The organism is Xanthomonas sp. 3793, assembly GCF_024806835.1.
GTDB classification, from domain to species: domain Bacteria; phylum Pseudomonadota; class Gammaproteobacteria; order Xanthomonadales; family Xanthomonadaceae; genus Xanthomonas; species Xanthomonas arboricola_F.
In genome coordinates this window covers 1-57,671 of sequence record NZ_JANTYU010000008.1, presented here as the reverse complement: position 1 = coordinate 57,671, position 57,671 = coordinate 1, and the positions used below count along the sequence as shown (strand labels likewise).

General features: G+C 65.5%; 42 protein-coding genes, 2 tRNA genes and 1 pseudogene (1 of these 45 running past the window's edge). 23 read left to right on the top strand and 22 right to left on the bottom strand.

The features are described 5' to 3' along the window. Together FHY18_RS21145 and FHY18_RS21140 are read right to left on the bottom strand one after the other, a co-directional pair. On the bottom strand, nt 1-9,745 hold the 5' portion of the coding sequence (locus tag FHY18_RS21145) for a hemagglutinin repeat-containing protein (RefSeq protein WP_259159762.1). 3,713 nt of this gene lie to the left of the window's left edge; the window shows 9,745 of its 13,458 coding nt (coding positions 1-9,745); the start codon lies at nt 9,743-9,745; the stop codon falls past the left edge of the window. A 69-nt stretch (nt 9,746-9,814) separates the two neighbouring features. After that, complete coding sequence (locus FHY18_RS21140; protein WP_259159760.1) at nt 9,815-11,515, bottom strand: ShlB/FhaC/HecB family hemolysin secretion/activation protein; 1,701 nt, start codon at nt 11,513-11,515, stop codon at nt 9,815-9,817. 760 nt (nt 11,516-12,275) lie between these two features. On the opposite strand from FHY18_RS21140, the gene FHY18_RS21135 reads away from it, so the two are divergent. The 4 genes from FHY18_RS21135 to pgaD are packed head-to-tail and all read left to right on the top strand — an operon-like array spanning nt 12,276 to nt 17,814. After that, entirely contained in the window at nt 12,276-14,234 is a 1,959-nt protein-coding gene (locus FHY18_RS21135; RefSeq protein ID WP_276577389.1) for a tetratricopeptide repeat protein, read from the top strand. Further along, nucleotides 14,216-16,114 (top strand): poly-beta-1,6-N-acetyl-D-glucosamine N-deacetylase PgaB, encoded by a 1,899-nt coding sequence (gene pgaB / locus FHY18_RS21130; protein WP_259159758.1) that lies wholly within the window; start codon nt 14,216-14,218, stop codon nt 16,112-16,114. The genes FHY18_RS21135 and pgaB overlap by 19 nt, the downstream gene beginning before the upstream one ends. 3 nt (nt 16,115-16,117) lie before the next feature. Continuing rightward, complete coding sequence (gene pgaC, locus FHY18_RS21125) at nt 16,118-17,371, top strand: poly-beta-1,6-N-acetyl-D-glucosamine synthase (RefSeq protein ID WP_259159757.1); 1,254 nt, start codon at nt 16,118-16,120, stop codon at nt 17,369-17,371. Next, nucleotides 17,368-17,814, top strand: a complete 447-nt coding sequence (gene pgaD / locus FHY18_RS21120) for a poly-beta-1,6-N-acetyl-D-glucosamine biosynthesis protein PgaD (protein WP_259159755.1) — start codon at nt 17,368-17,370, stop codon at nt 17,812-17,814. Before pgaC ends, pgaD begins: the two co-directional genes overlap by 4 nt. 142 nt (nt 17,815-17,956) lie before the next feature. Here pgaD and FHY18_RS21115 read toward each other — a convergent pair whose 3' ends face one another. Continuing rightward, the gene (locus FHY18_RS21115) at nt 17,957-18,910 is read right to left on the bottom strand and encodes a helix-turn-helix domain-containing protein (RefSeq protein WP_259159754.1); all 954 of its coding nucleotides are present in this window, start codon (nt 18,908-18,910) and stop codon (nt 17,957-17,959) included. A gap of 124 nt (nt 18,911-19,034) precedes the next feature. On the opposite strand from FHY18_RS21115, the gene FHY18_RS21110 reads away from it, so the two are divergent. Then, complete coding sequence (locus FHY18_RS21110; protein WP_259159752.1) at nt 19,035-19,409, top strand: VOC family protein; 375 nt, start codon at nt 19,035-19,037, stop codon at nt 19,407-19,409. Nucleotides 19,410-19,552: 143 nt separating this feature from the next. On the opposite strand, the gene FHY18_RS21105 is transcribed toward FHY18_RS21110, so the two are convergent. Continuing rightward, nucleotides 19,553-19,629, bottom strand: a tRNA-Arg gene (locus tag FHY18_RS21105). A 135-nt stretch (nt 19,630-19,764) separates the two neighbouring features. Between FHY18_RS21105 and FHY18_RS21100 the strand changes: the two genes are divergently transcribed. The 8 genes from FHY18_RS21100 (at nt 19,765) to FHY18_RS21065 (ending at nt 28,074) form a co-directional block, all read left to right on the top strand. Further along, entirely contained in the window at nt 19,765-21,297 is a 1,533-nt protein-coding gene (locus FHY18_RS21100; RefSeq protein ID WP_259159750.1) for an aldehyde dehydrogenase family protein, read from the top strand. Between the two features lie 346 nt (nt 21,298-21,643). Next, nucleotides 21,644-21,928, top strand: a complete 285-nt coding sequence (locus FHY18_RS21095; RefSeq protein WP_046962587.1) for a DUF4190 domain-containing protein — start codon at nt 21,644-21,646, stop codon at nt 21,926-21,928. Nucleotides 21,929-21,930: 2 nt separating this feature from the next. Next, nucleotides 21,931-22,698: a class I SAM-dependent methyltransferase gene (locus tag FHY18_RS21090; protein ID WP_259159747.1), complete on the top strand. Its 768-nt coding sequence runs from the start codon at nt 21,931-21,933 to the stop codon at nt 22,696-22,698. Nucleotides 22,699-22,703: 5 nt separating this feature from the next. Continuing rightward, nucleotides 22,704-23,759: a quinone-dependent dihydroorotate dehydrogenase gene (locus tag FHY18_RS21085; RefSeq protein WP_046962504.1), complete on the top strand. Its 1,056-nt coding sequence runs from the start codon at nt 22,704-22,706 to the stop codon at nt 23,757-23,759. Next, a complete protein-coding gene (gene murB / locus FHY18_RS21080) occupies nt 23,756-24,808 on the top strand; it encodes a UDP-N-acetylmuramate dehydrogenase (RefSeq protein ID WP_259159745.1) in 1,053 nt (350 codons plus the stop codon). Before FHY18_RS21085 ends, murB begins: the two co-directional genes overlap by 4 nt. Beyond that, nucleotides 24,802-25,713 (top strand): DMT family transporter, encoded by a 912-nt coding sequence (locus FHY18_RS21075; RefSeq protein WP_259159743.1) that lies wholly within the window; start codon nt 24,802-24,804, stop codon nt 25,711-25,713. Before murB ends, FHY18_RS21075 begins: the two co-directional genes overlap by 7 nt. Before the next feature lie 205 nt (nt 25,714-25,918). Next, a complete protein-coding gene (locus FHY18_RS21070; RefSeq protein WP_259159911.1) occupies nt 25,919-26,596 on the top strand; it encodes an aspartate/glutamate racemase family protein in 678 nt (225 codons plus the stop codon). 161 nt (nt 26,597-26,757) lie between these two features. Next, entirely contained in the window at nt 26,758-28,074 is a 1,317-nt protein-coding gene (locus FHY18_RS21065) for an MFS transporter (protein ID WP_259159742.1), read from the top strand. Nucleotides 28,075-28,235: 161 nt separating this feature from the next. Here FHY18_RS21065 and FHY18_RS21060 read toward each other — a convergent pair whose 3' ends face one another. Continuing rightward, nucleotides 28,236-28,934 carry a phosphatase PAP2 family protein gene (locus tag FHY18_RS21060; protein WP_259159741.1) on the bottom strand — a complete coding sequence of 233 codons (699 nt, stop codon included), beginning with the start codon at nt 28,932-28,934 and terminating at the stop codon, nt 28,236-28,238. Then, the gene (ispG, locus tag FHY18_RS21055; RefSeq protein ID WP_259159740.1) at nt 28,915-30,180 is read right to left on the bottom strand and encodes a flavodoxin-dependent (E)-4-hydroxy-3-methylbut-2-enyl-diphosphate synthase; all 1,266 of its coding nucleotides are present in this window, start codon (nt 30,178-30,180) and stop codon (nt 28,915-28,917) included. The genes FHY18_RS21060 and ispG overlap by 20 nt, the downstream gene beginning before the upstream one ends. A gap of 120 nt (nt 30,181-30,300) precedes the next feature. Here ispG and FHY18_RS21050 point away from each other — a divergent pair, with 120 nt between their 5' ends. Both FHY18_RS21050 and FHY18_RS21045 read left to right on the top strand, forming a co-directional pair. Beyond that, a complete protein-coding gene (locus FHY18_RS21050) occupies nt 30,301-31,527 on the top strand; it encodes an ATP-binding protein (protein WP_259159739.1) in 1,227 nt (408 codons plus the stop codon). Then, nucleotides 31,524-32,102, top strand: a complete 579-nt coding sequence (locus FHY18_RS21045) for a response regulator transcription factor (RefSeq protein WP_046962497.1) — start codon at nt 31,524-31,526, stop codon at nt 32,100-32,102. The genes FHY18_RS21050 and FHY18_RS21045 overlap by 4 nt, the downstream gene beginning before the upstream one ends. Before the next feature lie 42 nt (nt 32,103-32,144). Here FHY18_RS21045 and FHY18_RS21040 read toward each other — a convergent pair whose 3' ends face one another. Beyond that, nucleotides 32,145-33,137, bottom strand: a complete 993-nt coding sequence (locus FHY18_RS21040; RefSeq protein WP_259159737.1) for a glycoside hydrolase family 5 protein — start codon at nt 33,135-33,137, stop codon at nt 32,145-32,147. Here FHY18_RS21040 and FHY18_RS21035 point away from each other — a divergent pair. Together FHY18_RS21035 and FHY18_RS21030 are read left to right on the top strand one after the other, a co-directional pair. Next, the gene (locus FHY18_RS21035; RefSeq protein WP_259159735.1) at nt 33,136-33,516 is read left to right on the top strand and encodes a hypothetical protein; all 381 of its coding nucleotides are present in this window, start codon (nt 33,136-33,138) and stop codon (nt 33,514-33,516) included. The two genes, FHY18_RS21040 and FHY18_RS21035, sit on opposite strands and share 2 nt — an antisense overlap. An 87-nt stretch (nt 33,517-33,603) precedes the next feature. After that, complete coding sequence (locus FHY18_RS21030) at nt 33,604-35,418, top strand: EAL domain-containing protein (RefSeq protein ID WP_259159733.1); 1,815 nt, start codon at nt 33,604-33,606, stop codon at nt 35,416-35,418. A gap of 206 nt (nt 35,419-35,624) precedes the next feature. On the opposite strand, the gene FHY18_RS21025 is transcribed toward FHY18_RS21030, so the two are convergent. Then, nucleotides 35,625-37,187, bottom strand: coding sequence for a sodium/sugar symporter (locus FHY18_RS21025; protein ID WP_259159731.1), 1,563 nt, complete (start codon nt 37,185-37,187; stop codon nt 35,625-35,627). A gap of 48 nt (nt 37,188-37,235) precedes the next feature. Here FHY18_RS21025 and FHY18_RS21020 point away from each other — a divergent pair, with 48 nt between their 5' ends. Next, entirely contained in the window at nt 37,236-37,454 is a 219-nt protein-coding gene (locus FHY18_RS21020; protein ID WP_259159729.1) for a hypothetical protein, read from the top strand. On the opposite strand, the gene FHY18_RS21015 is transcribed toward FHY18_RS21020, so the two are convergent. Then, nucleotides 37,447-40,059: an exo 1,3/1,4-beta-D-glucan glucohydrolase gene (locus FHY18_RS21015; protein WP_259159728.1), complete on the bottom strand. Its 2,613-nt coding sequence runs from the start codon at nt 40,057-40,059 to the stop codon at nt 37,447-37,449. The genes FHY18_RS21020 and FHY18_RS21015 overlap by 8 nt on opposite strands. Before the next feature lie 432 nt (nt 40,060-40,491). On the opposite strand from FHY18_RS21015, the gene FHY18_RS21010 reads away from it, so the two are divergent. Beyond that, nucleotides 40,492-42,447 carry a PhoX family protein gene (locus FHY18_RS21010; RefSeq protein WP_259159727.1) on the top strand — a complete coding sequence of 652 codons (1,956 nt, stop codon included), beginning with the start codon at nt 40,492-40,494 and terminating at the stop codon, nt 42,445-42,447. 6 nt (nt 42,448-42,453) lie between these two features. Then, nucleotides 42,454-42,783, top strand: a complete 330-nt coding sequence (locus FHY18_RS21005; RefSeq protein WP_259159919.1) for a hypothetical protein — start codon at nt 42,454-42,456, stop codon at nt 42,781-42,783. 41 nt (nt 42,784-42,824) lie between these two features. On the opposite strand, the gene FHY18_RS21000 is transcribed toward FHY18_RS21005, so the two are convergent. From FHY18_RS21000 to pcnB, 8 genes are all read right to left on the bottom strand, one after another. Beyond that, the gene (locus tag FHY18_RS21000; protein ID WP_259159726.1) at nt 42,825-43,451 is read right to left on the bottom strand and encodes an AAA family ATPase; all 627 of its coding nucleotides are present in this window, start codon (nt 43,449-43,451) and stop codon (nt 42,825-42,827) included. A gap of 3 nt (nt 43,452-43,454) precedes the next feature. Beyond that, nucleotides 43,455-43,799: a type II toxin-antitoxin system prevent-host-death family antitoxin gene (locus FHY18_RS20995; RefSeq protein ID WP_259159724.1), complete on the bottom strand. Its 345-nt coding sequence runs from the start codon at nt 43,797-43,799 to the stop codon at nt 43,455-43,457. A gap of 435 nt (nt 43,800-44,234) precedes the next feature. Then, a complete protein-coding gene (pgi, locus tag FHY18_RS20990) occupies nt 44,235-45,749 on the bottom strand; it encodes a glucose-6-phosphate isomerase (protein WP_259159723.1) in 1,515 nt (504 codons plus the stop codon). Continuing rightward, nucleotides 45,746-46,126, bottom strand: coding sequence for an aspartate 1-decarboxylase (gene panD, locus FHY18_RS20985; protein ID WP_104582937.1), 381 nt, complete (start codon nt 46,124-46,126; stop codon nt 45,746-45,748). The genes pgi and panD overlap by 4 nt, the downstream gene beginning before the upstream one ends. Before the next feature lie 176 nt (nt 46,127-46,302). After that, nucleotides 46,303-47,145, bottom strand: a complete 843-nt coding sequence (panC, locus tag FHY18_RS20980; protein ID WP_259159722.1) for a pantoate--beta-alanine ligase — start codon at nt 47,143-47,145, stop codon at nt 46,303-46,305. Then, the gene (panB, locus tag FHY18_RS20975; RefSeq protein WP_259159720.1) at nt 47,142-47,957 is read right to left on the bottom strand and encodes a 3-methyl-2-oxobutanoate hydroxymethyltransferase; all 816 of its coding nucleotides are present in this window, start codon (nt 47,955-47,957) and stop codon (nt 47,142-47,144) included. The genes panC and panB overlap by 4 nt, the downstream gene beginning before the upstream one ends. Nucleotides 47,958-47,992: 35 nt before the next feature. Further along, complete coding sequence (gene folK / locus FHY18_RS20970) at nt 47,993-48,478, bottom strand: 2-amino-4-hydroxy-6-hydroxymethyldihydropteridine diphosphokinase (RefSeq protein ID WP_259159716.1); 486 nt, start codon at nt 48,476-48,478, stop codon at nt 47,993-47,995. Nucleotides 48,479-48,481: 3 nt separating this feature from the next. Further along, nucleotides 48,482-49,849, bottom strand: coding sequence for a polynucleotide adenylyltransferase PcnB (pcnB, locus tag FHY18_RS20965; RefSeq protein WP_259159714.1), 1,368 nt, complete (start codon nt 49,847-49,849; stop codon nt 48,482-48,484). 48 nt (nt 49,850-49,897) lie between these two features. Here pcnB and FHY18_RS20960 point away from each other — a divergent pair. Then, a tRNA-Glu gene (locus FHY18_RS20960) sits at nt 49,898-49,972 on the top strand. A gap of 432 nt (nt 49,973-50,404) precedes the next feature. Here FHY18_RS20960 and folE2 read toward each other — a convergent pair. Together folE2 and FHY18_RS20950 are read right to left on the bottom strand one after the other, a co-directional pair. Continuing rightward, complete coding sequence (gene folE2, locus FHY18_RS20955; RefSeq protein ID WP_259159713.1) at nt 50,405-51,334, bottom strand: GTP cyclohydrolase FolE2; 930 nt, start codon at nt 51,332-51,334, stop codon at nt 50,405-50,407. A 36-nt stretch (nt 51,335-51,370) separates the two neighbouring features. Continuing rightward, on the bottom strand, nt 51,371-52,522 hold the full coding sequence (locus FHY18_RS20950; protein ID WP_259159712.1) for an N-acetylmuramoyl-L-alanine amidase: 1,152 nt from the start codon (nt 52,520-52,522) through the stop codon (nt 51,371-51,373). A gap of 219 nt (nt 52,523-52,741) precedes the next feature. On the opposite strand from FHY18_RS20950, the gene FHY18_RS20945 reads away from it, so the two are divergent. After that, on the top strand, nt 52,742-52,963 hold the full coding sequence (locus FHY18_RS20945; protein WP_259159711.1) for a hypothetical protein: 222 nt from the start codon (nt 52,742-52,744) through the stop codon (nt 52,961-52,963). A 517-nt stretch (nt 52,964-53,480) separates the two neighbouring features. Then, a complete protein-coding gene (locus FHY18_RS20940) occupies nt 53,481-53,915 on the top strand; it encodes a hypothetical protein (RefSeq protein ID WP_259159710.1) in 435 nt (144 codons plus the stop codon). On the opposite strand, the gene FHY18_RS20935 is transcribed toward FHY18_RS20940, so the two are convergent. The 3 genes and pseudogenes from FHY18_RS20935 to FHY18_RS20925 all read right to left on the bottom strand — a co-directional run. Then, the gene (locus tag FHY18_RS20935; RefSeq protein WP_259159708.1) at nt 53,899-55,398 is read right to left on the bottom strand and encodes an MASE1 domain-containing protein; all 1,500 of its coding nucleotides are present in this window, start codon (nt 55,396-55,398) and stop codon (nt 53,899-53,901) included. The two genes, FHY18_RS20940 and FHY18_RS20935, sit on opposite strands and share 17 nt — an antisense overlap. A 264-nt stretch (nt 55,399-55,662) precedes the next feature. Continuing rightward, on the bottom strand, nt 55,663-57,090 hold the full coding sequence (locus FHY18_RS20930) for a sugar porter family MFS transporter (RefSeq protein WP_259159706.1): 1,428 nt from the start codon (nt 57,088-57,090) through the stop codon (nt 55,663-55,665). Nucleotides 57,091-57,176: 86 nt separating this feature from the next. Further along, a pseudogene (locus FHY18_RS20925) lies at nt 57,177-57,671 on the bottom strand (xylose isomerase); the annotation flags it as partial.

Sequence of the window (57,671 nt, the reverse complement as noted above, 5' to 3'; positions counted from 1 at the left end):
CCTGGTTGAGCAGGTTGCCGGCGGTGACGCTGACATCGGCACCGGCGATGACGCCCTGGTTGCTCATGGCGTTGATCGCGTTGAGCTCGACGTTGCCGCCGGCGATCAAGGCGCCGTTGCCACGCAGCTGCAGCGAGTTGGAGGCCAGGTAGACCACCGGCACCAGCACCTTCTGGCCCTGGTAGTCCTGTTCGACCATCCACACGATGTCTTGCGTGAGCGCGGCGGCCTGCGCGGCGGTGAGGCCCACGCCCATGCTCAATTGCAGTTGGCCTGCAGCAGCCACGCCGGACTCGAGCAAGGCGCGGTACTGCGCCACGCCATCGGCGTAGTTGCCCAGGTAGCGACGACCGGTGAGCTGGGTGATCTGGTCCAGCACCAGGCGCTGTTCGTAGAAGCCGTCGCCCAGCCGGGTCTGGGTCCACTCCGGGTCCACGCCCAGCTTATCCAGCAGGAAGTCGCTGCTGATGAAGTTGTCGTAGTTGACGAAGCGCGGATCGGTCTCGATCAGGTAACGACGGCCCGGGCCGTTGCTGCGCCAGGCGTTGATGCCACCGAGGCCGGTTGCCGCACGACCCATCGCCGTGCGGTCAGTCGCCGTGCCATTGGACAGGCGATACAAGCCGCCGATAGGCAGATCGATCTGCGTCAGCGAGGTCTGGCCACCGCCAACGACATTAGCGACCGGAATGGTGGCGGGGTCGACACGCGTGCGGGTTTCGTTCGCACCTGCCGTGACACCGGTACCAGCTGCGGTGGGTTGCACGTTTGTCTGATCGACGGTACTGCGTACCAGGCCGCTGTCGTTGGACATGACCGGTGCGACCGACATCTTGACGATGCCGCCTGACGTGGCGAGCGTGGCGTCCTGCGTGTTGGCTCCGACCTGAGCACCTGCATTACCAGCGGTGCCGGTGGCAACACGGATGCTGTCCGCGCCCCCGTTCGCACGACCGACGACCGTCTGGCCACCGACGCTTCCAGCAGTCTGCCTGCCACGGCCGCTGAGTCCACCCTGACCACCGACTGCGGCCAGCGACGCGCCGCTGACCGCACGCCCATCGCTACCGACAGCGCCGTTGCTGATGTTAGCGCCGTTGATGCTGACGCCTTGGTTGCCGGTCATGCTGGCGCCTAGGGCGATATAGCTGTTACTCGTCGTTGAAGAGCTGAGCCTCTGGTCCTCTTCCTCGTAGTAGCAAACGACCTTCTGTCCGACCGGCTGCATGCAGTCGTTGGTGATCGCGGTGACGATGTGTTCCACATCGCTTTGTCGAACCACCTGATTCAGTGCGAGCGCCTGGTTGAGCAGTTGCTCACCACCATTGATCATCGCATCCGAGAGCCCCCCAAGACCTCGCTGATTGGCCGCGAACAGGCCGGCAGCAGCGATGGTCGACGCATTATTTGTGACACTGCCCGACAGCAAGATGTTTCCGCCTGCTGCAATTTTCCCCTCCGCGCTTGCGGATGACAGCTGCTCCTGCTGGATCACCTGATAGTTGCGATAAATACCAGGTGCCAGTCCTGTGTAGGGATAAGGCGCCCGCGCACCCTGCAGATTCCGGATCGTTTTGCCTTCGACAAGCTCGCCACCCGAGTAAACATCGTCGCTACCAGGATCGGTCGACACGCTGGTCGTATTGATCACCCGCCGCCGATTATTCAGCTGGTTGGCCGCAATCAAGATGCTCCCATCCGCCTCGATGCTGCCCGACAGGTTGTTCACCACACCCGTACGCGACACCAAGGTACCGCCTCCATCCTGCGCGCCGCCGATGGCGATATTGCCCAGGCTGAAGATGCGCGCGTCGCGGTTGAGCAGCTGGTCGCGCACGATCAGGTTCATGTTGCCGGTGGAGCCGAGCAAGGCCGAGCCATAGGCAGCATTGCCCGTCGCACCGCCAAAGTCCGCGCCGTTGACCAGGGTGCCGGTATTCACCGAGACGTTGCCGCCGACGATGCTGCCGGTGTTGTAGATGCTGTTGGCGACAAGCGACAACGCGCCGTTACCGGAGATACTGCCGGCGTTGTCGATGGCATTGCCGCCATTGAGGCGGGTGTCGTTGGACAGGATGTTGGCGCCGGCGCGGTTGGCGATGCTGCTGGCGGTGATATCCAGGCGACGGGCGGCCTTGAGCGTGGCTTCGTTGACGAGGTTGCCGCCCACGCGCAGGTTGAAATCGCCATTGCTGACCAGGTCTGCGCCGGCGCGATGCGTATAGTCGCTGCGCAAGGTCAGATCCAGCAGGTTCTGCGCCAGGATGCTGCCACCACCGTCGAAGCCGACTGTATCGATCACTACATCGCCGGCACCGCCGATCGCGCTGCCGGCACCGATCTGGCCGCCCGCGTTGTTCAAAGTCTGCAGATTCAGGCGGACCGCCTGCTCGGCCTTGATCCTGCCGTTCTGGTTGTCCAGCGTGGCGCCTGCGCGCTGCAGCAGGAAGCTCGCGCCGGCATAGATATTGCCGCCCTGGTTGTTCAAGCCATTGGTGTTGGCGATCAGATCGCCGCCGGCCACCAGCTGGCCGCTGTTGTTGGCGATGTTGGCCGCATCGATCACCACGCTGCCGCGCCCGCCGAGATTGCCGCTGGTATTGGTCAGGGCCCCGCCGGTGGTGATGCGGGTCAGGCCGCCACCGTTGTTGACGATACTGCCCTGCGTATTGTCGATTCGCCCACCGGAGGCGGTGAGCGTGTTGCCGGCATCGAGCTGGCCGCCGCTGTTGAGCAGTGCTCCGGTAACGGCGACATTGAGATCGCGGCCGGCACTGAGCTTGCCGCCCTGGTGATTGTCCAACTGGCCGCGCGCGGTGACGCTGAGGTCGCGTGCTGCTTGCAGGCTACCGCCGGTGCTGCTGATGTTCTCCGCAGTGATCACCGCATCGGTACTGGCGCCGATGACGCCGTTGCCGTTATCCAGGCCACGGTTGAGTTCCACACGCAGGCCGCCGCCTGCCCCGCCGCTGGCAACCGCCTGCACGAGGCCGCCGGCATTACTTAGGCTGTCGGCACGCAGCGTCAGCGCGCCGCCGCTGGCTTGCAGCAGGCCGTTACGGTTATCGGTGGCACCGCCCGTCTGTACGTTCAGGCCGCGTGTGGCGACCGAGCCACCATTGTTGTTGAGGCTAGCGGCCGTCAACGTTGCATCGCCGGCCGCAGCGATGGTGCCGCCCTGATTGTTCAAACCTCCGCTGGCACCGAGGGTCAGCTGGCCCTGGGTCAGGATGCGGCCACTGCTGTTACCGAGCGCGCCACGACTGGTGACCGACAGGTTGCCGGCGCCGGCATGCTCGATTCGTCCTTGCGCGTTCTCCAGGCTTGCGGCCGTGATGGTCAGATCCTGACCATTACTCGCCACGGTGCCGGCGGTGTTGTCGATGGCGCCGCCGATGCTGACACGGGTCAGGCCGGCGCCGCTCTGTACCAGGCGACCGCCGGCATTGTTCAAACTGCCACCGTCGATGCTGAGCTGGCCTGCCTGCATCTGACCGCCCACCGCATTGAGCCGGCTGTTATCGATGGTGCCGCCGGCCTGGACGGTCAAGCCGCCACCCACGAGCAGATCGGCGCCACGATGATCGAGGCTTCCGGCAGTCGTTAGGACCGCATTGCCAGTGACACGCGTGTTGCCACCGGCAAGGCCTAGCTGACCGCCCTGCAGCAGCAGATTGCCTCCTGCCAGCAGCTTGCCGGACACGCCCAGTTGGCGGTCTGCGACCAGGCTCAGGGTGCTTCCCGTCCCCAGATTGCCATCGGCCGCAATACCCGCACCCACGGTGCCGGCAACGCTGATATCGCCGGCACGCAGACTCAGGTTGCCGGCTGCAGTGGTCTGTCCTGTGTTTTCGATACGTGCACCTTGCAGACCCACTGTTGCGCCACTGACGACACCTTGCTGGCGCAGCACCGCATCGCTGGTCAGCGTGGTCTGTTGACCCGACACCTGTCCGGCAATCGTGAGATCGCCCTTGGAGTGCAGGTCCAAAGTGCTGCCCGCACTCAGGCTGCCGCTTTGCGCCAAGGCGCCATCGGCCTGCGCCGAGAAGGCGCCAGCCGCAGCCAGACTACCGTCCAGCTGCAGGTTGCCGCGGCTGATCACGGCGACATCGCCGCGCTCGCTGCCCAGCTGACCGCTGCTGCTCAGCTGCCCGGCCTCCACGCGCAAGCCGTTGCCGCCGATCAGATCACCGCGATTGTCCACGGCCCCCGATGCTGTCAGGCCCAGACGCTGCAGGCCGTACGCCTGCCCGGTCTGGCGCAGCGCGCCAACGCCGAGCGTCAGCAGATTGCCTGCGCGTATCGCGCCGGCATTGTCGAGCAACCCTGCGATGGTCAGCGTGGTATCGCCTTGCGCAAGCAATACGCCGGTACCGGTGTTGCTTGCACTGGCGGCGGTGACGCTCAGGTTCTGACCAGCAACGACCTGCGCTGCATTGGCCAGCGTACCGGCAGCGCTCAGCACCACTGCGTGATCGGCTTGCGCAACGCCGGCAACGGCTAGGTTGCCGGTACTACGCAAGTTCAAGTCGGTGGATGCATCGAGGGCGCCGCGGCTATCGATCGCCGCGCCATCCAGACTGATTGCGCCACCGGCCTGGAGCACAGCCGTTTGCGCCGTGCTGATGGTTGCAGCGCGCAGGGTGGCATCGCCGACGCTGGACGCCTGTCCGTTCAATGCGAGCGTGCGCTGCGCCTGCAGGTCCAGCTGAGAGCCGGACTGCAACGTACCTGCCGCGACCAGGTCGCGCCCAGCATGCAGTGCAACCGACTGTGCCTTCAGCGAGCCGCCTTGCTGCAGATCGCCAGCCGCGGTTGCCTGCAACGTGGTCGCAGCGGCAACCACGCCTTGCAGCGTCATCTCGCCACGGCTGGTCAGATCGGCATTGGCTGTCTGGCTGCCGAGCTGGCCGCTGCTGCGCAGGTTGCCTGCATCCACGACCAGGCGGTCGGTGGCGATCAGGCTGCCGCGATTGTCCAGCAACCCGGTGACACTGGCGGTCAACGCCTTGCCAGCATTTGCCGAACCGCTTTGATCGAGGCTGGCTGCGGTGATGCGAAGGTCGCCACCGCTCTGCACGCTACCGGCGTTCTGCAGCGCACCGGTCGTCAGCGTGACAACGCCTTCGGCAGCCAGCGCGCCGGACGCGGCGTTGGTCACTGCGCCTGCCTGCACCGAAAGATCGCGGCCTGCAATCACCTGAGCCGCATTGCTGAGACCACCTGCGGCGTTGAGCACCACATCGCGGTTGGCTTGCGCCACCCCTGCCAAGGCGAGTCCACCGGTACTGCTCACGCGCAGATCGCTGCCCGCATCGAGCGTGCCGCGACTGTCGATGGCTGCGCCGTCCAGGGTGATCAAGCCGGCGCCTTTCAGCACGGCGGCCTCACCGGTTGTGATGCTGCCGCCACGCAGGGCGGCAGCACTGCCCGCCTGCGCCTGGCCGTTCAAGGCAAGCACGCGCTGCGCCTGCAGATCCAGCGTGGAGGCCGATTGCAGCGTGCCGCCGGCAGTGAGGTCACGCCCCGCCTGCAAGCTGACGGTTTGCGCACTGAGGGTGCCCGTCTGCAGCAGGTCGCCAGCCGCGTTGGCCTGCAGAGCAGTGGCAGCAGACACGACGCCGCGCAGGTCGATGGCGTTCTGGCTGGTCAGCGTCAGTGCGCCCGTCACCGAGCCAAGCTGGCCGTTGCTGACGATGTTGCCCGCCCCGATGGTCAGGTCCTTGCCGGACACCAGTTGGCCGACATTCTCGAACGCTCCGGTCGATGCGATGGAAATCGCGTCGCCGCTATAGAGGCGGCCACGCTGCAGCAACGTGCCCGTCGACAGCGCAAGCCCACGCTCGCCATGCAGGGTGCCGTTGTTCTCCAGCGTGCCGGCGACATCCAGGCGCAGATCGCGCAATGCCCCCAGGGTCGCATTGGCTGCATTGTCGACACTGGCCGCACGCACGCCGAGATCGCGGGCGGCGATCACTTGCGCGGAATTGCGCAAGGCACCGTCGGCCGCCAGGGTGACATCGCGTCCGGCCTGGGCCACACCGCCCAGCGCAAGATCGCCTGCGCTGCGCACGCTGAGATCGGCGGCTGCATCGAGTGCACCGCGGCTATCGATGGCGCTGCCGTCCAGGGTGATGTCGGCGCCGCTCTTTACCGCAGCTGCGCTGCCGGTAGTGATGGCTGCACCTGAGAGCGCGACGTTGCCCGTGCTCGATGCCTGCCCATTAAACGTGAGCGTGCGCTGCGCCTGCAGATCCAGGGTGGAGGCAGACTGGACGGCGCCATTGACAGCCAGATCGCGGCCGGCCTGCAGTGCAAGCGACTGCGCAGTGAGCGTGCCGGCTTGCTGAAAGTCGCCACCGGCGTTGGCGCGCAATGCGGTCGCGGCAGCCACCACGCCGTCCAACTGCATGTCCGCCTGGCTGGTGAGCGTGACATCGGCACGCTCGCTGCCAAGCTGGCCGCTGCTGCGCAAGCTTGCTGCATCGACCAGCAGCGCATCCCTGGCGACCAAGGTACCGCGGTTGTCCAGCGTACCAGCCACCGCAACATTCAAGGCCTTGCCCGCGGAGACGCTGCCACTTTGGTCCAGCGCTGCCGACGTGAGCTGTACATCGCCGCCGGCTTGCACGCGGCCTGCGTTGGCGAGCTGCGCCACCGTGGTCAGCGCCACAGCGCCCTCGCCAGCCAGGACGCCGGCAGATGCGTTATCCAGTTGCTGCGCCTGCACGGTCAGGTCGCCTCCAGCCACGACATGCGCAGCGTTGCGGACCGCATTGGCCGCGGTGAGATGCACGTCTCGCCCACCCTGGGCCACGCCAGCCAGCGCAAGATCTCCCTGGCTGCGGATCTGCAGATCGCCGCCCGCATCCAGCGTGCCGCGGCTGTCGACAGTGCCGCCTTCCAGCGTCAAGGCGCCACCAGTTTGCAGCACGGCGTCCTGGCGCGTGGTCACGCTGCTCGCGCGCAAGGACGCATCGCCGTGTACCTGGCCTTGCGCAGCAAACGTCAGCGCACGCTGCGCCTGCAGGTCCAGCATCGATGCCTGCACTGTGCCGGCCGCGGTGAGGTCCCGCCCAGCCATCAATGCAACCGACTGTCCCGTCAGCGCGCCCGCCTGCTGCAAATCGCCACCGGCGCTGGCCTGTAGCGCAGTCGCCGCTGCCGTTACGCCCTGCAGCCGCATGTCGCCCAGGCTCGCCAGCCGGACGCTGCCCGCTTCGCTGCCGAGTTGACCGTCACTGCGTAGGCTGCCGGCGTCGATCTGCAGCGCGTTTCGGGCAACCACATTGCCGGTGTTGTCGAAGGTGCCGTCAACCGTTGCGGTCAGCGTGTTGCCGGTACCAATCCGACCGCTCTGGAGCAGCGTGCCAGCCGCAAGCTGCAGTGCACTCGCCGCGTAAAGGCTGCCAGCGTTGTCCAGCGCACCGCGGGTTCTTACAACTGCATCGGCGTTGGACGAGAACGCCGCGCCCTGCGCATTACGCAGCGAAGCCGCATCGACCTGCAACGAGCCGTTAGCAACGACGCTTGCGCGGTTTTCCAGCGCATTGCCCGCTTGCAGCGTGGTAGTGCCTGCGCTCTGCAATGTGCCGTTCAACGCCAGATCGGTGGCGCTTGCAATGCGCAGATCGGCACCGGCATCGATCACCCCATCGTGCTCGACCGTGTCACCACCCAGTTGCAGTGCGCCGGCGCTACGCAGCTGGCCGCGCTGGCGCAGTGCGCCGTCCGCCTGCAGGTCGATCGCGCCCGCAGCGCTGACGAGCGCATCGTTGACCAGCTCACCGCCGGCGACCATGGCGACGTCGCCGCGTGCGGTCTGCAAGCTGCCCGATACCTCGGCATTGCCGCCGCTGCGCAAGGTCACGCTCGCGGCGTTGACCGCCCCGGCGAGTTGCGCCGCGCTGCCGGCATCCACTGCCAGCGCCCCACCTGCCACGGTGTTGCCGCCCAGTGCGATCCCACCGCGGGCGCGCAAGGTCGTCTCGCCACGCTGGCTGCCGATATCGCCACGGCTGTCCAGTTGCGCGGCGTCCACCGTCAATGCGTTTCCAGCCACGACGGTACCGCTGTTGACCAAGTCTCCGGCGACGACGACCTGCGCGTCGCGCGCAGCGGTCATGCTGCCAGCGGTGACCACGCTGCCGGCCTGGAGCCGCAGGTCGCGACCGGCGTAAACGCTGCCCGCATTATTCAGCGCAGCGGCGCTGCGCAGATCCAGATCGGCGCCCGCAGACACCGCTGCGCGCTGCGCAAGATCGATCGCGCCGGCACTCAACGCAACCGCATCGGCAGCGACCAACTGCCCCTGCAGCCCCAGCCGGCCACCGGCCTGCACCTGCGCGCCCTGCCCGGCCTGCGCCAGCCCGCCCATCCGCACATCGCCGTTACCGATCACTCGCAATGCGGTCGCTGCATCCAGCGTACCAACCGCGTCGATCGTGTTTGCGTTCAATGCAATCGCGCCGCCGCTCTGCAAGGTGCCCGACAGCGCGATACTTGCCGCACGCAGATCCGCGCCTGCGCCGCCATACGCAACACCGCCGCTGCGCAACAGACCATCGGCTCCCAGCTCCAGTGCACCGGTGCTATGCAGGCTGCCGTCGGCATTCAACTCCGAACCAAACAGGCGAATCGAGCCGGCGCTGCTGCGACCGGCATGCCGCAAGGTGCCGCTGGCCTGCGCTGTCAACGCTCCGGCGGCAACCAGATCGCCAGCCAGGCGCAGCTGCGCCCCTCGCAAGCTGACATCGCCCTGCTGCGAGCCGAGCACGCCGCGTTGGTCCAGATCGCCCGCTGCACGTACAGTCAAACCATCGCGTGCCACTGCAGTGCCACTCAGACTCACCTGCCCGGCGCTGTCGATCTGCAGGTCACCGCTCTGCGCGGCCAGGGTGCCGCGGCTGACCACGCCCACGCCGGCTTCGGTAGCGATCAGGCGAATGCGGTCGGCATACATGCCGCCCAGCTGCGCAACGTCGATGCCGATCGACGGCGCGGCGCCATCGGTACCGGGCAGCACGTCGAGCAACATGCCGTCGTAATTGACGCGCCCTGCGCCGGCACTCGCGACCAATTCCTTGGTCCAGATCGACCCATTGACGCTGAGCTGGCGCGACAACAGATCCAGGCGATCCACATTGAAGGCGTCAAGACCATTGCTGCCGATGCTGAGCGCACCGCCGGTGATGGTGAAACCATTCAAGGCGCCATCGCCGCTGAGGTTTGGCGTGCCGGTGGTCAGCGTGACGCGCGAGGTATTGAGAAATCCGCAGCCATCACAGGAAATCCCGTTGGGATTGGCAATGACCAATTGCGCCTTGGCGCCGGCGATTTCGGTGTAACCCTGCAGGCGGCTGGTGGCGGAGGTGACCTCGTTGAGGATCAACGATGCCGAACCGCTACGCTGCAGATTGTTGTTGCCCGCAACATAGCCGCCCAGCTCGGTTTTGGAGATCTGCGCGCTGTTGTTGAGGATCAACCCGTTCGGGCCGACATTGAAATTGCTGTAGCGGTTATGCGAGATGCCGCGCGCATTGGGCGCGACGATATCCACCACCGGTACGCCATTGGCGGCGACCTGCTGACCGGGTGTCTGCCCGCCGGGGTTCGGCGTTGGCGCAACCTGTGCCCACGCCGGAAACGATGTCCAGGTGACCGTGCAGCACAGCAGCAACGCAAGCGCGCGCTTGCTTTGTTCGGCCAGGTAACCACGCAGGTTCATCGTTTCGGTGTCCATCGTTTCTCTCTCGCCACTCGTGGGCGTCATCAATCAACGGCGCGCTGCCGGCTGGCGGCGCGATCCATGTCAGAACTGGTAGATCACACGCGCGCCATACGCCGGCTGCGCACTTCCAAAACCATCGGGGCGATGGATCGCCCAGCCGGCAAATGCATCGATGCTGGCGCCGAACCAACCGCCGCGCAGACCTACCGCGCCGCCCACCAGACTGCGGCCGCGCAGACCGCCGGCACTGGTGCCATCGATGCGCCCGGCATCCAACCCCAGATACGGCGTCAGCCCGATCTGCTGGATCGGAAAACTCAAGGTATTCCGCCAGTACGCGCCCTTTTCCGCGCCCAAGGTCGCTTCGCCGTCGAAGCCGCGCACGCTGTAGCGGCCCCCGATGGTGACGAACTCCGAGCCAAGCAACAGCTCACCTGCGGTCTGTGCACGCAGGCTGCTTTCCCACGCCATCGGCACCGGGCCCAGCTTGAACGGCAGGGCCGTGCTCACGTCCAGCGTGGTCACGCCATAACGGAATGTCGGGAACCCGATCTGCGGGTCGTAACCTGTCCACTGGCTGTTGAACCACGGCGTGCCACGCCGATGCGCGATGCGCACGTCCAACTGCATCGCGCCCAGATAGCGACGATGGGTGAGGTAGAACTCCGCGCTGCTGGTGTCGCGGCGCTGGATGCCGATCTCCACGCCATCCAGATAACTACGCGCCCGCCGCCTGCCCACCGTGACACCGGCAGAGGTCTTGCTGGTGCCATCGCGGTGCAGTACACGCTGGATATCCAGCTGCGCGTTGCTGGATTCGCCGCTGGACTGAAAGGTCTGCAAAAATCCGTCCACGCGCTGGTGATAGCGGTACGAAGAGGCCGACAACGCAAACGTCCACCAGCCCCATGGCAGGCTGTAACTGAGACTATTGCCGCGCGTGCCGCGTTCTTCGTCGCGCGTGGCCAGGTCATGGCTGTAGCCGACGCTGAGCAGATCGTTGAGGCCCAGCGGGTTGTCCAGCGAAAAATCCAGCCCGCTCTGCGCGCGCCCGGTGGCTTCCACGCCAGAGTCGTCGGCATTGGCCACGCCGCGCCAGCGCCGACCGTGCTGCAAGGTGATCACCAGATCCGATTCGCCTGGCGCCTCGCCCGGGGCGATATCGATCTTGGCATCTTGCGATGGCAGTCGCTTGAACTGCTCAACGGCCTGCTCGATCGCGCGCAGATCCAGCAGATCCCCGCTGCGTAACGGCAAGGCCGTTTTCCAATGTGCGCCATCGGTATCGGAGGCCACACGCACCGCACGCAGACGTCCAGGCATCAATTCAAAACGCAGTTCGCCACGCGACAGATCCTGCTCGGGCACACCGATTCGGGTGGTGACAAAACCACGTGCCACCAGGCGATCCAGTGCGCGGCGGCGAATGATGTCGATCCCCGCGCGGCCGATGCAGCGGCCCTCGTAACGGCGCAACGATTTCCACAACCAGGCAAAACGGTCCGCTGCATCGCCGGCACCGGAAAGACGCACGCGCGTGATGGCAAAACACAGGTCTTCCCTGGGCAATGCAGTGCTGCCTGCATCCACGCGGTCGGCCTCCTCGCGCGGGCCGGCGAAGGGCGCCTGGCGCTCCTGCTCCTGCCTGCGCTGGATCTCTTCGGCCTGGCGCAGTTGTTCCTGCCGATCCAGGCTGGAAGGTGCCGATTGTTGTGCAGCCGCCAGCCCAGCGACCGCCCAAAGGCAAGCCGCCAGCGCCAACGGCGCCGATCGCATCCACATCTTGTCCTGCCCCCTGTGCGGTGGTCGCGCCTTCCGCGCGCCGCCGCCCGCATCACCGTGCCTGGCCACCAACATGGCGGCGCAACCCTTCAGCTCGGCAGAATGCGGCGCAACTTTGCTGCAACGTTAAGAACGGGTCAACGCGCCGTGTAGGGGCTACCCTGTAAGAAAAATCCGACCATTTCACTTATGTGATGGATATCACTTAAATTCCGGACGCAGCGAGTGGGCAGCTGTAGGTGCTGGATGCAACAAGGGTCTCGTCAGACACGAACGTCGGGCAACTCGCCGCTAAGTTGGGCAATTCTAATAATGTCTAAAAGAGCATAGCGTGGAGCCGACAACACGCTTGCCAGCGCGCCCTGCGTGACAATGAATCTTCTTCATTCGAAGTAGATACGCACGAGAACGCGTTAGTAGTCCTATTTCCGGCAATAAAATCGCCGCGGGAATCATTGCCTAGTCTCAAAAACGAACTGAAGCAATGAACATCGCATCGACATTGTGATGACATGCATTTTACATAGGCATACGCAGTATCGCCGAACTTCATAGCCGGGATCGCTTGTGAACTTCCTCCCCCAGTCGTTCAAGCAATTACGTGCGTCGCGGTTGTCCTGACCGCACGAGCGCACTCACACCTCTGCTCAGCCTCGCCTTGTTGTCTGCGTGTGCGCCCCAGGCGCACAGTGGCGAACTGCGGTCTGCAGATGTGCGTGATGCCTCCGATGTGCATGACGCCACCATCGTCCTTACACCCATGCAGCAGGCCGAGCAGCTTCGCGGCCAGCAACGCTATGCGGACGCCCTGGCCATCTACGAGCGGGTGCTGCGTGCAGACCCGCGCGACAAGGGCGCCTACACCCTGCGTGCGCTCACACTGAGCGACCTGGGCAGCGCACAGCTCGCAGCCGAAGCGGTGTGGCGGCATCCGGACTGGTTCTCGCAGCAGGAACGCGAACGCATCGACAACGATCGCGTCGCGCGCATGATCGGCTGGGCCAGTGCCGAACCGGTGGACGCCGCGCATCGCTACGCCGAGACCGATCAAGCGCTGGTCAACATTGCCCGTATCGAGCGCGACGCGCCGCCCCAGGTGGCATGGGAAGCCACACGCCTGCGCGTGGACGGCCTGATCGCGCTCAACCAGCGGCAGCGTCACCGCGATGTGGTGGCCGGGTACCAGGCGCTGCGCGCGGAAGGCATCGCGGTTCCCGGCTACGTGCTGCCGACCGTGGGCGACTCGCTGATGGGGTTGCGCCGCCCTGCCGAAGCCGAAGCCGTGCTGCGGCAGGCCTTGCAACACGACCCGGACGATTTCAATACGCAGCTGCTGCTGGGCTATGCCTTGCTGGAGCAGGAGCGCTTCGATCAGGCGATGCCGTTGTTCGAGAAGCTTGCCGCAACCCAGGTGCCGTGGCCACGCCGCGATGGAGCCACCAGCGGCTACGAGAACTGGGACCGCTTCAGCGCAGATATCGCGCTGGCGACGGCACGCTCGGCGGCGAACGACAACCGGGGTGCGCAGGCCCTGCTGCGCGAGCGGGTGGCGATCGGTCCGGATAATGCGGAACTGCAGGCCGCGCTGGCATCGATCGAGCAGCGGCGCGGACACATCAGCCAGGCATTGCAACGCAACGCAATGGCACTGACGCTGGATCCGCATCACAAGCAGGCGCGCAGCGGCAGCGTGGAAGCGCAACGCGACCTGGATCGCCTGGATCTGGCCGATGCCGCGTTCGCGAGCCTGCGCAAGGAGTATCCGGACGACGCGGGCCTGCAACGCCTCGGCGCATCGCTGGAGCGCCAACGCGGCTGGCAGGTGCATCTGAGCCATGCGTGGGGACGCAGCGACAACGACAACCGCGCCAACGCAACCTCGCCGCTCGGCGACCATTTCGGCAGCTCGCTGCTGGAAGCCGAATCGCCGCTGCTGGGCGAGCGCTGGCGCGTGGGCTTGCGCGCGCGCGACGATTGGTCCGATTTCCAGAACACGCGCGTGCGTTATCGCAGCTTCTGGCTAGGCACGCATTACCGCTACGACCGGCTGGATCTGAGCGCCTATGGTGGCCGCGCACTCGATGATTTCGACCGCGACAGCACCGCCTGGTCATTGGACGCGGGCTGGCGATTTTCCGATGCGTGGTACGGCAGCGTCGCCTGGCGGACACGCGACCCGGAGGCCTCGTTGCAGGCGCGTCGGTTGGGCATCACCGGCGACAGCATCGGCGCTGCCGTGCGCTGGACCCCCAGCGACGAAAGCCGTTGGGAACTGCAAGCACGCCAGCTGCGTTACAGCGATGGCAATCGGCGCAGCCAGCTCGATCTATCCGGCAGTCAACGCCTGTGGGCAAGCCCGCATGTGCTGATCGATGGGCTATTTTCCGCGTCCGCCGGGCGCGCCGAAGACGACCGCGTTGTCGATTACTTCAACCCGCGCCGCAGCTCGGGCGTGGCCGCGGGTGTGCGGATCGAACAGATCGGCTGGCGTCGTTATGACTATGCATTCCGGCAGCGGCTGGAAGTGACCGCCGGGCCAACGTATCAGTCCGGCTTCGGCAGTCGCTGGGTACCTGCCGTGGCCTATCGCCACCTGTGGTCGCTGGGCGATGGCAGCGCAGTGAGCTACGGCGTGAGTTGGTCGAGCCCGGTCTACGACGGGCAGCGCGAACACCAACTTGGATTGGACCTGGATTTCCGATGGGGAGGTACGCCGTGATCCGCCTGCCGCTGTTGCTGCTCGCGCTGCTGTTGATGACCTTCGCTTCGTCCGCGCATGCAGGCCTGCTGGTGCTCAGCTACCACGATATTCGCGACGACGTCGCCGCCAAGGGCGATCCGGATCGCTATGCGGTGTCCACCAGCAACTTCGCCGCGCATCTGGACTGGCTGCGCTCGCACGCCTACCACCCGGTCAGCGTGCAGCAGGTGCTGGACGCACGTGCCGGCCGGCGTGCCCTGCCCTCGCGGCCGGTATTGCTCACCTTCGACGATGGCTTGCGCAGCGTTTATACGCGGGTATTTCCGCTACTGCAGGCGTATGGCTACCCCGCACTGGTCGCGCCGGTGACCAGTTGGGTCGAGTTGCCTGCGGACAAGGTCGTACCCTATGGCCCGCGCGATTTCACCCGCGATGACTTCGTCACCTGGGCGCAGTTGCGTGAGATGCAGGACAGCGGCCTGGTCGAGATTGGCTCGCATAGCGATGACTTGCATAAAGGCATCGCCGGCAATCCGTTCGGCAACCAGACGCCGGCCGCTGTTACGCGTCACTGGGATGCAGGCAAGGGTTACGAAAGCGAAGCGGACTATCGCCAACGCATCCAGACCGACCTGCGCCATAGCCGCGACGCGATCGTGGCGCATCTGGGCAAGCCGCCACGCGCCATGGTGTGGCCGTATGCCGCCTACAATCGCGCCAGCAACCAGATTGCCGCGCAGTTGGGCATGACGCTCAGCTTCGATCTGGAAGGCCGCTCGCACGAGGCCGATATCGGCCAGCAGGGCCGCGACCGCGTGGATGGGCAATCGCTGGCCAGCCTTGGCCGCCTGTTGCTGTTCAACAATCCCGATGTGCGTGATCTGGCCGGCGAACTGCGACGCGACCTGTCGCGCGATGGCCTGCGTGCGATCCAGATCGATCTGGATTACGTCTACGACCCGGACCCGGCGCAGCTGGAACGCAACCTCGACATCCTGGTCCAGCGCGTCAAGGACATCGGCCCCAGCCACGTCTTTCTGCAGGCCTTTGCTGACCCGGATGGCGATGGCGCGGCCGATGCGCTGTATTTCCCCAATCGGCATCTGCCGATGCGCGCGGACCTGTTCGGGCGCGTGGCCTGGCAGCTGCGCACCCGCGCCGGTGTGCGCGTGTTCGCCTGGCTGCCGGTGCTCGGCTTCCACCTGCCCGACGCGCAGCAACAGGCGGCGCTGCAGATCCGAGCAAACGATCCGAAGGATGTACCGCGTCTGGACCCGGGCAACCCACGCACGCGCCAACTGGTGGCCGACGTCTACGAAGACCTGGCCGCCAATGCCTACTTCGAAGGCCTGCTGTTCCATGACGATGCCTACCTGCGCGATGACGAAGTGCCGGCTTACGGCGGCGGCGATCCGGCCAGGCGCACGCAGGCGCTGATCGGCTTTACTCAGCAGCTCAAGGTCGCCGCAGAACGTTGGCGCCCCAAGCTGGTCACGGTGCGCAACCTGTTCGCGCAGCCGGTGCTGGAGCCGCACAGCGAAGCGTGGTTTGCGCAGCGCCTGGACGCGTTTGCTACCGCCTACGACTACACTGCGCTGATGGCGATGCCGTACATGGAACAAGCCGACGATCCGCAGCAGTGGCTCACGCAACTGGCGACGCGTGTCGGTCAGCAACCACGCGGTTTCGACAAGACCATCTTCGAACTGCAAACCGTCGATTGGCGTACCGGCAAGCCACTGCCTGACGGCGCAGTGCTCGCACACTCCAAGCTGCTGCTGGCGGCCGGCGTGCGTCATCTGGCGTATTACCCCGACGATTTCATTGGCGGCCATCCGTCCCTGCCCGAAGCGCGTGAAGCCATTTCGGCCCGCCAATTCCCCTATATCGAGCGATGACCGATGACGACCAGCCTCTTACTGGCCGCCCTGTTCAACTTTGCGTTTTACTACCCGATCATCATGGCGTTTTTCTGGATGATCGGCGGTATCTACTACTACCTGCGACGCGAACGCGGCACGCCAGGGCCATCCAAGCCGCCGCCGATGGCCAGCGAGCCGTTCGTATCGTTGCTGATGCCTTGCTACAACGAAGCCAAGCATGTTGCCGAAACCATCGAGGCGATGAGCGCGCAGCACTATGCAGACTTCGAGATCATCGCAATCAACGATGGCAGCACCGACCGCACTGCCGAAGTGCTCGACGATCTCACCCACCAGCATCCACGGTTGCGCGTGGTGCATCTGGAGCAGAATCACGGCAAGGCCAACGCACTGCGCGTCGGCACGCTGGCCGCACGCTCGGACTACCTGGTGTGTGTGGATGCCGATGCGATTCTCGACCCCAACGCAACGCGCTGGATGGTGGGTCACCTGATTTCCGGCCCGCGCGTCGGTGGCGTCACCGGCAACCCGCGCGTGCGCAATCGCACCACCCTGATGGGCCGTATGCAGGTCGGCGAGTTTTCCGCGATCGTGGGCCTGATCAAGCGCGCCCAACGCGTCTACGGCCGCCTGTTCACCGTGTCCGGTGTGATCTGCGCGTTTCGTCGCTCGGCCCTGCACCACGTCGGCTTCTGGTCCGACAACATGGTCACCGAAGACATCGACATTTCCTGGCGGCTGCAGCTCGACGGCTGGGATATCCGCTACGAGCCCAACGCGCTGTGCTGGATCCTGATGCCGGAAACCTTCCGCGGCCTGTGGATGCAGCGCCTGCGCTGGGCGCGCGGTGGCGTGGAGGTATTGCTGAGCCATGGTCGACGCGCATTGGCGTGGCGCAGCCGGCGCATGTGGGCGGTGCTGCTGGAATACGCGCTGAGCCTGATCTGGGCCTACGTGATGTTGTTCATCATCGTGTTGTGGGTGCTCGGCAAGTTCATCGCGATGCCGCCGGCGTTGTATGTCGACACCATCCTGCCACGCTGGCATGGCCTGGTGCTGGCAGTGGTCTGCCTGCTGCAATTCGGCACCAGCCTGATCATCGAACGTCGCTACGAAAAAGGCCTGGCACGCCAGTTCTTCTGGGTGATCTGGTACCCGGCCGCCTTCTGGATGATCGGTATGCTCACTGCCGTCATCGCCTTCCCCCGCGCCCTCATCGTACGCCGCAACCAACGCGCGCGATGGAAGAGCCCCGACCGAGGAATCCAATGACTCCGCCCATCATCAACCTGCCGCAACGCCTCGGCCGCTCGCGCCGGCTCGCCTATGGTGCCGCCACTGCCGGCGCCTGGATGGTCTATTTCTATCTCTGGGCACCGCTAGCCACGCTGATCGCCTGGTTCTTCGGGCTGCGCAGCGCGTATACCGAGCTCTACCTGCGACACAACGCCATCGACCCATTCGCACTCGGCGCACTGCCGGTCATCGCCCTGATGGCGGCCATCACCACCGTCGGCTGGGCCGAATACAACCGCCTGCGCTTCGCCAATGCCGACAAGCGCAAACGCCCGCGCACCGTGGCAGAGCTGGAAGTCGACCAGCGCCTGGGCGCCACCGAACAACTCGGCACCCTGCTCCGCCACAGCCGCATCTCGTCGGTGGCGATGGACAAGTTTGCACGGCCGGTCGCGGTCCGGGTGGTACGGCATCGCTGACAGGAGGGAGGCCGCGGGAGTCGACTTCCCGGCAGAAGCTGACGGCTTGTGCGAAAGAGAGCGACCAGCAACAACTCCGTTGAACGCCACGTTCTGTCCAATCCAGAGCAAACCCATCCAATCGGTATCGGGCGCGAGCCAGTCAGTAGATAGGCCCCGCCTTCGCGTGCCGCAGCTGGTCCCACGCATTCGACTCTGACGGGCTACGGATGGGAAGCTGGCACGCAAGCTCGAAGTGATCGTCCCCGTGCGCGTACGGCAACCCCTGCCATGCCTCGAAGGCGGGCAAGTCTGCTGGCAGGTAGCCGCTTGCCGGCAGCCAGACAGTACGCAGCCAGGTAAAGGCGCGCGCCTCCAGCTGCAAATCCCCGCGAATCACCACTTCAGCCACCTTCATCGGCGGAAACCGGAATAGGCCGATATCGCCGTAGGGCCGCCCATGCGTCACTTCTACCGCGACGTCATAACGGCAATCGTCGGCGCACGCCAGTCGCGGTTGATCCCAGAGATACCCCAGCCACTGACGGTGTGCTACGCCGGCATCTCGCGCCCACGACAGCAGACGCAGGGCCGCCGCCCGAACCGCGCCCTCCTCGAATGGACGATGCACGCGCACGTATTGAACGGTCCGTTCGGGAATTTCGCGAAGATTGACCGAAAATGCCCCGGCGTCGATGGCACCACCGCCATCGCCATGCGAGGTCAATGCCAGGGTGGCATCCAGTGCGCCTTGGCGCGCATCCAGACAGGCATCGAGATCCAATCTGGCGGGCGAATATCCAAAGTGCTTTCGAAAGTTTCTTGAGAAATCCGACAGCGAAGAAAACCCGCGGGCCAGCGCTATTTCCGTCAGGGGCCGGCCCGGCTGGTGAGACATATCGCCCAAGGCGTTTTCCAGCCTTCTACGCAGCACGAATGCGCGAGGGGTTTCACCCATTACGGCACGAAAGATTCGTTGAAGATGAAAAGGTGACACACAGGCAGCGCCAGCAATCAGGGACAGCGAAAGCTTCCCGCCGAGATTGACCTCGATGTAGTCGAGCGCACGATTCACACTCTGGACCGTGGTGAGGGATGGCGTTTGGCTGATCGTCATCTGAGCAAGATCTGGCAAGCGGCTGAACTCGCAGTACTTTATCGTCGTTGCGCGGCAGCCGAGTCTGGACGCAGGGAACGGCTCCGCTGTTGGTCATCAACCCACTCAGTCAAAGGAATCGGGCATGCACGCAGTGAACGGGATCGGCGGGATCATCATCAAGTCCAAGGACGCGACTGCATTACGTACCTGGTATGCAACGCAGCTGGGAATCGATGTACAAGCCTGGGGCGGAACCGTGTTCGATGCCGGATCGCGAGAGGGAGGCCCCGAGAACCCGCTGGCATGGGCAATTCACGAGCAGGCGAGCAACCAGTTCGAGAACACCGCGGCCCCGTTCATCGTGAACTACCGGGTCGATGATGTGGAGTCGCTGGTTGAACGGCTGAGAGCTGCCGGTTGCCAGGTGTCGGAGACCGTCACCACCTCGGAATTCGGGCTGTTTGCCTGGGTCATCGATCCCGACGGCAACAAGGCAGAGTTGTGGCAGCCGACCTGAGCCCAATGCGCTGACCTGGGAAACGATGCGCAAGCCTCTACTGACGCGGTGCCGTCAACGCCCTGCCTTCTCAACGCGGCCAACTAGCAGGCCCCTATCGTCCAGCTGGCGCACGCGGCCATCTGGAACAGCAGCCCTCGGTCTGGTGACCCCGGCCCGATTCGAACGGGCGACCTTCCCCTTAGGAGGGGGACGCTCTATCCAGCTGAGCTACGGGGCCAAGGGCGACATTGTCGCATGTTCAGCCAGCTTGCCAAGCCGGCCGGGGGTGGGTGGAGCCTGCTAAAATCGGCGGCTACCCGTGTCGCTGCCGGCCTTGGCTGCTGCGCGACTGCCACTGTTTCCAGGAGATTCCATGTCCGCTGACCTGCTCAAGGCGCTCGACCTCGCCGCGTCCAATTCCGGTACCTATCTGGGCGAGGCGACCTGGTCGCAGGCCACCGGTGCCGGGGTGCTGCAGCCGCTCAATCCGACCACCAATGCGGTGATCGCCGATGTGCAGGCCACCACGCCGGAAGACTACGAATTGATCGTCCAGCGTGCGCAGGCCGCATTCAAGGTGTGGCGAACCACGCCTGCGCCGCGCCGTGGTGAGGCCGTTCGCCTGTGTGGCGAGGCGCTGCGTGCACACAAGGATGCGCTCGGTTCGCTGGTGGCCCTGGAAATGGGCAAGAGCAAGCCCGAGGGCGATGGCGAAGTGCAGGAGATGATCGACATCGCCGACTTCGCGGTCGGCCAGAGCCGCATGCTGTATGGCTACACCATGCATTCGGAGCGCCCCGGCCACCGCATGTACGAGCAGTACCAGCCGCTGGGCCTGGTCGGCATCATCAGCGCGTTCAACTTCCCGGTGGCGGTGTGGGCGTGGAATGCGTTCCTGGCGGCGATCTGCGGCGATATCTGCATCTGGAAGCCGTCCAACAAGACCCCGCTGACAGCGATCGCGACGATGAAGATCTGCAATGCCGCGCTCAAGGATGCCGGCTTCCCGGACGTATTCTTCCTGATCAACGATTCCGGCACTTCCCTGTCGGAGAAGCTGGTCGAAGACACCCGTATCCCGCTGATCAGCTTCACCGGTTCGACCCAGATCGGCCGCGTGGTCGCTGAAAAGGTCGCCCACCGCCTGGGCCGCTGCCTGCTGGAGCTGGGCGGCAACAACGCCATCATCCTGGACGAAACCGCCGATTTGAAGCTGGCCATCCCCGGCATCGTGTTCGGTGCGGTGGGCACCGCAGGTCAGCGCTGCACCACCACGCGCCGCCTGATCGTGCACGACTCCATCTACGACAACGTGCTGGCCACGCTGGTCAAGGCGTACAAGCAGCTCGACAGCAAGATCGGCGACCCCACCGACCCGGCAAACCTGATGGGCCCGCTCAACAGCCAGGGCGCGGTGGAGCAGTTCCTGGCCTCGATCGCCAAGGCCAAGGCCGCCGGCGGCACGGTCGAAGTGGGCGGCACCGCGATCGATCGTCCTGGCAACTTCGTGCTGCCGGCGATCGTCACCGGGCTGCAGAACAGCGACGCGGTGGTGCAGCACGAGACCTTCGCGCCGATCCTTTACGTAATGAAGTACGGCACGCTGGATGAGGCGATCGAGCTGCAGAACGGCGTGCCGCAGGGCCTGTCGTCGTCGATCTTCACCCAGAACCTGAAGGCGGCCGAGAAGTTCCTGTCGGCGGCCGGCAGCGACTGCGGCATCGCCAACGTCAACATCGGCACCTCCGGTGCGGAGATCGGTGGCGCGTTCGGCGGCGAAAAGGAAACCGGCGGTGGCCGCGAATCCGGCTCGGACGCATGGAAGGTCTATATGCGTCGCCAGACCAACACCATCAACTACTCCGACTCGCTGCCGCTGGCGCAGGGCATCAAGTTCGATCTGTGATCGATGGCATCGCAGCGCGCCCGGCCATGGCCGGCGCGCTGCAGCTGTCGCATGCCTTCGCTGCGGCCGGCCTGCAATAACGACAGACAATCAATCGCGGCAGGTGCCACCCCGCAGCGGTTGACAGCGGTCCGCTGACATTTCGGACAGGCCCCCGGCACCCCATCGGCAAGGTGTCGCGTTACCAGGCAATCAGACAGTCAAGGCAAGCCTTCAGGCCCCCTCCCCGGCGGCCAATGCCCCCAGGATCGCGTTTCCGCCCCAGACGGCACGCCATTCGGACGGCCGCTCTGGGATAATCGCCTCACGCCAGCCCTCTGCTGCCGCCAATCTCCAGGAGTTCATGATGAACGTTGTCGTTCGACAGACCAGCGCCATGGCCATCGTCAGCCTGGTCGCAGGCATCCTCGGCTGGACGCTGATTCCTTTCATCGGCAGCGTGTGCGCCATCATTACCGGCCACCTGGCACGCGCGGAAATCCGCCGCAACCCGCAGGGGCTGGAAGGCGACGGTCTGGCGATCGGCGGGCTGATCCTCGGCTGGCTGGCGGTGGCCCTGTGGGTGCTGGGCATTGCGGTCTTTATCCTGTTTTTCGGCGGTATGGCGTGGCTGGCGGCCGCAAACAGTTGAGCATGGCCGCGCCCTCCTCGGCCCAACGCTTCAACGACCGTGTAGCGGCCTATGTGCGCTACCGGCCCAGCTATCCGCCGCAGTTGCTGCGCTGGTTGCATGACGAACTTGGCATCACGCCGGCGACTGCGGTGGCCGATATCGGCGCCGGCACCGGCATTTCCAGCCGGCTGTTTCTGGAGGCCGGTTACGCGGTCACGGCGGTGGAACCCAACCCGGCCATGCGCGAAGCCGCGCAGCAGTGGCTGGCAGGGTTTCCCAAGTTCCAGGCCGTCGATGGCACCGCCGAAGCCACCGGGCTGGCCGATGCCAGCATGGGCCTGGTGTCTGCCGCGCAGGCCTTCCACTGGTTCGACACCCAGGCCATCCGTGCCGAGTGGGCGCGCGTGCTGCGGCCCGACGGGCTGGCGGTGATCTACTGGAACTCGCGCGAGCTGGACACCACCGCCTTCTTGCGCGGCTACGAGCAACTGCTGCTGGACTACGGCACCGACTATTCGGCCGTGGCCGAACGCTACCAGGACGATGCGACCATGCAGGCCTGGTTCGGCGACGGGTTCCGCGCGATGGCGCGCTTTCCCAATGTGCAGCGGCTGGATTTCGATGCACTGCGCGGCCGCCTGTTGTCGTCTTCCTACGCACCGCTCGCACACGACCCGCGCCACGCACCGATGCTCGCCGCGCTGCGCACGCTGTTCGATGCGCACGCACAGGACGGACAGATCGACTTCCAATACCAGACCCGCGTCTTCGCCGGGAAATTGAACTGACATCCATGTATTCGCTTGCCCGCCCCCTGCTGTTCACCCTCGATGCCGAGCGCGCGCATGCGCTGGCGTTGCGCTCCATCGACACCGCCTACCGCACCGGCACCACGTCGCTGCTGGCCAAGCGCCCGGTCCCGCTGCCGACGCCGGCATTCGGTTTGATGTTCCCCAACCCGGTCGGCCTTGGCGCCGGCCTGGACAAGAACGGCGAGCACATCGATGCGCTACTGGCGCTGGGCTTCGGCTTCGTCGAGATCGGCACGGTGACGCCGAGGCCGCAGGAAGGCAATCCCAAGCCACGCATGTTCCGCTTGCCGGAGTATCAGGCGGTGATCAACCGCATGGGCTTCAATAACCTGGGCGTGGATGCGCTGGTGGCCAACGTGCAACGCGCGCGTCGTCGCGGCGGCCTGCTCGGCATCAATATCGGCAAGAACAAGGACACGCCCAACGAGGAAGCGACCAGCGACTACCGCTATTGCATGGAGCGCGTCTATCCGCTGGCCGATTACATCACCGTCAACATTTCCTCGCCCAATACCGCCGGTTTGCGCGAGCTGCAGGAAGAACAGGCGCTGCGTCGGCTGATCGCCGATCTGCGCGAAACCCAGGAAGCGCTGGCCGCCCAACACGGCAAGCGCGTGCCGATGCTGGTGAAGGTGGCGCCGGATCTCAACGACCGCGACATCGATGCGGCTGCGCGCGTGCTGGCCGACCTGGCGGTGGATGGCGTGATCGCCACCAACACCACGGTGACGCGCACCTTGATCGCCAATCATCCGCTGGCTGCCGAGGCCGGCGGCTTGTCGGGGGCGCCGCTGCTTGGGCAATCCACACTGGTGTTGCGCCGCCTGCGCGCACGCCTGCCCGAGTCGATCCCGTTGATCGGCGTGGGGGGCATCGGCTCCGGCGCCGACGCCGTGGCCAAGATGGCGGCCGGCGCGAGCCTGGTGCAGTGCTATAGCGGCCTGGTGTATCGCGGGCCGCCGTTGATCGGCGAGTGCGTCGATGCCATCCGTCGCCGTCGCGAAGCGCCCAGCGGTGGCGCGGTCTCGCCGCTATGAGCGATGCGGTGCACACTGGCTGGAACTTGAGCGCGCATGCGCCACTGCGTGCGCTCAACACGTTCCATGTCGAGGCGACGGCGCGCTGGTTGCTCGGCATCCACACGCCCGCAGCATTGCCGCAGGCGCTGGCCGCGCCTGAGATCGCCGGGCTTCCATTGCTGGTGCTGGGCAGCGGCAGCAATTTGCTGCTGGCCGGCGACCCGCAAGGTTGCGTGCTGTGTTTCGAAAACCGCGACATCGCCATCATTGCGCACCATGCCGACCACGCCATCGTGCGCGCCGGGGCGGGTGTGAACTGGCATGCGCTGGTGCTGTATTCGCTGCGGCAGGGGTTGTCCGGCCTGGAAAATCTGGCGTTGATCCCCGGCACCGTCGGTGCCAGCCCGATCCAGAACATCGGTGCCTACGGCGCGCAGGTGGGCGACTTCATCCACGCGGTGGAGGCCTTCGATCGGCTTGGCCAGCAGTTTGTGCGGCTGAGCGCGTCCGAGTGCGCCTTCGCCTACCGCGACAGCGTGTTCAAGCAGCAACCCGAGCGTTACCTGATTGTAGCGGTGGAATTCAATCTGCCGCTGTTGCACGAACTGCGGCTGGATTACGCCGGCATTCGCGAAGAACTGGCCAGCATGGGCGCCGAGCTGGCGGGGGCCGCCGACGTGGCGCAGGCAGTGATCAACATCCGTCGACGCAAGCTGCCGGACCCGGATGTGCTCGGCAATGCAGGCAGTTTTTTCAAGAACCCGCTGTTGCCGAGCGAACAGATCGCCGCGTTGCAGGCCACCTTCGCCGACATGCCGGTGTATCCCGGCGAGCAGCCAGGCCAGGGCAAGTTGTCGGCCGCGTGGTTGATCGAGCAATGCGGCTGGAAAGGCCAGCGCGAGGGCGATGCCGGCGTGTCTCCCGATCACGCCCTGGTCCTGGTCAATTACGGCACCGCCAGCGGCGCACAGTTGCTGGAATTTGCCAGGCGTATTGCCGAATCGGTGCGCGAGCGCTATTCGGTGATCCTGGAACCGGAACCGCGCATCATCGGAGCACATTGGTGACTGCAGCGCAGGTCTCGCGTCGTGCAGCGCTGTGGATGCTCACCAGTACCTTCGCCTTCGGCCTGATGGCCATCACCATCCGGCTGGCGTCGAGCAACATTGCCACCACCGAGATCGCGTTCTTCCGTAATGCATTCGGGTTGCTGGCGTTACTGCCGTTGATCCTGCGGCCGGGCAAGGCGCTGCCACGGACGCGGCAGTTGCCGCAGTACCTGGCGCGCACGCTGATCGGCCTGGCGTCGATGCTGTGCGGGTTCTGGGCGATCGGCCACCTGCCCTTGTCGCAGGCGATTTCGCTGTCCTATTCCACGCCGTTGTTCGTTACCGTGCTGGCGGTGGTGTGGTTGCACGAGCAGGTACGGTTGCGCCGCTGGCTGGCAGTGGCGGCAGGCTTCGTCGGCGTGCTGGTGATCCTGCGACCGGGATCGTCCACCTTCACGCCCGGGCTGCTGATCGCCTTGCTGGCCGCCGTCATCAGCGCCGTGGTCGCGATCCAGATCAAGCAGCTCTCGCGCAGCGACGACTCCGACACCGTGGTGTTTTATACCTATGTGTTCTGGGTGCCGATGTCGCTGATTCCGGCCCTGTTCCAGTGGACCTGGCCGCAAGGCATCGACTGGCTGTGGCTGGTGGCGACCGGCGTCTTCGGGACTGCCGGGCAGTTGTTCTGGACCCGCGCGCTCAAGCTGGGCGAAGTCTCCGCACTGCAGCCGATCAGCTTCATGCAACTGCCGCTGGTGGCATTGCTGGGCTGGTGGTTGTTCGGCGAGGCGATCGAACGCCACACCCTGATCGGCGCGGCCATCATCATCGGCGCCAATGTATACATCGCCCACCGCGAAACCGTGCTGGCGCGCCGCGCTGCCACGCATGCCCCGGTGGAGGGGGCTAAGCCGGGCGAGTAATGCAGCAGCGGTGACGCAATAGATGTGGGTATAACGCGCGTCGCCGCACGCATTGGCACGCGCACCACAACTGCAGCGGTTGCGTTGTCGCGTACCGAGCAGTTGTCAACGGCTTCTCCGTCACCTGGATCATGCGACCGGGATCGTATGCGACCATGCAGGCGAACCCGCTTGCGCCAGGACATTGCACGTGAAGACCATCGGGATGATCGGCGGCATGAGCTGGGAGTCCACCCTGCCCTACTACCGCCATATCAATCAGGCCATCCGCCGCGAACGTGGCGGGCTGCATTCGGCCCGACTGTTGCTGTACAGCGTCGACTTCCACGATATCGAACGCCTGCAGCACGCCGGCGACTGGGAGGGCGCCGGACGCGAGATGGCGGCGGCCGCGCGTTCGCTGCACGCCGGCGGCGCGGACTTCATCGTGCTGTGCACCAACACCATGCACTGCGTCGCCGATGCGATCACCGCCGCAACGCCACTGCCCTTGCTGCACATCGCCGACGCCACTGCCGATGCCTTGCTCGCGGCAGGCATCACCCGGGTCGGCCTGCTCGGCACGCGCTTCACCATGGAGCAGCCGTTCTATCGTCAGCGGCTGGAGGCGCGTGGACTGACGGTGGTCATACCGCCTGCCGATGCGCGCGCGGAACTGCATCGGGTGATTTACGAAGAGCTGTGCCAGGGCGTGATCGATGCAGGATCGCGTCACTCTTTTCGTCAGGTCATGGCCGAACTCGAGCAGCAAGGCGCGCAGGCGATCGTCCTGGGTTGCACAGAAATCTCCTTGCTGGTGGATGCCGGCGACTCGGCGCTGCCGCTGTTCGATACCACCGTGCTGCATGCCGAAGCAGCGGCGCTGGCCAGCCTGCACGCTTGACAGGTCACCACGGGCGCAGACACGACGCGTTTACCGAAGTCCCATACGTGCCATCCAGCGCCAGCAGGCAAGCCGCACCTGCTGGCGCGCTAGGATGATGCCGCACAGGCGACTGCTGCATCCGCGCATGCGCGCCACCACCCGCCACAGGATGTCACGCCTTGAAGACCCATCCGCCCACAGGCACTGCACCGAGGTCGCAGCTCAAACGCGACGACTACAAGACGCTGGCCTTGTCCGCGCTGGGCGGCGCGCTGGAACTGTACGACTTCATCATCTTCATCTTTTTTGCCGCAGTGCTGGGCGAGTTGTTCTTCCCTCCCGGCATCCCCGACTGGATGCGCCAGCTGCAGACCTTCGGCATCTTTGCCGCCGGTTACCTGGTGCGCCCACTGGGCGGCATGGTGATGGCCCATTTCGGCGACCTGGTCGGTCGCAAGCGCATGTTCGGCTTGAGCCTGCTACTGATGGCCCTGCCAACGCTGTGCATCGGCTTGCTGCCCACCTACGCGCAGATCGGCATTGCGGCGCCGCTGCTGTTGCTGGGCGCGCGCCTGCTGCAGGGCGCCGCGATCGGCGGTGAGGTGCCCAGCGCCTGGGTGTTCGTCGCCGAGCACGTGCCGCCCCAGCGCACCGGGCTTGCCTGCGGCACCCTGACCGCCGGCCTGGCCGGTGGCGTGTTGCTCGGTTCGCTGGGTGCCGGCGCCCTCAACCGCCACTTCACCCCTGCCGAGATCGCCGACTATGCCTGGCGCCTGCCGTTTCTGGCAGGCGGCGTGTTCGGGCTGGTGTCGGTCTACTTGCGCCGCTGGCTGCACGAGACGCCGGTGTTCGCAGAACTGGTCGCCATGCGTGCGCTGGCCCGCGAAACCCCGCTCAAGCTGGTGCTGCGCGATCATCGCCCTGGCGTACTGCTGTCGCTGGCACTGACCTGGATGGTGGCCGGCGGCGTGCTGGTGGTGTCGTTGATGACACCCGGCCTGTTGCAGAGCAGTTACCACTACCCGGCTGCAGTGGCGCTACAGGCCAACAGCCTGGCCATCGTGCTGCAGGCTGCCGGGTCGGTGGTGGCCGGTGCGTTGGCCGACCGCTATGGCAATGGGCGCGTGCTGCTCATCGGTAGCGTCCTGCTGGGCGTAGCGGCATGTGCGTTCTACCGCCTGGCCGGCGATCCACAGCTGGTGTTTCCGCTCTACGCGCTGCTGGGCGCCGCACTGGGCGTGCTGGGGGTGATCCCGCGCATCATGGTCGAGGCGTTCCCACCCGAAGTGCGCCTGTCCGGCGTGTCGTTCGCCTACAACCTGGGCTATGCCGTGTTCGGTGGGCTGACACCGCTGCTGGTGGTGATGCTGGTCAAACAACACCCCATGGGCGCCGGCTATTACATGATGCTGCTTGCGTTGATCGGCAGCCTGATCGGCATGCAGCTGGCGCGCAGGACATCTGCGCAGGATCGCCGTCGCAACAGCGCCACATAGGCAATGCGTTGCACTCTCAGATTGCGATGCCTCTACGGCAATGGCGCCTGTTCGACGCGGTTTGCGACTTGCGCGAACGCGCGCCGACGGGAGACCGCACTCCCCCTGGCGCGACACTGATCAGGCGCCGGCGCGCCTGCAACACCGCCAGGTTGCGCAACTCAGGCGCTCACACGGGGACGACGCCAATGCGGCCGCCGCGTGCCGCGGAACATCACCAGATACAGCCCCACCACCCACACCAATGCGGCCGACCAACCGCCGAGGATATCGGAGGGGTAATGCACGCCCAGATAGATTCGCGACACGCCGACCAGCACCGCGAACAGGCTGGCGGCGATGGTCGCCGGCCAGCGCCAGCGTGTGCGCCACGCCAGCGCAACGACCACTGCGGCGAGCGTCATCGAGCCCATCGCATGCCCGCTGGGAAAACTGAAGGTGCTTTCCGGTGCGATCGACTCCCACAGACTGGGCCGGTCGCGTTGAAAGAACTGCTTGGCGCCCATGTTCAACAACGCCGAACCGCCGAAGCCCAGCGCTGCAAAGGTGCCCTCGCGCCAGCGCCGTAACGCCAGCAGCACCAGCACGATCGCGATATCGATCGGGATCACGCCGTACTGGTAGCCCACCTTGGAAATCACCCCGAAAAACGTATCCAGCCCGGGCGTGGCGATGCTGCGCATGCTCCACAGCAAGGGTTCGTCGAAATAGGCGTTTTCCAGCTCATGCACTTCATCGGCCAGGTCGACGAACAACCCCAGCGGCAACAGCACGCCGGCAAACAACAGCGCCATGCGCCAAGCATTGTTGCGCAGCCACGCACTGAACCCGGCCGGCGATTCAGCCGGCGCGGCGGACATAGGTGCGTTCGACGTACTGATCGATCAGATCGATGAATTCGTAGGCGATGTTTTCGCCACGCAGGGTGACGCTTTTCTCACCATCGATGAACACCGGTGCCGAGGGCGCCTCGCCCGTGCCCGGCAACGAAATGCCGATGTTGGCGTGGCGCGATTCGCCCGGGCCGTTGACCACGCAGCCCATCACCGCCAGGGTCATGTTCTCGGCGCCGGGATTGGAAATCTTCCACTCCGGCATCTTGGCGCGCACGTGGTTCTGCACCACGCCGGCCAGCTCCTGGAAGAACTCGGAGGTGGTGCGGCCGCAGCCCGGGCAGGCGGTGACCATCGGGGTGAACGCGCGTTGGCCGGTGGTCTGCAGCAGTTCCTGCGCGACCACCACTTCCTGGGTGCGCGACTGGCCCGGCTCGGGCGTCAGCGAGATCCGGATGGTGTCGCCGATGCCTTCCTGCAGCAGCACGCTCAAGGCCGCCGCCGAGGCCACGATGCCCTTGCTGCCGATGCCGGCTTCGGTCAGGCCCAGGTGCAGCGCGAAATCGCAGCGGCTCGCCATGTCGCGGTACACCGCGATCAGCTCCTGCACGCCGGACACCTTGGCCGACAGGATGATGCGCTCGCGCGCCAGGCCCAGTTCCACCGCGCGCTCGGCCGAATCCACGGCCGAACGGATCAGCGCCTCACGCAAGACGCGGCCTGCGTCCCACGGCGTGTCGCGCCTGGAATTTTCGTCCATCAGCTGCGCGGCCAGCGACTGGTCCAGCGAGCCCCAGTTGGCGCCGATGCGCACCGGCTTGTCGTACTTGATCGCGAACTCGATCAGCTGCGCGAACTGCAGGTCCTTCTTCTTGCCGAAGCCGACATTGCCCGGATTGATGCGGTACTTGGCCAGCGCTTCGGCGCAGGCCGGCTCGGCGGCGAGCAGCTGATGCCCGTTGTAGTGGAAGTCGCCGATCAACGGCACCTCGATCCCCATCATGCGCAGCTTGTCGACGATGCGCGGGATGGCCGCGGCCGACTCGGGGTTGTTGACGGTCAGGCGCACCATCTCCGAGCCTGCGCGCCACAACTCGGCCACCTGCTTGACGCTGCCAGCGATGTCGGCGGTGTCGGTATTGGTCATCGACTGGACGACCACCGGGTGGCCGCCGCCCACGATCACGCTGCCGATCTTGACGGCCTGGGTGACGCGGCGCGGCCAGGCAGTGGCGTCGGCGGGAGGGGTTGGGCGAGTCACGGCGTCGTACATGCCGCCATTTTAGCCTGTCCGTCGTCCGCTCACAGCTGAAGCGTCGTGCGGGCCGCCATCCGGGCCGATGCGACGGTTTGTCGCAGGCCATCACTTCCGCGAGCGCATAGGATTGCCGTGATGAATAGCTCCGACGCCTCCTTCCTGCGGACCCTGTGCAGCCTGCGCTGGCTCGCCACCGCCGGCCAGGCCGCCACCATCCTGGTCGCCTCCGGCCTGATGGGTCTGCACCTGCCGCAACAACCGCTGTGGGCCGGCGTCGCCGCGCTGGCGGTGTTCAACCTGTATGCGCAGCTGCGCGTGGCGCATCGCGGCGCGGTCAGCCCGGCCACCGAGTTTGGCCATATCCTGGTCGATGTGACGGTGCTGACCTGGATGGTGGGCTGGAGCGGCGGCATCGCCAACCCGTTCGGCTCGCTGTTCCTGGTGCTGATCGCGCTGGCCGCGCTGGCCCTGCCGCTGAGCTGGGCGATGGCCGTGGCAGCATCGTGCGTGGCCGGCTATGTCATCAGCGCCGCGTTCGGCCTGCCGCTGCCGTACGGCAGCTTCGATCCGCTCAGCCTGCACATGTGGGGCATGGCGGCCAATTTCCTGCTGTCCACGGTGGTGGTGCTGGCCTTCGCCACGCGGCTGGCGTTGTCGATGCGCGAACGCGAGCGCGAAATTTCCACCCTGCGCGAGCGCTTTGCGCGCAACGAGGGCATCGTGGCATTGGCCACCCATGCAGCGTCGGTGGCGCACGAACTCAACACCCCGCTGGCCACGATGACCCTGCTGGTCGACGACATTGCCGACCAGTGCGATCAGAACGAGCTGCGCGAAGACCTGGACACCCTGCGCGAGCTGCTGGTGCAGTGCCACGAGCGCGTGCTGGCGCTGGCTCAGCCTGCCGACAACGGCCACCTGAGCCGCGAAGTGGCGGTACAGGAGGTGCTGGAGCAATGGCGGCTGGTGCGCCCCACCATCGAGCTGCGCCGCAACGAGGACGCACCGATGCGGCTGATGCTGCAGCCGGGCGTCAGCCACCTGTTGATGGTGCTGCTCAACAACGCCGCCGATGCCGGCGAACGCGCCGGGCGCCCGCAGATCGATCTGACCTTGCGGGTGGAGAACGACCACCTCAGTGGCGAGGTGCGCGATTACGGGCCCGGCTTCGACACCGCGCAAGCCATGCTGCCGGGCACCTTGTTCAACAGCGGCAAGCACGACGGCATGGGCGTTGGCCTTGCGCTGTCGCATGCCACCGTCGAGCGCCTGCAGGGCGAGTTGTGGATGCTGCCCGCCGAAGGCAGCGGCGCCCGCGTCGGTTTCCGACTGCCGCTTTCCGAACACGAGGCCCTGGCATGACAAGCACCCCGATCCGCACCGGCCTGTTGGTCGACGACGACACCTTGTACCTGCGCACCCTGCAACGCAGCCTGGCGCGGCGCGGCGTGGAAACGCTGACCGCCACCGATGCCGCTAGCGCGCTATCGACCGCGCGCAGCGCGCTGCCGGACTTTGCCCTGATCGACCTCAAGCTCGGCCACGACTCCGGCCTCAGCCTGATCCAGCCGCTACGCGAGATCCGCGCGGACATGCGCATCCTGCTGGTGACCGGCTACGCCAGCATCGCCACGGCGGTGGAAGCGATCAAACTCGGTGCCGACGACTACCTGCCCAAGCCCGCCAACATCCCCACCATCATGCGGGCGCTGGGCGAAGAAGACGACGACCTGCCCGAGCCGGACGAAGAAGAAACCGCGCAGGAAATGATGACCCCACTCAGCCGTTTGCAGTGGGAACACATCCAGCAGGCCCTGCACGAAACCGGCGGCAACGTCTCCGCGGCCGCTCGTCTGCTCGGCATGCACCGGCGTTCGCTGCAGCGCAAGCTGACCAAACGCCCCAGCCCGGGACCGTTGCGCGAACCCGGACGCTGATGGCGCCCAGGCTGCGCGCAGGCATGCGCCTGGGCGGCCGGCCTAGCGCCGCCTTGGCGCGAAGATGCTCGCCCTGCGTGAGGTGGCTCGGATGCCGTCGGGTCCTTGAATCAGCGTGCGGCCCCAGCTGCTGAGACGCGTCGGGTCCCAGCCCAGCACGATATCCAGCGATTGGGTACTGCTGTCGTTGCCCGACCACGACCAGCCCATGTAGCCGACGTTGTACTCGCGCGCACGGCGCATGATCGCCGCTTCGTCGACCTGGGCACCGCGGTGGTCGGCGCCGAATTCCCCGACCACCAGGGCCAGCCCGTTGCTGCGAAATGCGCGCAGATAGCTGTCCACCGCGGCGTCGTTGCCGAACACTTCGTACATGTGCACGCTGAAGACCAGATTGCGGCGGCTGTCGAGCGCCAGCAACGCCGCAGCGTTATCGCGCATGTAGAACTGCCAGTCCTGACCCCAGTTGGGCGCGTCCACCATCAACGCGTGAGTGAGGCCGGCACTGCGCAGCGTGGCGATCGCACGGGCGTGGCCGTTGACCCACTCGCTGGCGCTCAACTGATTACCGAACGGTTCGTTGCCGATATTGATGATGACGTAATCCTCCTGGCCCACCAGCGCGCCGCGCACGCTGGTCCAGTAGGTGGCGGCATTTGCCAGGGTGCCTGCGGCGCCGTCTTCGCCGTAGCCGGTGGTGTCGTGCACTTCCAGCACGGCGATCAGGCCCAGGGCCTTGCAGCGCGCGATGATGCGCGCCACCTCCGCCTCGGGCGTGCGGTTCCAGCGGTGACCGGTGCTGAGCACCACGCGCACGCTGTTGGCGCCGGTGGCGGCGATCTGTGCCAGCGCCGCGTCGGTACGATCGGCAAACCAGGCATGCGGCAGATTGATGCCACGCAAGACCAGCGTGTTGCCGTTGGTCTCTCGCAGCTGCGTACCGGACACGGACAGGCCGGCATGCGCGGCCGAGGCCAGCGCCAGGCCGGCGATCAGCAGCACTGCGCGCTGCGCCAGACGATTGAAGATCTTCATGATCGGCTCCAAAAGAGTGGGTGGCGCGGGCGCACCTGCACGCACTCGCATGCCCGGCCCACGTGCGCCCACCGTGGCGATGGCGGGCGCACGCGATCTGCTGCTGGTTCACAGAACAGGAAAAATTGCCGGATGCAGACCGAGCGCGCAGACCACGCGGCAGCGCGCTGGTAACGTTAACTTCCGTGTATTCGAGCGTCCTGCGCTGCACGGGGCACGGCGAGCTCAGCCTGACGGCACGGTGCATCGGCGATGCTCGGCATTGCGCACTGCGGTGTTGCAGCGCGAAAACCGCACCTGCCGCCTGCACTGCGTAGACGCCGCGCGGGACCTACGCGTCGCGCTGCAACATGCCATTGCGCTGCTGGCAGCTGAATAAGCGAGCACGGCCACGTCAAGTGGATGCGGCCGAGGCCGATAGAGCCACATGCAATCACTGCCCGCCTCCGACTTCAAAGCGCCCCCCATGTCCGACGAAGCCACCCGTCTGGCCGTTCTACGCGGCCTGTGCCTGCTGGATTCGCCACCGGACCCGGTGTTCGACACCATCGCCGCGATGGCCGCGCGCAGCCTGGGCGCGGAGATCGCCCTGGTGTCGCTGGTGGACGAACACCGCCAGTGGTTCAAGGCGCGGGTGGGACTGGAGGCAGCGGAGACCCCGCGCGACCAGGCGTTTTGCGCGCATGCAATCCGCTCGGACGAGGTGATGGTGGTACCGGATGCGCAACTGGACCCGCGCTTTTCCGACAACCCGTTGGTGCTGGGCCCGCCGTTCATCCGCTTCTATGCAGGGGCGCCATTGCAACTGAAGGACGGCCACCGCATCGGCACGCTGTGCGTGATCGGCACCAGCCCGCGCGAGGGCCTGGATGCGGAGGCGATGACGCAGCTGGAAGGCCTGCGCGACCTGGCCGTGCTGCGGGTGGAGAACCTGCGCAGCACCACGTATCGCGATGGCACGACCGGCCTGCCCAACCGCTCGCGCTTCGGCGAAGACCTGGATACCTGGCTGGCCCGGCGCGATACCGCACCGGCCACCACGGCAGTGGCGGTGGACATCTGCGGCAGCGACTATTTCCGCGACATGGTCAAGGCGCTGGGCTGGGACTACGCCGATGGGTACGTGACCTTGGCGCAACGTCGCCTGGCCGCGTACCTGCCCGCCAACACCCTGCTGTATCGGCTGGACCCGACAACCTTCGGCTTCCTTACCCAGGCCGAAACCCAGCGCCTGTCCAGCCTGTGCAACAAGGTGTCCAAGGCGTTTGCCGAGCCGCTGGATCACCAGGGCATTCCGCACACCGCGGTGGCATCGATCGGCGCGGTGTCGCTGCAGACCAGCTACGGCGCCGCCGACACCATCCGCTCGCTCACCACCGCCGTGGACATCGCCCGCGAGCGCGGCCTGGCCTGGAGCATGTACGAGCGCAAGCACGACGTGGCGCAGCGCAATACCTTTCGCCTGCTTGCCGCCCTGCCCGCCGCGCTGGACAGCGCCAGCCAGCTACGCCTGCACTACCAGCCGCGCGTGGACTTGAACGATCACCGCTGTGTGGCGGTGGAAGCACTGCTGCGCTGGCAGCACCCGATGATCGGCCCGGTAATGCCATCGGACTTCGTGCCGATGGCCGAAAAGACCGCGCTGATCAACCGCATTACCGCCTGGGTCATCGACAACGGCATCGCCCAGGCTGCGCGCTGGCAGCAACAGGGCCTGGACTTCAACCTGGCCTTGAACGTGTCGGCGGCCGATCTGGACCGCCCCGGTTTTGCCGGCCTGTTGCGACGCGGGCTGGAACGTCACAAGCTCGACCCGCGCCGGCTGGAAATCGAATTCACCGAGAGCGCGATGATCCGCCATCCCGATCACCTGGCCGAACAGCTGGCCGATGTGGCCGCGCTGGGCGTGCATATCGCCATCGACGACTTCGGCACCGGCTACAGCAATTTCAGCTATCTCAAGCAGCTGCCAGCCAGCTCGCTGAAGATCGACCAGTCCTTCATCCGCTCGCTGCCGGACAACCGCACCGACCGCACCCTGGTACCGGCGATGATCCAGCTCGGCCATAGCCTGGGCCAGCGCGTGGTGGCCGAAGGCATCGAATCGGCAGAAGCGTATGCGCAGTTGCGCGCCTGGGGCTGCGACGAAGGCCAGGGCTACTGGATCGCCAAACCGATGCCGGCCGCCGCCCTGGAAACCTGGCTGCAGACGCCGTGGCACGCGCAATTCACTGCGCCGGCCCTGTTGCTTGCGGCAGGCCTGGCCGCGGCGCGGGTATAAGCACGGTCACCAGCTCGCCGGCACCATCGCGCGCGGCCGCCAATCAGCCGCTCGCCATGCAAGCAAGGTGACTGTCGCTGCTTGCCAGGTCATCGACGGATGCGCTAACGCAACGCGGCGCGACACCGAAGTGTCGCGCCGCGTTGCGTTTCAGGCCTGGAGCGGAGGGCAGACGATGCGTCGGCCACTCCAGAACACTCCCTGGCTTACCAGAACACCGTGTACAGCACGATCAGGATCGCGATCACGCCAGCGGCGCCGATCTTGAAGCCCAGCGTGGTGCCGTAGGCCACATCGTCGGTACGGATCAGGTCGCGTGCCTGGGTGGGTGCGGTCATCAACGACACCACCACCGCCAGCACCAGTGCGGCCAGGAACACCACGCCGATGCGGTCCATGAACGGCAGTTCCGGCCAGGCGAACTTCAGCGCGAACGACAGCACCACCGAGCCGATCGCCGCGGTCAGCGCGCCTGCTTCGTTGGCGCGTTTCCAGAACAGGCCCAGCATGAAGATGACCACCACGCCGGGCGTAAAGAAGCCGGTGAATTCCTGGATGAACTGGAAGCCCTGATCGAAGTTGCCCAGCAACGGCCGTGCGGTGAGGATGCCGATCAGCACCGACGCCGCGGCCACGATCCGTCCCACACGCACCAGCTGCTTCTGTTCGGTCTGCGGGCGGAACTTGGCGTAGAAATCCAGGGTGAAGATGGTCGCCACCGAGTTGATCTTGGACGCCAGCGAGGCCACGATCGCCGCCACCAGCGCGGCAAACACCAGGCCCAGGATGCCGGTCGGCAGCAGCTGCATCATGGTCGGATAGGCCTGGTCGGGCTTGGCCAGGTCCGGCGCCAGCACCACTGCGGCAATGCCCGGCACCACGATCACCAGCGGCATCAGCAGCTTCAGGAAGGCCGCGAACACCATGCCCTTCTGCGCCTCGCCGATGTTCTTGGCCGCCAGCGCGCGCTGGATGATGTACTGGTTGAAACCCCAGTAGCTGATGTTCATCACCCACAGACCGCCCAGCAGCACGCTCAGGCCGGGCAGATCCTTGTAGAACGGGTTGTCCTTGCTCAGTATCATGTGGAAGTGCTCGGGGTGCGCGCTCCACAGGTGCTTGAAGCCCGCCAGCACGCCGGCGCCATCGCCGATCCGCGCCAGCGTCAGCCCGGCCACCAGCAGGCCGCCCAGCACCAGCAGCGTGACCTGCACGATGTCTGTCAGCGCCACCGCCTTCAGCCCGCCGTACAGCTGGTAGACCAGCGCGAACACGCCGATCAACGCCAACGCCAGGGTCTGGTCCATGCCGGTGACCTGGCTGACCGCGATCGACCCCAGCCACAGGATCGAGGTCAGGTTCACGAACACGTACAGCAGCAGCCAGAACACCGCCATCAGCGTGCGGATCCACTTGCCGTAGCGCTGTTCCAGGAACTGCGGCATGGTGTAGATGCCGTTGCGCAGGAAGATCGGCAGGAAGAACTTGCCGACGATCAGCAGCGTCAGCGCCGCCATCCACTCATAGGAGGCGATCGCCAGGCCGATCGCATAGCCGGAACCGGCCATGCCGATGATCTGTTCGGCCGAAATATTCGCGGCGATCAGCGAAGCGCCGATCGCCCACCACGGCAACGACTTGCTGGCCAGGAAGTAATCCTCGGCGCTCTTGCTGTGGCCTGCCTTCTCGCGCGACACCCACTGCGCGAGCACGAAGATGCCGGTCAGATAGACCAGCACAATCACGATATCCAACGTCGCCAAACCCACTGCACTCTCCTGTCTGGCTCTGGGGTATGCGCCGACGATCAGGCAGGGATGCAGAAGGCCGCCGCCGCGCACCAGGTGCGCAATGGCAGCGCGGCGAACCGCGTCTGCAGGCCATCCCGGCCGATCGACAACACCGCCCCCGCGGCGGCTGATGGCACCACCGCGATCGGTGGCCGCTTCGACACGTCGCCGGAAGCGGCGACGCACGTGTTTCGCTTGACCTGCACCGTGCCCGGAAGCGTGCCCCCGGGCATGGGGATTACTTGACCGGGCAGTCCACCGTCACTTCGGCTTCGTTGAGCGCGCCCAGCGCCACCTTCGACACCGACAGATCCAGCGCAGCGCCGCTTTCGATGCCGGCGACCTGGGTCAGCTTGGTCACGTCGGCACCGGCCACCGCGAAGCACTTGAGCGGAATGCCCACCACCTTCCACTGGCCCTGCGGCAGCGCGGCCAGGGTCTTCTGCGCATCGACGCGGCCGCTGCACTTGTCGCCGCAGCCCACGCCCAGCCACACCGGCGCGGTCACCGCGCTGTCGCGGCGCACGCTCAGCTGCAGCTGCACATCGCCGTTGCTCTCGCGCGACACATCCACCGGCTTGCCGGACACCAGCAGCACGCTGGCAGGCTTGGCGCCGGACCACACCAGGCGACGTGCGTCTTCCTGCGCCTTGTGGTCGACTGCGGTCATCTTCAGACTGCCATCGGACAGGCCCACCGGCAGCGTGGTCGCCGGCATGTTGGCCTGGCCCGCATTGGACAGCTGCATCGCAATGCCGAGCGCCGGCTTGCCGCGCACGAAGTACACCCCGCCCACCGACTGCTCGCCGGACACGCCCGATTCTTCCGGCAGTGCGGCCAGGTCGCCCTTGTCGGCGTAGGTCAGGCCGAAACCGAACTTGAACTGCGGGTCGTAATCCTTCTGGCCCACGTTGTTGGCGAACTGCACCGCGGTCTTGGGCCAGGAGAAGCTGAGCTTGCCCTTGAAGTCGTTCTGCACGCTGCCATCGGCCTTGCGCAGCAGCACGTCGGCAATGCCCTCGCCTTCCGAACCGGGCAGCCAGGCGGCGACGAACGCATCGGCCACGTTGATGTACTGGTTCATCCACAGCGGACGCCCGCTCAGGAACACCGCCACCACCGGGATGCCTTCGGCCTTGAGCTTCTTGATCAGCGCCAGCTCGCTCTCGTCGCCCGGCTTGTACAGCAGGGTGGCGATGTCGCCCTGGAACTCGGCGTACGGGTTTTCGCCGAACACCACCACCGCCACATCCGGCTTGGTCTTGTACGCACCATCGACTGCCAGCTCGGCCTTGCCACCGGCGGCCTTGATCTGCTTGTCCAGGCCTTCCCAGATGGTGTTGCCGTTGGGGTAGTCGCTGCGCTTGGTGCCGGTGCCCTGCCAGTTCAGCGTCCAGCCGCCGGACTGCTTGCCCATGTCGTTGGCGCCGTCGCCGACCACCAGCACGCGCTTTTTGGGATCCAGCGGCAGGATGCCGGCCTGGTTCTTCAGCAGCACCAGCGACTCGCGCACCGCCTGACGGGCGATGGCGCGGTGCTCGGGCGCGCCCAGCAACTCGTACTTGCCGCCGAGCGGGCGCTTGGACGGCTTGCCGGCTTCGAACAGGCCCAGGCGCAGCTTGACCCGCAGGATGCGGCGCACCGCATCGTCCAGACGCTCGGTGCTGATCTGGCCGGACTTCACTGCGGCCAGTTCGGTTTCGTAGATGCCCTTCCAGCTGTCGGCGGCCATCGCCATGTCGACACCGGCAATGAACGAGGCCGGGCAGTTGTCGTTGGTGCAGCCCTTGACCTGGCCGTGGCCGTTCCAGTCGCCGACCACGAAGCCGCCGAAGTTCATGCGGCCCTTCAGCACGTCGGTCAGCATGACCTTGTTGCCGTGCATCTTCTCGCCGTTGAAGCTGTTGAACGAGGCCATCACCGTCTGCGCGCCGGCCGCAATCGCCGGCGGGTAACCGGCCGCGTGGATGTCGCGCATGGTGGCCTCGGACACCTTGGTATCGCCCTGGTCCTTGCCGTCGGTGGTGCCGCCGTCGCCGACGAAATGCTTCACCGACGAGATCACGTGGCTGCCGTCTAGGAACTGCGGCGTGCCCGGAGTGCCCTGCACGCCTTCGACCATCTTGCCGGCGAAGCTGGCCACCACGTCCGGCGACTCGGAATAACCTTCGTAGCTGCGGCCCCAGCGGTCGTCCTGCGGCACCGCCACGGTGGGTGCGAAGGTCCACTCCATGCCGGTGACGCGGGTTTCGGCGGCGGTGACTTCGCCGATCTTCTTGATCAGCTCCGGGTTGCGGGTGGCCCCTAAGCCAATGTTGTGCGGGAACAGCGTGGCACCGACGATGTTGCTCTGGCCGTGCACCGCATCGATGCCGAAGATGATCGGAATCGCGTTGCCGCCCTTGGAGGTGTCCATCGACGCTTCGTAGAAGGCGTCGGCCAGCTTCAGCCATTCGGCCGGGCTGGCGTCGTACTTGCCGCCCGGATCGGAGTTGCCGCCGGCCAGCACCGACCCGATGCGGTACTTGCGCACATCGTCCGGGGTCATGCTGGCGATGTCGCCCTGCACGGTCTGGGCGACCTTCTCTTCCACGCTCATCTTGGACATCACATCGGTGATGCGCTGCTCCAGCGCCGCGTCCTGCGTGAACGGCCACTTCGGCGACGGCCACTGGTCCGGATGGATGCTGGCCGATGCCTCGGCAGGTGCGGCAGCCGGCGTCGTCTTGCCGGCCTCGGCGGTGGTGTCCTTGCCTTGGCAGGCAGCCAGCATCAGCACCGCCGCAGCGGTAGCCAGAGAAAGGGCGCGACGCGCGACGGGCGCGGCGGTATGGCGAAGCAGCTTGTCCAAGATCCAGGTCTCCAGGGGTGTCTCCTGCCGCGATGCATGCGCCGCAGGCCTTCAGGCGGCGTACGCTCACGTGATTCAGCTACCCTGTCAACAACGCTCGCCCGTATGCCAAATGACGGGCAACTTATTGGGCCGGGCTATAGCCTTGGAATACCGGTAGCACCTGTCAAACCACGGAAAATCGCCAAATCCGGCGCGCCGCTTGGTCTTGCGCGATCCAGCGCTTTGCTGCATCGCACCACCGGGCCGAGGTCACAGTGCGCAGGCACCATGCCCTGCCAGGGGCAGGTCGCGTCCGCTTTCGCTGCAGCGTCCGAACCGGCGCCAACCGGTGAGCCTGCCGTCAAACAACTGTCATATCCCGGGCCTAGCGTGACCGCTTGCCGATGCGCCGTTGCCCATCGTTGATCGTTGCCTTTGCCTGGAGTTTCGATGTCCGCCTCCCCCGACCCCTCCCGTCGCCGCCTCATGCAACTGCTGGCGGCCGTCCCCCTGTTGCCGCTCGGCAGCGCCAGCGCCGCCGCGTTCCAGCAGCTGGGCAGCGCCGCGCTGGCGGCGCGCCCGCTGCGGCCTTCGGAAAACCCCACCCGTCTGGTCTCGGCCACTTTCCATGGCATGCCCGCGCCCAGCCTGGCCGACCCTGCCGCGATGGCCACCACCACGGTGGGCTCGGCGCTGACCGTGGCCCGTAGCGACGGAAGCACCCAGCACTATGCACTGGCCTACCACCCGTTCTTCGTCACCGGCGACCAGGTCCCCGACGGCAAAGGCGGCACCGTGCTGGCCGGCGGCTATTACGACATCCAGCATCGCCCCATCATCGACCGCTCCAAGCCCGGCGCCGAACGCCCGTTCTTTTCCGACTGCCCGGACGGCTCATCGCTGCTGACCCTGCCCGATGCCAAGGTGCCCGGGGTCAAGGGCAACCATGTGTTTGCGGTGGTGCAGTTCGAATACACCACCCGCGACCAGGCCGGCAACGACACCAACCGCCATCTGCCCGCGCCGATCGCGGTGCTGACGCTGGACCAGGACCCGGTCACCGGCAAGCTGTCGCTGGTGAAGTACCACAACGTCGACACCGCCCCGGTGCACGGGCTGTGGACCACCTGCGGCGCCAGCCTGTCGCCCTGGAATACCCACCTGTCCAGCGAAGAGTACGAACCCGACGCCACCGCACTGGCCGGCAACACGCAGTTCCGCAGCTACAGCACGCATCTGTACGGCGACCCGGACAAGGCCAATCCGTATCACTACGGCCATCTGCCCGAAATCACCGTGCACCCGGATGGAACGGGGAGCGTCCGCAAGCACTATTGCCTGGGCCGCATCTCGCACGAGCTAGTGCAGGTGATGCCCGACCAGCGCACCGTGCTGATGGGCGACGACGCCACCAACGGTGGGCTGTTCATGTTCATCGCCGACCGCAAGGCGGACCTGTCGTCCGGATCGTTGTACGTCGGCAAGTGGCACCAGACCTCCGGTGTCGGCCCGGGCGCGGCCACGCTGAGCTGGATCAAGTTGGGGCATGCCACCAGCGCCGAGATCCAGGCAATGGCCGACCGCCTCACCGCCGCCGACATCCTCGATGTGCATCTGAGCGACCCCGGCGATGCCGGCTTCACCAAGATCCCGTTCAACGGTACCTTCAACTGGATCCGCATCAAGCCCGGCATGGAAAAGGCCGCCACGTATCTGGAAACCCATCGCTACGCGGCATTGGCCGGCGGCAGCCTGGGCTTTACCAAGCTCGAAGGCACCACCGTCAACGCCCACGACAAGGTCGCCTACATGGCGATGTCCTACATCGTCACCAGCATGCGCAACGGCTCGGGCGACGTGAAGGTGGAAGGCCCGGATGCAGGCGCGGTGTATGCATTGAATCTGCGCGGCGGCCAGCGCGACAGCCACGGCGCGGCGATCCACAGCGACTGGGTGCCGATCGACATGGCGGCCCCGGCCGCGCTCACCGGGCATGACCTGGCTTCCGCCGATGCACTGGGCAATCTCGCCGACCCGGAGCGCCTTGCCAACCCGGACAATCTCAAGTTCTCCGAAGCGCTGCGCACCTTGTTCATCGGCGAAGACAGCAGCCTGCACGTCAACAACTTCCTGTGGGCCTACAACGTGGACAGTGGCGCGCTGACCCGCGTGCTGTCGGTGCCGGCCGGCGCCGAATCCACCGGCCTGCACGCGGTCGACCAGATCCACGGCTGGACCTACGTGATGAGCAATTTCCAGCACCCCGGTGACTGGGAAAGCCCGCTGCACGACACTGTCAAGGCGACGCTGGATCCACTGATCCGCGCCAACTACAAGAACCGCTTCGGCGCGGCGGTGGGCTACCTCACCGGCGACCCGGTGGCGGTGCAATTGAGCAAGGCGTAGGTGCAGATGGTGTGCTCGCAGTGCTGGCAAGGCGCTGCGAGCCGCATCGTCTTTCGTCCGTCGTATCACCTGCGCGACGGGCGCTTGCATGAGAACGTGTTGGTGTACGGCCATCACGCAGCGTCGAGGGCGCGGTGCCCTCACCGCTCGCGGGACACGCCGTTAACCCGTCCATGGGGGCTCGATGGCGGCATCCATGCCGCCAACGGTCCCGCAATCGGCGAGGACACCGCACCAGACAGTTGGCTGGTGGTCTTATTGAAAGCGATGCACGCCGGCCTGCAGCAGACCGGTGTGAAGTCGTTTACCAGCTACTTTATTTCCAACACGGTGTGAATCAGGCCGGCGGCTCGCGCAGGCAAGCCCGGATGCACAGTTCAAAACACGCGACGCGTTTCCAGTGCCGCCATCACGATGGGCTTGGCCCAACCGGGCACCTGCGCCAATTCGTCAGGCGTTTGCGGATACTGCAGGCCGCTGCGGTCCAGTTCCAGCACCAGCAACGGCGCAGCCTGCCCCGTGGCATCGGCCGGTGCGCTGTTGTCGTAGACGTGTAGCACCGACAGATGCGGCAGCAAGGCGATCAGATTGGCGCGCGAGGCATCGAAGCGCTCGCGGATCCTGTGCTCGGCGATCGCATGGCCACCCGCGGCTACCCGCGCTGCAACGCGTTCGATGTGCAGCTCCACTGTCGCCAGACCGCAGAACCAGATGGCCACCGTGTGCTGCGCACAGGCCTCGCGCAGCAAGCGCGGGATGGTGTTCGCGCCCAACGTGGTTTCGAAGGCATAGTCGCTGCCATCGGCCATCGCCTGGCGCAGCCGTCGCACGCCCTCCTGCCAGGCTTGCGCATTGGCATCTTCCAGTGTCCAGCCCTGCTCCACCAGCGCTCTGGTGAACGCATCCGGGTTGAACCAGCTGGCACCGTCTTCCCGCAGCAGGGTGCCCAGCAGCGAACTCTTGCCGGCGCCGTTGACGCCCGCCAATACCAGGATGTTTCCCATCGATCAGAGCGACGGTCCCAAGGCGACCTTGCGGCCACGGCGTGCGGGCTTGGCGATCACCTGGGCCAACACTGCGCCATCGACAACCGCGGCAAGATGCGCGTCGAATCTGGCCTGCAAGGCCTGCAGCGACTGCGCGCGCGTGGTCGCATCGGCAGACGCGCCGGCCTGCCGCACCAGATGCCGGTATTCCTCGGCATCCACCACCACCGCTTCGGGGTGATTGTGATTGGTGATGACGACCGCGCCGTGGGCGCGCACCTTGCGCATCAGGCTGGGCCAGCCCTTGATCTTGATATCGGCTGCCGGCGCTCTTTCGAGCTCGGGCAGGTCTTGATGGCGGGACATGGGGCGGTCCTGCGAAGTGAGTAGCTCCAGGCTACGCCAAAATGTCTATTTTGGGAAATTTATCCATTCTGGCCTCATTCCGCGAGGAGCCAACCAAAAGCAAGCAAGCGCAGCGAACAAAACGTAACGGGCGTTCGTCAGATAGGTGCAGGCGGCGCAGGAACCGGAATGGACAAGTGTTATTGCAGACCGATTCCGAGCACCGGCCGCGCTCGCCTGTCGGTGGTGCAACAGTTTTGTTGGCTGCTCCAAACCGTCACGGCCGGTCATCAGGTGGCTGAGGGAAGACGCACTCGGACCGGAGCATACGAGTGGCACGCGTCGCATCGAGCCCCGGCTGCGCCCACCTGGCAGCAAACGTAGTCGAGTGTGAGCCGCTCCAAACTGAAACGGGGCCCGCAGGCCCCGTCGCTTGACGCCACAGCTGTGAGCCGCTCAACCGCGCAGTTTGGCCAGCAGCTCGCGCGTCACCGGGTCGGCCACGTCGGCCGACTCGCCCTTCAATGCCGGCAACAACTGGCTGGCCAGCTGCTTGCCCAGCTCCACGCCGAACTGGTCGAACGCATTGATGCCCCACATCACCGACTGCACGTAGACGCTGTGCTCGTACATCGAGATCAGCGCGCCCAACGCCTGCGGGGTCAGCGCGTCGAGCAGGATCACCGTGCTCGGGCGGCCGCCCGGATAGCTGCGGTGCGGATCGCTGCTGTCCTGGCCGTTGGCCAGCGCTTCGGTCTGCGCCAGCACGTTGGCCATCAGCGCGACGTGGTTTTCCGCATACGGATCGTCGTTGTGCACGGTGCCGATGAAATCGGCCGGCACCACGCTGGTGCCCTGGTGCAACGCCTGGAAGAAGCTGTGCTGCACATCGGTGCCCGCACCGCCCCACCACACCGACACGGTGTCGCTGTCCACGGCAGAACCGTCGAGCTTGACCCGCTTGCCCAGGCTCTCCATCACCAGCTGCTGCAGATACGCCGGCAACAAGGCCAGGCGCTGGTCGTAGGTCATCACCGCATGCGTGGCGCTGCCGAGCAGGTTGCGGTTCCACACCGCCGTCAGGCCGTGCAGCACGGCGACGTTTTCTTCCAGCGGTGTGTCGAGCGCATGCGCGTCGAACTGCGCGGCGCCTTCCAGCAATTGTTCAAAACGTTCGAAACCAATCGCCAGGGCGATCGGGAAACCCACCGCCGACCACAGCGAATAACGGCCACCAACCCAGTCCCACATCGGCAGCACTCGGCTCGGCGCGATGTCGAAGGCCTTGGCGGCACGCTCGGGGTTCGCGCTCACCGCGTACAGCCGCTCGCTGCCGCCCAGCCAGGCGTGCAGGATGCTGCCGTTGAGCAGGGTTTCCTGGGTGCCGAAGGTCTTGGAAATCAGGATGCCGGCAGTGCGTGCCGGGTCCAGCGTGGCCAGCGTGCGCTGCATCGCCGCGCCATCGACGTTGGAGACGAAATGCACGCGAAACCGCGCACCCGACGGCGCACGCAAGGCATCGGCCACCAGCCGCGGCCCCAGGTCCGAGCCGCCGATGCCGACGCTGACGATATCGGTAACGTCGGTGGCTTCCAGTTGCTGGATCAGCGCGCCCATGCGTTGGCGTACTTCCGCAGCGGTTGCATACGCTTCTGAGGCCACCGGCGCATCGGTCAGGTCGCCGCGCAACGCGGTATGCAGTGCAGCGCGCTGCTCGGTGACATTGACCTGCTCGCCGCGGAACAGGCGCTGGAACGCGCCGGTCAGGTCACGCTCGCGCGCAATCGCGAACAAGGCATCGAGCGCGGCGCGATCGTACTTCTGCCGCGCGAAATTGAAATACAACGGACCGACCTGCCTGGCGTACTGCGTCGGCCGTTGCGGCTCGGCGGCAAGCAATGCGGGGATGGCAGCGCCGCGCAGGCGCTGGGCGTGGGCGTGAAGCGCGTCGAATCCGTTGGTGTGTGTCATGCGGCCTGCGTGGGGATGCTGTGGTTGGTGTGGGTGATCGTGTTGCTGCCGTCCACATATACCAGATTGGGCTTGAAGGTCTCGGCTTCGGCTTCGCTCATGCTGGCAAACGCCGCAACGATGATCAGATCACCGACCTGCACGTGACGCGCGGCGCCGCCGTTGAGCGAGATGATGCCGCTGCCTTCCTCGGCACGGATGGCATAGGTGCTGAAACGCGCACCGTTGGTGACGTCCCAGATATGCACCTGTTCGAACTCACGGATGCCGGTGGCTTCCAGCAGCAGGCCGTCGATGGCGATCGAGCCCTCGTAATTGAGCTCGGAATGGGTGACGGTGGCGCGGTGGATCTTGGCTTTCAGCAGGGACAGGTGCATGACGGGCAACGGCAAAGGAAAGCCGGCATTTTAGCGGAAAGCGCTCGTGTGCACCGGCCTGCCCTATAACCGGAGGTAAGGGCTTCAGGCCGGCGTCGGACAACGCGCCGGTGCGCCGAAGCGCAGGCGCCGCCGGTCATGGCCCAATCCGGCGCATGCAGCAGCATTGGGACCGCTCAGAATTCCAGGTTGTCGATCAGCCGCGTGGTGCCCAGGCGGGCGGCGATCAAGACCACGCGCGCGCCGGTGTGGCTGTCGCCCGGCTCGCTCAGGTCGGGCAGCCGCACTACCGCGTAATCGACGCGGAAACCGGCCTGTTCCAGCGCCTGGGTGGCAGCCTCTTCGACCTGCGCACGCTGGGTGCCGGCAGCGTAGCTGTCGCGCATCTGCAGCAGCACCTTGCGGATCTGCGCCGACACCGGCCGATCCTCGGCCGACAGATATTGATTGCGCGAGCTCATCGCCAGGCCATCGGCCTCGCGCACGATGCTGCCGCCCAGGATCTCGATCGGAAACGCCAGGTCGGCCACCATCTGCCGGATCACCGCCAGCTGCTGGTAATCCTTCTTGCCGAACGCTGCCACATCCGGCTGCACCTGGTTGAACAGGCGCGCCACCACCGTGCAGACGCCGTCGAAATGGCCTGGACGGCAGACGCCTTCCAGCACGTCGCTGACGCCCGGCGCGTGGATCGGCGTGGCCAGCGCGGTGCCGAGCGGATACATGGTGTCCACGTCCGGCAGCCATAGCGCATCGCAACCGGCGTCTTCCAGCCCGCGCAGGTCGGATTCAGGGGTGCGCGGGTAACGCGCGAAGTCTTCGTTCGGGCCGAACTGGGTCGGGTTGACGAATACGCTCGACACCACGCGGTCGGCGTACTGGCGCGCCAGCATCACCAGCGAATAGTGGCCGGCGTGCAGGTTGCCCATGGTCGGCACCAGTGCCACGCGCAAGCCCTCGCGCTTCCAGCCGGTGACCAGGGCGCGCAGGGCGGAAAGATCGGTAATGGTCTGGATCATGCGGCGTACGCGTGCTCTGCATCGGGGAAGCTGCCATCGCGTACGGCCAGGGCATAGGCACGCACCGCGCCGGCCACCGAACCGCCTTCGGCCAGGAAATCCTTGACGAACTTGGGACGGCGATGGCCGCTGTCCAGGCCCAGCATGTCGTGCATCACCAGCACCTGGCCATCGCAGCCCGGGCCGGCACCAATGCCGATGGTGGGCACGCTGAGGTCGGCGCTGATCTGCGCGGCGATCGGCGTGGGCACGCATTCCAGCACGATCATGCTGGCGCCGGCATCGACCACCGCCTGCGCATCGCGGCGCAACTGCTCGCCTGCCTCGCCGCGGCCCTGCACTTTGTAGCCGCCAAACCGCAGCACCGATTGCGGGGTCAGTCCCAGGTGCGAACACACCGGGATCTCGCGCTCCACCAGGTAACGGATGACATCGAGCTTGTGCCCGGCGCCTTCGATCTTGACCATCTCCGCGCCGGCCTGCAGCAGCAAGGTGGCCGCATCGAGCGCGCGCTCGGGCGTGGCATCGGCCTGGAACGACAGATCGGCCACCAGCAAGGCCCGCTCCAGCACGCGTGCCACCGCGGCAGTGTGATAGACCATGTCGGCGGTGGTGACCGGCAAGGTGGAATCGTGCCCCTGCACCACCATGCCCAGCGAATCGCCGACCAGGATCAGGTCCACGCCATTGGCGTCGAAAGTCCGCGCGAAGCCGGCGTCGTAGGCGGTCAACATGACCAGTTTTCGACCCTCGCGCTTGGCCTGCGCCAAGGCGGGCACGGTCCAGGGCTTGCTGTCGGTATGGCTGCTCATGAAGTCATTACGTGGGGTGATAAGCCGGCCATTATCTACCCAATCGGCTCCAGCCCGCAGACATCGATGGCCTGCAACGCGTGTCGCACTGTTCCATGGCCTGGAATGATCGCCTCTGGCGCCAGCTCGAACAGCGGCAGCAGGGCGAAGCCGCGCGCGTGCAGATGCGGGTGCGGCACCTGCAACCGTGGCAGGTCGATCACCTGATCGGCGTACAGCAGCAGATCCAGGTCCAGCGTGCGCGGGCCCCAGCGCTCGCCGGCCTCACGCTGCCGGCCGAAGGCCTGCTCGATGCCCAGCAAGGCATCCAGCAGCGCCAGCGGGGCAAGCCCGGTCTGCAGCTGCGCCACGGCATTGATGAAGTCGGGCTGGTCTTCGCGGCCCCAGGCCGGTGTGCGGTACAGGCGCGAGGCGGCAATCAACGTGGACTGCGGCACCTCGCCCAGCGCGGCGATGGCCGCGCGCACGCTGGCCTCGGCCGGGCCCAGGTTGGCACCCAGGCCGACAAAGGCGGTGTGCATGCCCTACTCGCCTGCGGCAGCGCCGGTGCGGCGGCGGCGGCGGCGACGCTTGCGCGGCGCACCCTCGTCGCCGTCGTGATCGGCCTGCGCAGAGTCGATCGCATCGACCAGCTCCTGGCCGGACGATTTCTGCGCCTCGCGCCAGAACTCGACATCGGCAGCGTGATCGGCAGAGGCAAACTGGCGCAGCACCAAGAAGTCGAACGCGGCGCGGAAGCGCGGATGCGACAGGGTGCGGAACACACGCTTGCGTTGACGCGACGAGAAGCGCGTCTGCAGCAGCCAGATTTCCTGCATCGGCAACGAGAAGCGGCGCGGCAATGCCACCCGCTCCAGCTGGTGCAGGGTGACCCGGTCGGCGGCGCGACGCTGCGCATCTTCCGGCTGCACGCCCTGCGCCTGCAGCGCCATCAATGTGCGGCAGAACGCCGGCCACAACAGCAACGCAAACAGGAACGCCGGCGACACCGGCTCGTCGTTGGCCACGCGCGCATCGGTATTGCGCAAGCCTTCCAGCACCATCGCGCGCAAGGCGCCGCTACGGTTGGATTTGAGCGCCGCCGCACTTTCGGGGAACAGCGCGCCAAGCAGACCGTAACGCTCCAGGCCTTCGAAACTCGCCACGCCGTGCCCGGACAGGAACAGCTTGAGAATCTCTTCGAACAGCCGCGCCGGCGCGGCTTCGGACAACAGCCCGGCCAGACGCGGGATCGGTTCTGCGGTGCCGGCTTCGATGTCGAAGTTCAACTTGGCCGCCAGCCGCACGGCACGCAGCATGCGCACCGGATCTTCCTGGTAACGCAGCTCCGGGTCGCCGATCAACTTCATCAGCTTTGCCTGCACGTCTTCGAAGCCGCCGCAGTAGTCGCGCACCGAAAAATCTTCGATCGCGTAGTACAGGGCGTTGCAGGTGAAGTCGCGACGGATCGCATCGTCTTCGATGCTGCCGTAGACGTTGTCGCGCACCAGCCGGCCGTTATCCAGTTCGCGGTCGCCGCTGCCGTCGTCGATATTGGCGCGGAACGTGGCCACTTCGATGATCTCGCGGCCGAACACCACATGCGCCAGACGAAAACGGCGGCCGATCAATCGGCAATTGCGGAACAGCGCCTTGACCTCTTCCGGCGTGGCACTGGTGGCGACGTCGAAATCCTTGGGGTGGCCGCCGACCAGCAGGTCGCGGACCGCGCCGCCGACCAGGTAGGCGCCAAAGCCGGACTCGCGCAGGCGATACAGCACGCGTAGCGCGTTGGGGCTGATGTCCTTGCGCGAAATGGTGTGCTGATCGCGCGGGATGACGCGCAGCGTGAACGGGGATGTAACTGAGGGTTCGATGATGGCGCTTCCGTCTTGTGTTGCAGGATTGCCCAACGGCTATTACCTCACTATACTAGCGCGCTGCACAAGACGCGACAAAACGCTCCCTTCGTCTAATGGTTAGGACGTGGCCCTCTCAAGGCTAAAACAGGGGTTCGAGTCCCCTAGGGAGCACCACGTTCGTCCTGCCGCAGACCACGCCAAGGCCCCGCATTGCGGGGCTTTTGCGTTGTTGGGCAGCGGTGACTGCCGCTGGCCCGGTGAAGCGCGATGATCCCTTCCCAGGCCAGACAAGCCCACCACCCATGCCAACGCCATCGATCCGATGTGCCCGGATGCGCCGATTGGCCGAGGCCGGTTACGGCGCCGGACACTGCGGGGTTGGCCTTGTCGCCGATTGCGCACCTCAGCTCTGCGGCTATCGTGCAACCTGGCGGCGGCGCGCGGGCTTGGCCCTGTCGATCACCCCACGACAAACAGCATGTAAGGCCCGATCAACACATAGACCTGCACGAGCGCGCGTCCGCATCGACGCAGCGTACGATCAACGTGGCACTTGCGCGCAGCGACGGCAGATCGAGGCGGATGTTTGCACTGCATGGCAACTCCTCACTGGGCGAAGGGATCAAACGCGTCGGCATCGGCATGACTGCCGGTTTCGGCGACGGCGTCGTGGGCATGCAGGCTTTCCAGGTGACGCACCGCCACGTCGAAGGCCGTGTAGCGCTCGGCCAACGCCATGCGCAGACGCCGCGCGGCATCTTCCACATACATCAGGTTGGCGCCATTCAAGCGGGCGAATGCCTGCTCGTCGATACGCCGTACCGCGGCCTGCACCGGCGTTGCCAATGCCTGTTCGCAGACGCCGATCAATGCGCGGATATCCAGCCGCTGCAGGCAGGCCAGCAGATCCACACGCACCTGCGCCACGCTGCGCTGACTGTGGGGCGTGGCGTACGAACCGTGCACCTGTAGCCACTGCGCAATGTCGTCCACCTGCAGCATGGCGCGACCTGCATGCTGCTGCACGAAGGCCTCGCTCAACAACTGCCGCGACAACGCGGCCGAACACGGGCAGGTCGAGGCATACAGCACGTCGATCTGCAGGCTGACCAGGCTGCGCCCTTCCCTGCATTGCGCGTCGATGCGTACCGGGTAGGCGCGCCACCCGGCCAGGCCCTCGCTGAGCAAGGCCGGCGTACGCAGCATCACCTCGAGCGACAGCGTCACCCGCGCCGCGCGGCTGCCGCAGTCGGCATGACTGTCGATCAAGGCCTGCAACAACTGCGACAACATCGCCGGCGAGACCGGCTGTTCCAGATGCCGATCCAGCAGGCGGTACAACCGCGACATATGGATGCCCTTGATCTCCGCGCGCGGCAGGTCGACCTGCACGCTGGCGCGGGCGGCGACGGTGCCACTGGGCTCGGCCTCGTCCAGGCGCACGGGGATGGCAATATCGTGCATCCCCACCCAGCGCAACGGTGCGCTCAACGTGGGCAGTTCGGTAACGGCAACATCGGGAAGCGTGGCGGACATTGATCGCTCTGAGAAAGGGAAGATGGCGATCGCGCCTCAAGCGCGACCGGGGAAGGCCTGGAAGTAATCGTCGATGCCCGCATGCAGCGTCTGCGCCAGCTCGTCCTGATGGGTACCGCCGCAAAGCCTGTTGCAATCGTCGCGATTGCTCATGAAGCCGGTTTCCACCAGCAACGACGGAATATCCGGCGACTTCAGCACCGCAAAGCCGGCCTGCCCCACCTGATCCTGGTGCAGGCGCGTCACCTGCTGCAGGCGGCCGAGCATCAGCTTGCCGAACTGCAGGCTGCTGGCGATGGTGCCGCTCAGCGACAGGTCGGCCAGCACCTGCGACAGCACCGGGTTGCTGGGCACGCGCAGGCGGCGTGCGCTGTCGCCCATGTCGTCGGCGGCGTTTTCGCTGTCGGCAATCCAGCGGGCCAGGGCCGAGCTGGCCCCGCTCTCGGACAAGGCGAATACCGAGGCGCCACGCGCCTGGCTGTTGGGCGCGGCATCGGCATGGATGGACACGAACAGATCGGCGTTGTGCCGATGCGCGAGCAGTACACGCTCGTGTAGCGGCACGAAGCGGTCGTCGCTACGGATCATGCTCGGCCGGTAACGCGGATCGGCCGCCAGGCGCTGGTGCAGCCGCCCGGCCACCGCCATGGCGACATGTTTCTCGTAGCGGGCATCCGCGCTGACCGCCCCCGGATCCTTGCCGCCATGGCCGGCGTCGATGGCGATTACGTACGGATGCAGGCGCGAGCGTGTGAACGCAGCCGCCGCAATAGCCAGATCGGCTGCGGACAACGGGACAGTGCCGGAAGCGGCAGCAAGATCGAATACCAACGCACTGCCTTCCCACCGCGGCGTGGCCGTCAGCGGCTGCGACAGGTCGAGCACCACGCGTAGCCCGTCACCATGGGGGCCGCTGCGGATGGCGGCGACGGCGAGACCCTCGGGCAATGGATCCATCTGCGGTGGCTGCGCCGAAATGCCCGACAGATCGATGACCAAGCGCGCCGGGTCGGACAGGCTGAAACTGCGGTAGGCGACCTGCGTACTCAAGGCGAGTCGAAGTCGCAGCCCCGCCTCCTGACGCTGCAGGGTGCAGTTGCGCAGCCGCGGCAGCGATTGTCCGTGGACCAGGCTCGGCGACAGCACCAAGGCTGCGCCGACGGTGCGCAGCACCTGCCGCCGCCTCATCGGGCCAATCCCGAGGGACCGACGCGGCCACCGCGGCACCTGGAGCACGGAAGGTTCGGCACGGTGACCAGGCAAATGACACTCTGCGGCAAGGAAAGCGACACGACGTGACAAGACTAGTGATGGATAAAGTGTTATAAAGTAACACTTACTGCGCAAAATCAAGCCTGCCGTGCCCCGCCAACGTCCTCACGTTCACGTTTACCGAAGAGCACCACGATGCCCCCCGCCATCCCCGACAGCTATACCGCCTGGCGCCACTGCATTGAAGTCGACTGCGCCCAGCCACTGACCGCGCCTTTCATCGCCCAACGGCTCGCCAGCCTGCGCGATCTCGGCGACCACCACACCCAGCAATTCCTGCGTCGCTGGGGCGAACCTCATCGTCGGCAGGTAATTGGATGGTTCGAGCATGCGCAAACCGCGCTGAGCACGTATTAATGCTTGGCCGGAGTGGAAGGATGACAAGTCGATTTATCACTCAAATATCTTCGACAACACATTTCAGCCCGAAAAAACCCAGTGACATTACTCGACAAATTCCCCGCGACGCTTTCATTGACGCCATGAAAAAGACCGGGTAACGACCATTCCCCACTGACGGGCAAGTCATCTGGCCGAGCCCGTGGATGAGCCTGATCCAGTCCCACACAGGATGCACACCTGTCGGTATGGGGATCGACGTGCCCCTGGACCGTGAGCTGGCACGGCGGATCCAGACAGCGTGCAGAAACACCAATAACCAACACCGGAAAGCACGCGCCGGAAAACCGGCACCACCTAAAGTGATATTGCTGCCATGCCTATTCGCATGCATGTCGCCGAGTCAACACATTGGCGCGACGCGTATCCAATGAAATTGGACTCAGCCCCTCACGGAACTACAGAGAAACACGTACCGTAGGCATGCCTGAATTGCAGGCTAGATAGTTCCCGATTAAGGGAAAAAGGCGAAGTCATGGAAGTGAAGGCAAAGCTAGCAATAAAGACTCTAGGTGCCCTCGCCGTCGCAATGCTGGCAGGTATCGGATCGGCAAATGCCTGCTGTCCAGGCGATGGTACGGTTGCCTCGCTGGCTGCTACAGGGCTAGGCGAGTCGGCACCGCGTGCGACTAACCTGGCAGTAGATCCGACATGGCGGATCTACGAGTTTCAACGCGAGGGAATGCTGTATCTGCAGATCAACGATGCAAGTGGCGTAGTCCGCGGTGCGGTCGGCCGTGCAGGCGAGCTTCTCTGGGTACTGCCAATGGGCAAGGACGTCAGTCGCGTCACAGCCTCGACCCTGGTGGTTCCGGCAACAGCACAGTTGGTATATCAGACCGACAATTTCACCGTGTATCTGATTCCGAGCACATCTGGAGAGCGCTGGATCGTCACACGGACGAAGTGACAGATGCCTGTTCGGCAACCAGGAAACTGAGGACCAACGCATGGCGGCGACGAAAAGTACCGCCATGCGCTTTCAGTCGCGTCCGCAATTCGTTGCTTGCCTCGGGCGCATCACGATGCACCACGTCCAGTAGAGAACTATCAGCGAAGATTCTGATCACCACCCCCTGTGCGTTACGACCTTTCCATGCACGGGCCTGTATGAGATGCCGCTTCGCCTGCGGAAGCATCTCTAACGCGTTCAGCACGCATCGATAGGCCGCCAGTTGCAAGCCCAGTGAAAGATTGCTGCAATTGCCACGCAACGCGTGATGGATCTCCGTGCCGTAAAAACGCGCCAATGCCGGTGAACGCAGGGCTTGATACACGCCATGAGTTTCGATCTCAAGCGGATACAGCCCGGCGACGTATTCGTGCAGCAGCTGCGACTCGATGACTCCCGCTCTGGTCAGTTCCATTGCTGCAGCATGGTGCCCACGTTCGCGTAGCTGAGCGACACACTCCTTGCGCAGTCGGTTGATGTGAACATTGATATCAGAGTAGTCCACAACTCGGTTGCGCAGAGTGCGCTCAGCCGCGAGATAACCGGCCTGAGCGAATTGCAATGCTTCCAACTGTACTTGGCCGTGGTTGCCAGCCTGTGCGTATACAGAAGCCAACTGCGAACCGAGGACAAATAGACCCGTCGCAATGACAGCGATCAGCAGCTGGACACTAAATAGTTCCGGGTCGTAAGCGGCAATCCCATATTTCGAGCGCGACAAGGCGGCAATAAGATTTGCCAGCAATGCACCAACCGCTGCGCCGCGCCAACCGTAGCGGAGCGTCAGAATGATCGCCGGCCCAACCAGCGACACCATCAAGACCTGTCGTAGCAGCGGCTCCGGAACGACATTGGCAGTGCAGAACAAAACTGCCATCGCCAATCCCGCGAGGGTACTGTCGCGCACCAGGTTGCTGGGCGGATCGCTTTCTTTACGCCGATGCCATAGCAGACCAGGCAACAGAAACATCAAGATGCCGAGATAGGACCCCAGCCATGTGCGCAACAAAATCTCCATGGGAGAACTGGCGACGGGACCGCCAAGCGTGGCATTCAGCGCCATGCCGCAAAGCGTGCTCCATAACGCCAGGAGCGCCATCAACGGAAGAATTGCGTTGCGGGTCATCACGTTCAGCGTGTGCCGACGGATCGCAGACACTGCAAGCGCAACTGCTGGTGCAAGCAGGAACGGGCTCATGTACGCCCACATCGGCGCGTAATCCCTTGTCTCCAGCATGGGGATGCGCAACCAAAGCATCGCGGCAGCATCTCCCGCTAGCAGGAACGGCCAGCGACGATACGGCATGAATAGAAGAGACGCCGCCCTCAAACCAGCGGGCAGATACCACTGGTCGACAGACAAATGCCAGACAAGTAGATAGACGACGCAATAGCCCAGACTGAGGAGAAGCCCTTCCGCCAGCTCTCTAACAACTGCCATGCAACCACTCCCTGGTTCTTCGACGAATTTTGCCTAGTGTGAAGCCAATTAGCACATCGCGTATAGCCGAAGCGCACAGATCGCGAGAGTGACATCGACAGCGGATCCGTGCTGCTCCCAGGCAACAAGCGCCTTGCAACAAGGATGATGCACTCCCCAGCGGCGATGTGACCATGCCGGGCGGATGAACACGCTTCTACAAGAAGGCCGCGCGTTGCGCGGCCTTCTTCGTTTTCCATGCCGATATCGGCACAACAGACAGAATCAGCCCTCCATCTGCTCCAGCTCCTTGCCCTTGGTCTCGTAGACGTACTTGAGCACGAAGAACACCGAGATGAAGGCGGCGACGGTGTAGATGCCGTAGGCGCCGGCCAGGCCGATGCTGCCGAGCAGGATCGGGAAGCTGACGGTGATGGCGAAGTTGGACGTCCATTGCGCGGCACCGGCAATGGCCAGGCCCGAGCCGCGGATCTGGTTGGGGAACATCTCGCCCAGCATCACCCACATCACCGGGCCCCATGAGGCGTTGAAGAACACCACGTAGACGTTGGCGGCCACCAGCGCCAGCATGCCCATGGCATCGGACATGGCGAGCTTGCCGTTGGGGTCCAGCGAGGCGGTGGCGAAGGCATAGGTCACCAGGGCCAGCGACACCGCCATGCCGGCCGAGCCGATCCACAGCAGTGGCTTGCGGCCGATCTTGTCGACCAGCATCACTGTGACCAGGCAGGCGCCGATGCTCAGGCCGCCAGAGAGCACGTTGATCAGCAGCGCGTCCTGTTCGGAGAAGCCCACCGCCTGCCACAGTACGGCGCCGTAGTAGAACACCACGTTGATGCCGACCAGCTGCTGGAACACCGCCAGGCCCACGCCGATCCAGACGATCGGGCGCACCTTGCCGGTGGTCTTGCTGATCAGATCGGAGAACTTGGGCTTGTGCTGGTCGGCCGACATCGAGGCGGAGATTTCGCCCAGCTTGGTCTGCGCGGCGGCGTTGCCGTACAGGCGCTTCAACACCACCAGCGCCTGCTCGCGGCGGCCCTTGACCACCAAGTAGCGCGGGCTTTCCGGAATGACCAGCAGCAGCAACAGGAACAGCAAGGAGGGAATCGCCTGCATCCAGAACATCCAGCGCCAGGCCGCCTGCCCGGCCCATAACGGTTCGGTGGAGGCACCGGCGGCGTTGGCCAGCAGGTAGTTGCTCAGGAACGCGCAGAACAGCCCGCTGATGATGGCGATCTGCTGCATCGTGGCGAGCCGGCCGCGATAGCGCGCGGAGGCGACCTCGGCGATGTAGGCCGGCGAGATGACGCTGGCCGCGCCCACCGCAAAGCCGCCCATCACGCGGGCGAAGATGAAGAAGCCGGAGCTGTGCGAGGCACCGGCGCCAATGGCCGAGAGCAGGAACAGCGCCGCAGAAATGATCAGGACCGCGCGGCGGCCCCAGCGGTCGGCCAGGCGGCCGGCAAAGAAGGCGCCAATGGCGCACCCCAGCAGCATCGAGGCGACTTCGAACCCGGTCTCGGCGGCGCTGGAATTGAAGGTCTGCTTGAGCCCGTCGACGGTGCCGTTGATCACGCCACTGTCGAAGCCGAACAGAAAGCCGCCAATCGTGGCCACACAGCTGATCAGGATGATGAAACGGGTGTTCTCGCCGGCATCGGGGGCGCCGTCAATGGAGACACTGGACATGGGTTCACCTGGAAACATGCAAGGGCGCGGCCACGGGGCGACCGCCATCGGCCGGCGACGCGCACTGCGCCGCCGGCCACGGGACATCAACGCGTCAGATACTGGTTGATCAGGTTCTCATACGCTTCCTGGCGCCCGCTGACCTGCTTGGGCGCGTTGCCGGCCGCGTAGCTGGCCAGGTCCGCCAGCGTGCTGCTGCCGTTGGCAAAATCAGCACCGGCACCGCTGTCGAAGCTGGCGTAACGCTCGGCGCGCCACTGCTCCAGCGGCGACGACGTCAGCAGCGCGTTGGCCACTTCCAGGCCGCGTGCGAACGCGTCCATGCCGCCGATATGCGCCAGGAACAGATCCTGCGGATCGGACGATTCGCGGCGCACCTTGGCATCGAAGTTCAAGCCGCCCGGTGCCAGCCCGCCCTGCCGCAGCACCACCAGCATCGCGCCGACGGTGTCGTACAGGTCGGTCGGGAACTGGTCGGTGTCCCAGCCGTTCTGCGGGTTGCCGCGGTTGGCGTCGATGCTGCCCAGCAGGCCGGCATCGGCTGCCACCTGCAGGTCGTGCTCGAAGCTGTGGCCCGAGAG

Coding starts and splice junctions, on each gene's coding strand:
- panB (WP_259159720.1), bottom strand. CDS start 47,957: ATGAGCAGCCATACCGACAGCAAGCCCTGGACCGTGCCCGCCTTGGCG.
- FHY18_RS21050 (WP_259159739.1), top strand. CDS start 30,301: ATGAATAGCTCCGACGCCTCCTTCCTGCGGACCCTGTGCAGCCTGCGC.
- panC (WP_259159722.1), bottom strand. CDS start 47,145: ATGATCCAGACCATTACCGATCTTTCCGCCCTGCGCGCCCTGGTCACC.
- FHY18_RS21115 (WP_259159754.1), bottom strand. CDS start 18,910: ATGACGATCAGCCAAACGCCATCCCTCACCACGGTCCAGAGTGTGAAT.
- FHY18_RS21000 (WP_259159726.1), bottom strand. CDS start 43,451: ATGGGAAACATCCTGGTATTGGCGGGCGTCAACGGCGCCGGCAAGAGT.
- ispG (WP_259159740.1), bottom strand. CDS start 30,180: ATGTACGACGCCGTGACTCGCCCAACCCCTCCCGCCGACGCCACTGCC.
- FHY18_RS21140 (WP_259159760.1), bottom strand. CDS start 11,515: ATGTGGATGCGATCGGCGCCGTTGGCGCTGGCGGCTTGCCTTTGGGCG.
- FHY18_RS21095 (WP_046962587.1), top strand. CDS start 21,644: ATGAACGTTGTCGTTCGACAGACCAGCGCCATGGCCATCGTCAGCCTG.
- FHY18_RS20940 (WP_259159710.1), top strand. CDS start 53,481: ATGGAAGTGAAGGCAAAGCTAGCAATAAAGACTCTAGGTGCCCTCGCC.
- FHY18_RS21110 (WP_259159752.1), top strand. CDS start 19,035: ATGCACGCAGTGAACGGGATCGGCGGGATCATCATCAAGTCCAAGGAC.
- FHY18_RS21005 (WP_259159919.1), top strand. CDS start 42,454: ATGGTGTGCTCGCAGTGCTGGCAAGGCGCTGCGAGCCGCATCGTCTTT.
- FHY18_RS20945 (WP_259159711.1), top strand. CDS start 52,742: ATGCCCCCCGCCATCCCCGACAGCTATACCGCCTGGCGCCACTGCATT.
- FHY18_RS21030 (WP_259159733.1), top strand. CDS start 33,604: ATGTCCGACGAAGCCACCCGTCTGGCCGTTCTACGCGGCCTGTGCCTG.
- FHY18_RS21100 (WP_259159750.1), top strand. CDS start 19,765: ATGTCCGCTGACCTGCTCAAGGCGCTCGACCTCGCCGCGTCCAATTCC.
- folE2 (WP_259159713.1), bottom strand. CDS start 51,334: ATGTCCGCCACGCTTCCCGATGTTGCCGTTACCGAACTGCCCACGTTG.
- FHY18_RS21035 (WP_259159735.1), top strand. CDS start 33,136: ATGATCGGCTCCAAAAGAGTGGGTGGCGCGGGCGCACCTGCACGCACT.
- FHY18_RS21090 (WP_259159747.1), top strand. CDS start 21,931: ATGGCCGCGCCCTCCTCGGCCCAACGCTTCAACGACCGTGTAGCGGCC.
- FHY18_RS21070 (WP_259159911.1), top strand. CDS start 25,919: ATGATCGGCGGCATGAGCTGGGAGTCCACCCTGCCCTACTACCGCCAT.
- panD (WP_104582937.1), bottom strand. CDS start 46,126: ATGCACCTGTCCCTGCTGAAAGCCAAGATCCACCGCGCCACCGTCACC.
- FHY18_RS21060 (WP_259159741.1), bottom strand. CDS start 28,934: ATGTCCGCCGCGCCGGCTGAATCGCCGGCCGGGTTCAGTGCGTGGCTG.
- FHY18_RS20930 (WP_259159706.1), bottom strand. CDS start 57,090: ATGTCCAGTGTCTCCATTGACGGCGCCCCCGATGCCGGCGAGAACACC.
- FHY18_RS20995 (WP_259159724.1), bottom strand. CDS start 43,799: ATGTCCCGCCATCAAGACCTGCCCGAGCTCGAAAGAGCGCCGGCAGCC.
- FHY18_RS21020 (WP_259159729.1), top strand. CDS start 37,236: ATGCAGAAGGCCGCCGCCGCGCACCAGGTGCGCAATGGCAGCGCGGCG.
- FHY18_RS21010 (WP_259159727.1), top strand. CDS start 40,492: ATGTCCGCCTCCCCCGACCCCTCCCGTCGCCGCCTCATGCAACTGCTG.
- FHY18_RS20935 (WP_259159708.1), bottom strand. CDS start 55,398: ATGGCAGTTGTTAGAGAGCTGGCGGAAGGGCTTCTCCTCAGTCTGGGC.
- FHY18_RS21045 (WP_046962497.1), top strand. CDS start 31,524: ATGACAAGCACCCCGATCCGCACCGGCCTGTTGGTCGACGACGACACC.
- pgaB (WP_259159758.1), top strand. CDS start 14,216: ATGGGGAGGTACGCCGTGATCCGCCTGCCGCTGTTGCTGCTCGCGCTG.
- FHY18_RS21135 (WP_276577389.1), top strand. CDS start 12,276: ATGCAGCAGGCCGAGCAGCTTCGCGGCCAGCAACGCTATGCGGACGCC.
- FHY18_RS21085 (WP_046962504.1), top strand. CDS start 22,704: ATGTATTCGCTTGCCCGCCCCCTGCTGTTCACCCTCGATGCCGAGCGC.
- folK (WP_259159716.1), bottom strand. CDS start 48,478: ATGCACACCGCCTTTGTCGGCCTGGGTGCCAACCTGGGCCCGGCCGAG.
- murB (WP_259159745.1), top strand. CDS start 23,756: ATGAGCGATGCGGTGCACACTGGCTGGAACTTGAGCGCGCATGCGCCA.
- pgi (WP_259159723.1), bottom strand. CDS start 45,749: ATGACACACACCAACGGATTCGACGCGCTTCACGCCCACGCCCAGCGC.
- FHY18_RS21040 (WP_259159737.1), bottom strand. CDS start 33,137: ATGAAGATCTTCAATCGTCTGGCGCAGCGCGCAGTGCTGCTGATCGCC.
- pgaD (WP_259159755.1), top strand. CDS start 17,368: ATGACTCCGCCCATCATCAACCTGCCGCAACGCCTCGGCCGCTCGCGC.
- FHY18_RS20950 (WP_259159712.1), bottom strand. CDS start 52,522: ATGAGGCGGCGGCAGGTGCTGCGCACCGTCGGCGCAGCCTTGGTGCTG.
- pgaC (WP_259159757.1), top strand. CDS start 16,118: ATGACGACCAGCCTCTTACTGGCCGCCCTGTTCAACTTTGCGTTTTAC.